Source organism: Streptomyces rimosus subsp. rimosus, assembly GCF_000720725.1.
Taxonomy (GTDB): Bacteria; Actinomycetota; Actinomycetes; order Streptomycetales; family Streptomycetaceae; genus Streptomyces; species Streptomyces rimosus_A.
On the sequence record NZ_JOCQ01000004.1, the window covers coordinates 1 to 54085 of the forward strand.

62 protein-coding genes and 2 pseudogenes (1 of these 64 cut by a window edge) are annotated in these 54085 nt (G+C 68.0%); 21 read left to right on the top strand and 43 right to left on the bottom strand.

The genetic code is table 11. The features are described 5' to 3' along the window. The 6 genes from IH45_RS0102830 to IH45_RS0102855 all read left to right on the top strand — a co-directional run. On the top strand, nucleotides 1-577 hold a 577-nt coding region (locus tag IH45_RS0102830), incomplete at its 5' end, for a thiolase family protein (protein WP_030660698.1). Between the two features lie 94 nt (nucleotides 578-671). After that, complete coding sequence (gene pcaH / locus IH45_RS0102835) at nucleotides 672-1535, top strand: protocatechuate 3,4-dioxygenase subunit beta (protein ID WP_234440408.1); 864 nt, start codon at nucleotides 672-674, stop codon at nucleotides 1533-1535. Beyond that, a complete protein-coding gene (gene pcaG / locus IH45_RS0102840) occupies nucleotides 1535-2218 on the top strand; it encodes a protocatechuate 3,4-dioxygenase subunit alpha (protein WP_030660704.1) in 684 nt (227 codons plus the stop codon). Before pcaH ends, pcaG begins: the two co-directional genes overlap by 1 nt. Next, nucleotides 2205-3710 (top strand): 3-carboxy-cis,cis-muconate cycloisomerase, encoded by a 1506-nt coding sequence (pcaB, locus tag IH45_RS0102845; RefSeq protein ID WP_030660707.1) that lies wholly within the window; start codon nucleotides 2205-2207, stop codon nucleotides 3708-3710. Before pcaG ends, pcaB begins: the two co-directional genes overlap by 14 nt. After that, nucleotides 3707-4993 (top strand): bifunctional 3-oxoadipate enol-lactonase/4-carboxymuconolactone decarboxylase PcaDC, encoded by a 1287-nt coding sequence (gene pcaDC, locus IH45_RS0102850; protein WP_030660710.1) that lies wholly within the window; start codon nucleotides 3707-3709, stop codon nucleotides 4991-4993. Before pcaB ends, pcaDC begins: the two co-directional genes overlap by 4 nt. A 5-nt stretch (nucleotides 4994-4998) precedes the next feature. Further along, entirely contained in the window at nucleotides 4999-6228 is a 1230-nt protein-coding gene (locus tag IH45_RS0102855) for a 4-hydroxybenzoate 3-monooxygenase (RefSeq protein ID WP_050514479.1), read from the top strand. Here IH45_RS0102855 and map read toward each other — a convergent pair. Continuing rightward, nucleotides 6212-6982 (bottom strand): type I methionyl aminopeptidase, encoded by a 771-nt coding sequence (gene map / locus IH45_RS0102860; protein WP_030660717.1) that lies wholly within the window; start codon nucleotides 6980-6982, stop codon nucleotides 6212-6214. The two genes, IH45_RS0102855 and map, sit on opposite strands and share 17 nt — an antisense overlap. A 66-nt stretch (nucleotides 6983-7048) precedes the next feature. On the opposite strand from map, the gene IH45_RS0102865 reads away from it, so the two are divergent. Further along, on the top strand, nucleotides 7049-7351 hold the full coding sequence (locus IH45_RS0102865; protein WP_030660719.1) for a helix-turn-helix transcriptional regulator: 303 nt from the start codon (nucleotides 7049-7051) through the stop codon (nucleotides 7349-7351). A gap of 9 nt (nucleotides 7352-7360) precedes the next feature. Here the strand turns inward: IH45_RS0102865 and IH45_RS0102870 are convergent, their stop codons facing one another. The 7 genes from IH45_RS0102870 to IH45_RS0102900 all read right to left on the bottom strand — a co-directional run bounded on the left by IH45_RS0102870 (nucleotide 7361) and on the right by IH45_RS0102900 (nucleotide 14183). After that, nucleotides 7361-8050, bottom strand: coding sequence for a DNA polymerase ligase N-terminal domain-containing protein (locus IH45_RS0102870; RefSeq protein ID WP_030660722.1), 690 nt, complete (start codon nucleotides 8048-8050; stop codon nucleotides 7361-7363). 14 nt (nucleotides 8051-8064) lie between these two features. Continuing rightward, nucleotides 8065-8397: a hypothetical protein gene (locus tag IH45_RS0102875; protein WP_030660724.1), complete on the bottom strand. Its 333-nt coding sequence runs from the start codon at nucleotides 8395-8397 to the stop codon at nucleotides 8065-8067. A 177-nt stretch (nucleotides 8398-8574) separates the two neighbouring features. Continuing rightward, a complete protein-coding gene (locus tag IH45_RS0102880) occupies nucleotides 8575-9201 on the bottom strand; it encodes a hypothetical protein (protein WP_030660726.1) in 627 nt (208 codons plus the stop codon). 85 nt (nucleotides 9202-9286) lie between these two features. After that, nucleotides 9287-11092 (bottom strand): thiamine pyrophosphate-requiring protein, encoded by a 1806-nt coding sequence (locus tag IH45_RS0102885; protein WP_030660729.1) that lies wholly within the window; start codon nucleotides 11090-11092, stop codon nucleotides 9287-9289. A gap of 148 nt (nucleotides 11093-11240) precedes the next feature. Continuing rightward, on the bottom strand, nucleotides 11241-11918 hold the full coding sequence (locus tag IH45_RS0102890; RefSeq protein ID WP_030660732.1) for an HAD family hydrolase: 678 nt from the start codon (nucleotides 11916-11918) through the stop codon (nucleotides 11241-11243). Next, entirely contained in the window at nucleotides 11915-12937 is a 1023-nt protein-coding gene (locus IH45_RS0102895) for an SDR family NAD(P)-dependent oxidoreductase (RefSeq protein ID WP_030660735.1), read from the bottom strand. The genes IH45_RS0102890 and IH45_RS0102895 overlap by 4 nt, the downstream gene beginning before the upstream one ends. Before the next feature lie 55 nt (nucleotides 12938-12992). Further along, entirely contained in the window at nucleotides 12993-14183 is a 1191-nt protein-coding gene (locus IH45_RS0102900) for a zinc-dependent alcohol dehydrogenase (RefSeq protein WP_030660738.1), read from the bottom strand. Nucleotides 14184-14481: 298 nt separating this feature from the next. Between IH45_RS0102900 and IH45_RS0102905 the strand changes: the two genes are divergently transcribed. Continuing rightward, nucleotides 14482-15438: an LLM class F420-dependent oxidoreductase gene (locus IH45_RS0102905; RefSeq protein ID WP_030660740.1), complete on the top strand. Its 957-nt coding sequence runs from the start codon at nucleotides 14482-14484 to the stop codon at nucleotides 15436-15438. 112 nt (nucleotides 15439-15550) lie between these two features. Here the strand turns inward: IH45_RS0102905 and IH45_RS1000000144955 are convergent, their stop codons facing one another. Further along, nucleotides 15551-15952 (bottom strand): STAS domain-containing protein, encoded by a 402-nt coding sequence (locus tag IH45_RS1000000144955; RefSeq protein ID WP_050514480.1) that lies wholly within the window; start codon nucleotides 15950-15952, stop codon nucleotides 15551-15553. A gap of 56 nt (nucleotides 15953-16008) precedes the next feature. Here IH45_RS1000000144955 and IH45_RS0102915 point away from each other — a divergent pair, with 56 nt between their 5' ends. From IH45_RS0102915 to IH45_RS0102935, 5 genes are all read left to right on the top strand, one after another. Then, a complete protein-coding gene (locus IH45_RS0102915; RefSeq protein WP_030660746.1) occupies nucleotides 16009-16605 on the top strand; it encodes a TetR/AcrR family transcriptional regulator in 597 nt (198 codons plus the stop codon). Between the two features lie 62 nt (nucleotides 16606-16667). Beyond that, complete coding sequence (locus tag IH45_RS0102920) at nucleotides 16668-17390, top strand: hypothetical protein (protein WP_030660749.1); 723 nt, start codon at nucleotides 16668-16670, stop codon at nucleotides 17388-17390. Beyond that, nucleotides 17387-18784, top strand: coding sequence for a nucleotidyl transferase AbiEii/AbiGii toxin family protein (locus IH45_RS0102925; RefSeq protein ID WP_050514481.1), 1398 nt, complete (start codon nucleotides 17387-17389; stop codon nucleotides 18782-18784). Before IH45_RS0102920 ends, IH45_RS0102925 begins: the two co-directional genes overlap by 4 nt. Before the next feature lie 286 nt (nucleotides 18785-19070). Beyond that, nucleotides 19071-20198, top strand: a complete 1128-nt coding sequence (gene rsgA, locus IH45_RS0102930) for a ribosome small subunit-dependent GTPase A (RefSeq protein ID WP_030660758.1) — start codon at nucleotides 19071-19073, stop codon at nucleotides 20196-20198. 166 nt (nucleotides 20199-20364) lie between these two features. After that, the gene (locus IH45_RS0102935) at nucleotides 20365-21945 is read left to right on the top strand and encodes a bifunctional transcriptional activator/DNA repair enzyme AdaA (RefSeq protein ID WP_050514482.1); all 1581 of its coding nucleotides are present in this window, start codon (nucleotides 20365-20367) and stop codon (nucleotides 21943-21945) included. Here IH45_RS0102935 and IH45_RS1000000146140 read toward each other — a convergent pair. Continuing rightward, nucleotides 21831-22304, bottom strand: a pseudogene (locus IH45_RS1000000146140) (DUF456 domain-containing protein); the annotation flags it as partial. The gene IH45_RS0102935 and the pseudogene IH45_RS1000000146140 overlap by 115 nt on opposite strands. Nucleotides 22305-22421: 117 nt before the next feature. Here IH45_RS1000000146140 and IH45_RS0102940 point away from each other — a divergent pair. Both IH45_RS0102940 and IH45_RS0102945 read left to right on the top strand, forming a co-directional pair. Continuing rightward, nucleotides 22422-23786, top strand: a complete 1365-nt coding sequence (locus IH45_RS0102940) for a protein phosphatase 2C domain-containing protein (RefSeq protein WP_030660764.1) — start codon at nucleotides 22422-22424, stop codon at nucleotides 23784-23786. Nucleotides 23787-23916: 130 nt separating this feature from the next. Next, nucleotides 23917-25071: pseudogene (locus IH45_RS0102945) on the top strand (thiamine pyrophosphate-binding protein); the annotation flags it as partial. 376 nt (nucleotides 25072-25447) lie between these two features. On the opposite strand, the gene IH45_RS0102950 reads toward IH45_RS0102945, so the two are convergent. Further along, nucleotides 25448-26029, bottom strand: coding sequence for a hypothetical protein (locus IH45_RS0102950; RefSeq protein ID WP_030660772.1), 582 nt, complete (start codon nucleotides 26027-26029; stop codon nucleotides 25448-25450). Between the two features lie 133 nt (nucleotides 26030-26162). Between IH45_RS0102950 and IH45_RS1000000148520 the strand changes: the two genes are divergently transcribed. After that, on the top strand, nucleotides 26163-26312 hold the full coding sequence (locus IH45_RS1000000148520; RefSeq protein ID WP_158812875.1) for a hypothetical protein: 150 nt from the start codon (nucleotides 26163-26165) through the stop codon (nucleotides 26310-26312). Nucleotides 26313-26398: 86 nt separating this feature from the next. On the opposite strand, the gene IH45_RS1000000148525 is transcribed toward IH45_RS1000000148520, so the two are convergent. The 27 genes from IH45_RS1000000148525 to IH45_RS0103070 form a co-directional block, all read right to left on the bottom strand. Next, nucleotides 26399-26638, bottom strand: a complete 240-nt coding sequence (locus IH45_RS1000000148525; protein WP_158812877.1) for a hypothetical protein — start codon at nucleotides 26636-26638, stop codon at nucleotides 26399-26401. Nucleotides 26639-26733: 95 nt separating this feature from the next. Next, nucleotides 26734-27003 carry a hypothetical protein gene (locus IH45_RS0102960; protein ID WP_030660774.1) on the bottom strand — a complete coding sequence of 90 codons (270 nt, stop codon included), beginning with the start codon at nucleotides 27001-27003 and terminating at the stop codon, nucleotides 26734-26736. A 20-nt stretch (nucleotides 27004-27023) separates the two neighbouring features. Beyond that, nucleotides 27024-27404 (bottom strand): DUF6283 family protein, encoded by a 381-nt coding sequence (locus IH45_RS1000000149190; protein ID WP_199810608.1) that lies wholly within the window; start codon nucleotides 27402-27404, stop codon nucleotides 27024-27026. A gap of 454 nt (nucleotides 27405-27858) precedes the next feature. Next, the gene (locus IH45_RS0102965) at nucleotides 27859-28215 is read right to left on the bottom strand and encodes a histone-like nucleoid-structuring protein Lsr2 (RefSeq protein WP_030660777.1); all 357 of its coding nucleotides are present in this window, start codon (nucleotides 28213-28215) and stop codon (nucleotides 27859-27861) included. 81 nt (nucleotides 28216-28296) lie between these two features. Then, complete coding sequence (locus tag IH45_RS1000000146150; protein WP_078897197.1) at nucleotides 28297-28923, bottom strand: DUF3761 domain-containing protein; 627 nt, start codon at nucleotides 28921-28923, stop codon at nucleotides 28297-28299. 233 nt (nucleotides 28924-29156) lie between these two features. Continuing rightward, on the bottom strand, nucleotides 29157-31079 hold the full coding sequence (locus IH45_RS0102970; protein ID WP_030660780.1) for a DEAD/DEAH box helicase: 1923 nt from the start codon (nucleotides 31077-31079) through the stop codon (nucleotides 29157-29159). Then, nucleotides 31079-31522 (bottom strand): hypothetical protein, encoded by a 444-nt coding sequence (locus tag IH45_RS1000000146155; protein ID WP_158812879.1) that lies wholly within the window; start codon nucleotides 31520-31522, stop codon nucleotides 31079-31081. The genes IH45_RS0102970 and IH45_RS1000000146155 overlap by 1 nt, the downstream gene beginning before the upstream one ends. A gap of 69 nt (nucleotides 31523-31591) precedes the next feature. Continuing rightward, nucleotides 31592-32140 (bottom strand): hypothetical protein, encoded by a 549-nt coding sequence (locus tag IH45_RS1000000148530; protein WP_158812881.1) that lies wholly within the window; start codon nucleotides 32138-32140, stop codon nucleotides 31592-31594. 30 nt (nucleotides 32141-32170) lie between these two features. Further along, nucleotides 32171-32635 (bottom strand): hypothetical protein, encoded by a 465-nt coding sequence (locus IH45_RS1000000148535; RefSeq protein WP_158812883.1) that lies wholly within the window; start codon nucleotides 32633-32635, stop codon nucleotides 32171-32173. Nucleotides 32636-32791: 156 nt separating this feature from the next. Next, nucleotides 32792-33301 (bottom strand): hypothetical protein, encoded by a 510-nt coding sequence (locus tag IH45_RS0102985; protein ID WP_030660783.1) that lies wholly within the window; start codon nucleotides 33299-33301, stop codon nucleotides 32792-32794. A gap of 41 nt (nucleotides 33302-33342) precedes the next feature. Beyond that, entirely contained in the window at nucleotides 33343-33513 is a 171-nt protein-coding gene (locus IH45_RS1000000148540) for a hypothetical protein (RefSeq protein WP_158812885.1), read from the bottom strand. Next, nucleotides 33503-33868 (bottom strand): hypothetical protein, encoded by a 366-nt coding sequence (locus tag IH45_RS0102995; protein ID WP_030660786.1) that lies wholly within the window; start codon nucleotides 33866-33868, stop codon nucleotides 33503-33505. The genes IH45_RS1000000148540 and IH45_RS0102995 overlap by 11 nt, the downstream gene beginning before the upstream one ends. A gap of 689 nt (nucleotides 33869-34557) precedes the next feature. Beyond that, the gene (locus IH45_RS0103000) at nucleotides 34558-35103 is read right to left on the bottom strand and encodes a hypothetical protein (RefSeq protein ID WP_030660789.1); all 546 of its coding nucleotides are present in this window, start codon (nucleotides 35101-35103) and stop codon (nucleotides 34558-34560) included. 170 nt (nucleotides 35104-35273) lie between these two features. Further along, nucleotides 35274-35975, bottom strand: coding sequence for a hypothetical protein (locus tag IH45_RS0103005; RefSeq protein WP_030660794.1), 702 nt, complete (start codon nucleotides 35973-35975; stop codon nucleotides 35274-35276). An 8-nt stretch (nucleotides 35976-35983) separates the two neighbouring features. After that, a complete protein-coding gene (locus IH45_RS0103010; protein WP_030660796.1) occupies nucleotides 35984-36862 on the bottom strand; it encodes a hypothetical protein in 879 nt (292 codons plus the stop codon). A 256-nt stretch (nucleotides 36863-37118) separates the two neighbouring features. Then, on the bottom strand, nucleotides 37119-37742 hold the full coding sequence (locus tag IH45_RS0103015) for a hypothetical protein (protein ID WP_030660799.1): 624 nt from the start codon (nucleotides 37740-37742) through the stop codon (nucleotides 37119-37121). Next, nucleotides 37739-38383 carry a hypothetical protein gene (locus tag IH45_RS0103020; RefSeq protein ID WP_030660802.1) on the bottom strand — a complete coding sequence of 215 codons (645 nt, stop codon included), beginning with the start codon at nucleotides 38381-38383 and terminating at the stop codon, nucleotides 37739-37741. Before IH45_RS0103020 ends, IH45_RS0103015 begins: the two co-directional genes overlap by 4 nt. Next, nucleotides 38364-38726: a hypothetical protein gene (locus tag IH45_RS0103025; protein WP_030660805.1), complete on the bottom strand. Its 363-nt coding sequence runs from the start codon at nucleotides 38724-38726 to the stop codon at nucleotides 38364-38366. Before IH45_RS0103025 ends, IH45_RS0103020 begins: the two co-directional genes overlap by 20 nt. Beyond that, nucleotides 38719-39540: a hypothetical protein gene (locus tag IH45_RS0103030; protein WP_030660808.1), complete on the bottom strand. Its 822-nt coding sequence runs from the start codon at nucleotides 39538-39540 to the stop codon at nucleotides 38719-38721. Before IH45_RS0103030 ends, IH45_RS0103025 begins: the two co-directional genes overlap by 8 nt. 114 nt (nucleotides 39541-39654) lie before the next feature. Next, a complete protein-coding gene (locus IH45_RS0103035; protein WP_030660811.1) occupies nucleotides 39655-40335 on the bottom strand; it encodes a hypothetical protein in 681 nt (226 codons plus the stop codon). Nucleotide 40336: 1 nt separating this feature from the next. Then, on the bottom strand, nucleotides 40337-40675 hold the full coding sequence (locus IH45_RS1000000144960) for a hypothetical protein (RefSeq protein ID WP_050514483.1): 339 nt from the start codon (nucleotides 40673-40675) through the stop codon (nucleotides 40337-40339). Nucleotides 40676-40760: 85 nt separating this feature from the next. Next, nucleotides 40761-41330 carry a hypothetical protein gene (locus IH45_RS0103045; protein WP_030660815.1) on the bottom strand — a complete coding sequence of 190 codons (570 nt, stop codon included), beginning with the start codon at nucleotides 41328-41330 and terminating at the stop codon, nucleotides 40761-40763. Between the two features lie 211 nt (nucleotides 41331-41541). Then, on the bottom strand, nucleotides 41542-42075 hold the full coding sequence (locus tag IH45_RS0103050; protein WP_030660817.1) for a hypothetical protein: 534 nt from the start codon (nucleotides 42073-42075) through the stop codon (nucleotides 41542-41544). A gap of 258 nt (nucleotides 42076-42333) precedes the next feature. Next, nucleotides 42334-42855, bottom strand: a complete 522-nt coding sequence (locus IH45_RS1000000144965) for a hypothetical protein (RefSeq protein WP_050514484.1) — start codon at nucleotides 42853-42855, stop codon at nucleotides 42334-42336. 427 nt (nucleotides 42856-43282) lie between these two features. Beyond that, nucleotides 43283-43927, bottom strand: coding sequence for a hypothetical protein (locus IH45_RS0103060; RefSeq protein WP_030660821.1), 645 nt, complete (start codon nucleotides 43925-43927; stop codon nucleotides 43283-43285). 111 nt (nucleotides 43928-44038) lie between these two features. Continuing rightward, nucleotides 44039-44383 (bottom strand): hypothetical protein, encoded by a 345-nt coding sequence (locus tag IH45_RS0103065; RefSeq protein ID WP_030660823.1) that lies wholly within the window; start codon nucleotides 44381-44383, stop codon nucleotides 44039-44041. A gap of 2 nt (nucleotides 44384-44385) precedes the next feature. Next, the gene (locus IH45_RS0103070) at nucleotides 44386-44622 is read right to left on the bottom strand and encodes a hypothetical protein (protein ID WP_030660826.1); all 237 of its coding nucleotides are present in this window, start codon (nucleotides 44620-44622) and stop codon (nucleotides 44386-44388) included. A 2576-nt stretch (nucleotides 44623-47198) separates the two neighbouring features. On the opposite strand from IH45_RS0103070, the gene IH45_RS0103075 reads away from it, so the two are divergent. Both IH45_RS0103075 and IH45_RS0103080 read left to right on the top strand, forming a co-directional pair. After that, a complete protein-coding gene (locus tag IH45_RS0103075) occupies nucleotides 47199-47399 on the top strand; it encodes a hypothetical protein (protein WP_030660829.1) in 201 nt (66 codons plus the stop codon). A 100-nt stretch (nucleotides 47400-47499) separates the two neighbouring features. Beyond that, complete coding sequence (locus tag IH45_RS0103080; RefSeq protein ID WP_158812887.1) at nucleotides 47500-47796, top strand: hypothetical protein; 297 nt, start codon at nucleotides 47500-47502, stop codon at nucleotides 47794-47796. Between the two features lie 48 nt (nucleotides 47797-47844). Here the strand turns inward: IH45_RS0103080 and IH45_RS0103085 are convergent, their stop codons facing one another. The 5 genes from IH45_RS0103085 to IH45_RS1000000148545 all read right to left on the bottom strand — a co-directional run bounded on the left by IH45_RS0103085 (nucleotide 47845) and on the right by IH45_RS1000000148545 (nucleotide 51491). Next, nucleotides 47845-48138, bottom strand: a complete 294-nt coding sequence (locus tag IH45_RS0103085) for a hypothetical protein (RefSeq protein WP_030660833.1) — start codon at nucleotides 48136-48138, stop codon at nucleotides 47845-47847. A gap of 67 nt (nucleotides 48139-48205) precedes the next feature. After that, complete coding sequence (locus tag IH45_RS0103090) at nucleotides 48206-48901, bottom strand: hypothetical protein (RefSeq protein WP_030660836.1); 696 nt, start codon at nucleotides 48899-48901, stop codon at nucleotides 48206-48208. Between the two features lie 3 nt (nucleotides 48902-48904). Continuing rightward, nucleotides 48905-49954, bottom strand: coding sequence for a hypothetical protein (locus IH45_RS0103095; protein ID WP_030660840.1), 1050 nt, complete (start codon nucleotides 49952-49954; stop codon nucleotides 48905-48907). A gap of 230 nt (nucleotides 49955-50184) precedes the next feature. After that, entirely contained in the window at nucleotides 50185-50973 is a 789-nt protein-coding gene (locus tag IH45_RS0103100) for a hypothetical protein (RefSeq protein ID WP_030660843.1), read from the bottom strand. Further along, entirely contained in the window at nucleotides 50970-51491 is a 522-nt protein-coding gene (locus tag IH45_RS1000000148545; RefSeq protein ID WP_158812889.1) for a hypothetical protein, read from the bottom strand. Before IH45_RS1000000148545 ends, IH45_RS0103100 begins: the two co-directional genes overlap by 4 nt. A gap of 346 nt (nucleotides 51492-51837) precedes the next feature. Between IH45_RS1000000148545 and IH45_RS0103110 the strand changes: the two genes are divergently transcribed. The 3 genes from IH45_RS0103110 to IH45_RS1000000144970 all read left to right on the top strand — a co-directional run. After that, nucleotides 51838-52137 carry a hypothetical protein gene (locus tag IH45_RS0103110; RefSeq protein WP_030660848.1) on the top strand — a complete coding sequence of 100 codons (300 nt, stop codon included), beginning with the start codon at nucleotides 51838-51840 and terminating at the stop codon, nucleotides 52135-52137. A 234-nt stretch (nucleotides 52138-52371) separates the two neighbouring features. After that, on the top strand, nucleotides 52372-52998 hold the full coding sequence (locus IH45_RS0103115; protein WP_158812891.1) for a hypothetical protein: 627 nt from the start codon (nucleotides 52372-52374) through the stop codon (nucleotides 52996-52998). Nucleotides 52999-53184: 186 nt separating this feature from the next. Further along, nucleotides 53185-54085: the 5' portion of a tyrosine-type recombinase/integrase gene (locus tag IH45_RS1000000144970; protein ID WP_050514485.1), read on the top strand. 89 nt of this gene lie beyond the right edge of the window; only the first 901 of its 990 coding nucleotides appear in the window; the start codon lies at nucleotides 53185-53187; its stop codon lies off the right edge, out of view.

Sequence of the window (54085 nt, forward strand, 5' to 3'; positions counted from 1 at the left end):
CGAGGGCGCCGAACTGATCGCCGACCAGCACGGCATCGACCGCGCACAGCAGGACGCCTTCGCGCTGGCCAGCCACCGCAAGGCCGCCCACGCCTGGGAGCAGGGCGCCTACAGCGCCGAGGTGGTGCCGCTGCCGGGGGTGGACCTGGCCCGCGATGAGGCGATCCGCGCCGTCACGTCGCTGGAGGCGCTGGGCAGGCTGCGCCCGGCCTTCCGCACCGACGGCGGCACGGTCACCGCGGGCAATGCCTCCCCGCTGAGCGACGGTGCCGCCGCGCTGCTGCTGGTCGACGCGGAGGGGCTGCGGGCCACCGGCCGTGAGCCGCTGGCCCGGATCGGGGCGAGTGCGGTGTGCGGTATCGAGCCGCAGCTGTTCGGGCTGGGGCCGGTCGAGGCCGTCCGCGCCGCCCTGGACAAGGCCGGGCGCGGCCTGGCGGATCTGGCTACGTTCGAGCTGAACGAGGCGTTCGCCGCGCAGGCTTTGGGCTGCCTGGAACAGTGGCCCTCCTCCGGCACCGGCCTGGCGGCCCTGTGCATCGGCGTCGGCCAGGGCCTCGCCCTCGTCCTCGAACGATGACCGGACAGGACATACCAGGACATACGCAGGCCCAACCCCGCCCCGTACGCATCAGGCCGCACATCCCCCAGCCCCCACGTCTGGAGAAGCCCCGATGACTCCACCGAGCGCATCCGCCGCCCCGGCACCTCCGGCCGCCACCGCGCCCGCGGACCCCGCGGCGGCACCGCCGCCTCCGGATCCGGGCCCCGAGCCGCAGTCCGTCATCGACCGCGAGATCGCCGCGCTGCACAGCGCCGCCGCCGACGCCCGTGCGGCCGGCGGCCCCGTACCGGCGCATCCCGGCCGCGACTTCGCCCCGTACCGCAGCACCCGTCTGCGCCATCCGCGGCAGCCGCTCGCCGCGATCGACGCGCTGCGCGACCCGGAGGCCGTCGAACTGACCGGGCCTGCCTTCGGCGTCACCGACATCACCGCCCTGGACGCCGACCTGACCCGGCAGCACGCCGGTGAACCGCTCGGCGAGCGGATCACCGTCGCCGGCCGGGTACGGGACCGCGCGGGCCGCCCGGTGCGCGGCCAGCTCGTGGAGATCTGGCAGGCCAACGCCGCCGGCCGGTACGCCCACCAGCGCGACCAGCACCCGGCGCCGCTCGACCCCCACTTCACCGGTGTCGGCCGCTGCCTGACGGACGACGAGGGGCGGTACGCGTTCACCACCGTCCGGCCCGGTGCCTACCCGTGGCGCAACCACCACAACGCCTGGCGCCCGGCGCACATCCACTTCTCGCTCTTCGGCACCGCCTTCACCCAGCGGCTCGTCACCCAGATGTACTTCCCCGGCGATCCGCTGTTCCCGTACGACCCGATCCTGGCCTCGTGCACCGATCCGCAGGCCCGCGCCCGGCTGGTCTGCGCGTACGACCCGGACCTCGCCCGCGCGGAGTGGTCCCTCGGCTACCGCTGGGACATCGTGCTGGACGGACCGTCCGCCACCTGGACCGAGGAGGAACGCTGATGTCCGCCCCCTCCGCACCGCACGGGCACCAGGGCGTACCGCACCAGCCCGCACCGGCCGCGCAGACGCCCGGAGCCCTCGCCCCCACCCCCTCCCAGACCATCGGGCCCTTCTACGGCTACGCGCTGCCGTTCCCCGGCGGCGGGGAGATGGCACCTGCCGGTCACCCCGGCACCATCACCCTGCACGGCCGCGTCCTCGACGGCGCGGGCGAGCCCGTGCCGGACGCGCTGCTGGAGTTCTGGCAGGCCGGGCCGGACGGGAGCCTGCGCGGCGCGCCCGGCTCGCTGCGCCGCGACCCGGCGACCGGCGCGGTCGTCGGGCGCGACGGCGTGGAGTTCACCGGCTTCGGCCGGGTGCCGACCGACGCCGACGGCCGCTACGCGCTGCGCACCCTGCCGGCCACCGCGCCGGCGAGCCGTCCGGCCGCGGCACCGTACATCGCGGTGTGCGTCTTCGCCCGCGGCCTGCTGCACCACCTGTTCACCCGGGTGTACTTCCCGGAGGACACGGCGGCCCACGCGGCCGATCCGCTGCTGTCCGGGCTTCCCGCGCAGCGGGCCTCCACCCTGGTCGCGCGGACCGACGGCGAGCGGCGGTACCGCTTCGACATCCGCCTCCAAGCACCTGATGCGGGCGGCGGCGAGGCGGGCGAGGAGACGGTCTTCCTTGAGTTCCGCTGAACACGGTGCTGCTGAACATGGTGCTGCCGGACGCGGTGCCGCCGGACACGGCGCCGCCGACCTCGGCCTGCTGGCGCCGGGCCGGGCCGACTCCGCCGTGGAGGCCGCCACCGGCGACGCCGCGTACGTACGCGCCCTGCTGGACGCGGAAGCGGCCCTGACCCGGGCGCAGGCGGCCGTCGGCCTGGCGCCGGCCGCGGCGGCCGAGGCCGTCACCGCGGCGGCCCGCGACACCGGCCGGTACGACGCCCGCGACCTCGCGGTACGGGCCTGCTCCGGCGGCAACCCGGTGATTCCGCTGGTCGACGCCCTCACCTCGGCCGTGGCCGAGCAGGACGCCGTCGCCGGACGGGACGCCGCCGCATTCGTCCACCGCGGCGCCACCAGCCAGGACATCCTCGACACGGCCACGATGCTGGTCTGTTCCCGTGCCCTGGACACCGTCCTCGGCGACCTGGACGCGACCGCGGCCGCTCTGGCCCGGCTGGCGGCCGAGCACCGCGACACGCCGATGGCGGGCCGCACGCTCACCCAGCACGCGGTGCCGACCACGTTCGGCCTCAAGGCCGCCGGGTGGCGCGGGCTGGTGCTGGACGCCCGGGACCGGCTCGCCGCCGTACGGGGCGCGCTGCCCGCGCAGTTGGGCGGCGCGGCGGGCACCCTCGCCGCGTTCCACGCGTTCGCCGAGGCCGACCGCCGGGAGCCGGAGCCCGGGTCCGACCTCGGGCTGCGGCTGCTCGCCGCGTACGCGGCCGAGACCGGCCTCGCCGAACCCGTGCTGCCCTGGCACACGCTGCGCACCCCCGTCGCCGACCTCGCGGGCGCGCTGGCACACACCGCCGGGGCCCTCGGCAAGGTCGCGGCCGACGTGCTGGCCCTGTCCCGTACGGAGACCGGCGAGCTGGCGGAGGGCAGCGGCGGCGGCTCCTCTGCCATGCCGCACAAGGCCAACCCCGTACGGGCCACGCTGATCGCCGCCGCTGCCCGGCAGGTCCCGGCGCTGGCCGGGGTGCTGTACGGGTCGCTGGCCGCCGAGGACGAACGGCCCGCCGGGGCCTGGCACGCGGAGTGGCAGCCGCTGCGCGACGCCCTGCGGCTGGTGGGCGGCGCGGCCCGGGACGCCGCCGAACTGACCGCCGCACTGCGGGTGCGCCCCGGGCGGATGCGTGCCAATCTCGCCGTGACCGGCGGCGGGATCGTCGCCGAACGCCTCGCGGCCGTGCTCGGCGCCCACCTGGGACGGGACACGGCCAAACGGCTGCTCACCGACGTGTCGCGCCGGGCCGCCGAGGACGGCACCGGCCTGGCCGAGGCGCTGGGCCGGGCCCTGCGCACGCGGCACCCCGCCGTCGCCGATGCCTTCCCCGCCGCCCGGCTGCGGGAACTGGCCGACCCGGCCGCGTACACCGGCTCGGCAGGGGCGCTCGTGGACCGCGCCCTGAGCCGCCCCGGCACGCATCCCGCCGCACCGATCCCGCAGGAGAACGCATGACATCACCCACCCTCCCGCATTACCGAGAGGACGGGCCCGCCGACGCGCCCCCGCTCGTCCTGGGCCCGTCCCTGGGCACCACGCTCGCGGTGTGGGAGCCCCAGATGGCGGCACTGGCGCGGCAATTCCGCGTCGTGCGCTGGGACCTTCCCGGGCACGGCGGCACACCGTACGACGTGCTCCCGGGGCGTGCGGACGGAGCTGCCCATGCGGACGGGGCTGCCCGTGCGGACGGGGCTGCCCGTGCGGACGGGGCCGCCTGCACGGTCGCGGACCTGGCCGGACTCGTCCTCGCGCTCGCCGACTCCCTGGGCATCGACAGGTTCGCGTACGCGGGAATCTCCCTCGGCGGCGCGGTCGGCACCTGGCTCGCGGTCCACCATCCTGAGCGGATCGCGTCCCTCACGCTGGTCTGCTCCTCGGCCCGCTTCGGCGAGCCGGAAGGGTGGCACGAACGCGCCGCGCTCGTACGGCAACAGGGCATCGAGGCGGTCGCCGGCACCACGCCCGGCCGCTGGTTCACCCCGGCATTCGCCGGCTCGCCGGTGGCGCGCGACCTCCTGGCCGGGCTGCGGACCGTGGCGCCCGAGGGGTACGCGGCCTGCTGCGACGCGCTCGCCGCGTACGACCTGCGCGGTGACCTGGACCGGATCGGCGCGCCCACCCTCGTCGTCGCGGGCCGCGACGACCCCGCGACCCCGCCCGCGCACGCCCGCGAACTCGCCGACGGCATCCCGGCCGCAAGCCTCACCGAGGTGGCCGGGGCCGCCCACCTGGCCAACGCCGAACGGCCCGCGCAGGTGCTCGCCGCACTGCTCGGCCACCTCACCGCGTACCAGGAGCAGGCGGTGGACGGCGGGGAGGGCGGCCGGGCGGAACCGGGCACCGCTCCTCTCACCGACGACCCCAGCCGCCGCGCCGCCGGTACGGCCGTCCGCCGCGCCGTCCTCGGTGACGCCCACGTCGACCGCGCGGCCGCCCGCTCCACCGCCTTCACCGCCGTCTTCCAGGACTTCATCACCCGCTACGCCTGGGGCGAGATCTGGACCCGGCCCGGCCTGTCCCGGCACACCCGCAGCTGCGTCACGATCACCGCGCTGGTGGCGCGCGGGCACCACGAAGAGCTGGCGCTGCACCTGCGCGCCGCGCTGCGCAACGGCCTGAGCGCCGAGGACATCCGGGAAGTCCTGCTCCAGTCGGCCGTCTACTGCGGCGTGCCCGCCGCCAACTCCGCGTTCGCGCTGGCCGACCGCGTCATCGCCGAACACCGGGAAGGAGAGTGACTTTGATGCGCCCCACGTCCTGTGCGCCCCCGGCCCCCTCCGGGACCACGGTCGGCATCGTCGGCGGTGGCCCGGCGGGGCTGCTGCTGGCCCGGCTGCTGCACCGCTCCGGCATCGACTGCGTCGTCCTGGAGAGCCGCGACCGCGCCTACGTCGAGCAGCGCCAGCGCGCCGGGATCCTGGAGCAGGGCACCGCCGACACGCTGCGCGCCTGCGGCGCGGGGGAGCGCCTGGACCGGGAGGGCATCGTCCACCACGGCATCCGGCTGCGCTTCGCCCGCCGCTCGCACCGCATCGACTTCCCGTCCCTGACCGGCGGCCGCAACGTGCTCGTCTACGCGCAGACCGAGATGGTCAAGGACCTCATCGCCCTCCAGCTCGCGGAGGGACCACCGCTGGTGTTCGGGGCACGGGCGCTCGCGGTCGAGCACGCGGACACCGAACGGCCCGTGATCCGTTACGCCCACCAGGGCCGGGAACACTCCCTCACCTGCGACTACGTCGTCGGCTGCGACGGCTTCCACGGCATCGTCCGGGACGCGGTGCCGGCCGGCGCCCGCCGCGCGTACGAGCGCGGGTACCCGTACTCCTGGCTCGGTGTCCTCGCCGATGTGCCGCCGTCCTGCGACGAGCTGGTCTACGCCCACTCCGAGCGCGGCTTCGCGCTGTTCAGCATGCGCTCGCCCACCGTCAGCCGGCTCTACCTCCAGGTCCCGAACGGCACCGGCCCCGCCGACTGGCCGGACGAGCGGATCTGGGACGAACTCGACGCCCGCTCGGCCACCGACGGCCCGTGGAACCTCGAACGCGGCCCGATCACCGCCAAATCCGTCCTGCCGATGCGCAGCGTGGTTACCGAACCCATGCGGTACGGGCGGGTGTTCCTCGCCGGGGACGCGGCGCACATCGTCCCGCCGACCGGCGCCAAGGGACTCAACCTCGCCGCCTCCGACGTCACCGAACTGGCCCGTGCCTTCGCCCACCTGAGGACGACCGGCGCCACCGAGCTGCTGGACAGCTGGTCCGACACCTGCCTGCGCCGCGTCTGGCGCGCCGAGCAGTTCTCGTACTTCATGACGACGACCCTGCACACCGACCCCGGCCAGAGCGCCTTCGACACCCGGTTGCAGCTCGCCCAGCTCGACCGGATCGCGTCCTCCCCGCACGCGGCGGCCGAACTGGCGGAGAACTACACGGGGTTGCGGACGACGGCGGTGCCTATTTCGGCAGGGTGAGGATCTCGGCCCCGTCCTCGGTGATGGCGATCGTGTGCTCGCTGTGCGCGGTCCGGCAGCCGGTCGCGCTCCGGAGCGTCCACCCGTCGGCATCGGTGACGAGTTCGGCGGTGTCCGCCATGACCCACGGCTCCAGTGCCAGCAGCAGTCCGGGGCGCAGCTTGTAGCCGCGGCCGGGCCGTCCGGTGTTCGGCACATGCGGGTCCTGGTGCATCGTCGATCCGATGCCATGGCCCCCGAACTCGGTGTTGACCGGGTAACCGGCCGCGCCGAGCACCGTGCCGATGGCATGGGAGATGTCGCCGATGCGGGCCCCGGGCTTCGCGGCGGCGATCCCCGCGGCCAGCGCGCGTTCGGTCGCACCGATCATCGCGACGCTCTCCGGGGGCCGCGCGTCGCCCACGATGAAGCTGATGGCGGCGTCCGCGGCTATTCCGCCCAGGGAGACGGCGAGGTCGAGCGTCAGCAGATCGCCGTCGGCGAGCGCGTAGTCGTGCGGCCGTCCGTGCAGTACGGCGTCGTTGACGGCCGTGCAGATGTAGTGGCCGAAGGGGCCGCGTCCGAAGGACGGCTCGTAGTCGACGTAACAGGACTGCGCGCCCGCCTCGATGATCATGGCCTTGGCCCACCGGTCGATGTCGAGGAGGTTCGTGCCGACCGTGCTGCGGTTCTTCAGCGTCTGCAGGATGCCGGCGACCAGGGCGCCCGAGTCCTTGGCTCGGCCGAGCAGGGTGGGGTTCAGGATCTCGATCATGCGGCGCCCTTCTCATGCTCCCAATAACTATACCGGCCATACTATACCGGTACTAGAATCGGTCCCATGGTCAGGTTGCCGCTCACTCCCGAAGAGGTCGAACGCGGTCAGCGTCTCGGCGCCCTCCTCCGCCGGGCCAGGGGGAAGCGCTCGATGCTCGATGTCGCGCTCGACGCCCATGTCTCACCGGAGACCCTCCGCAAGATCGAGTCGGGCCGCGTGGCCACGCCGTCCTTCCCGACCATCGCGGCGATCGCCGATGTCCTCGGCCTCTCCCTCGACGCGGTGTGGGCCGAGATCAGCCGGCCCGGACCCGGCGCCGAACCGGCCGTCTCCGGCCACCGCGCACGGGAGCCGCTGACCGCGTAGGTCCGCGACTCACGTACGCCCCTTGCGCCCGCCCTGCTTGCCCGCGCTCTTCTTCCCGCCCTTGCCGGCGGCCTCTTCCGTGCCGGTCTCCGCCGCCACGTCCTCGGCCACCTGCTTGAGCGTGTGCCCGCTCAGCGCCGAGCGGGCCCGCCGCGGGTCGGGCGTGCCCCGGTCGCCCGCGTGCTCGTCGTCGGCCTTCACCAGCAGCCACGACTCCCGCTCATCGCTGCCGGGGCCACCGCGGAACCGGGTGAGGGCATAGCCGCCCCGCAGCTTCTTCCCCTCCATCCAGAACGTCGCATGGCCCTTTTCCAGCGCTTCGGCGAACGGTACCGGACGGCCCTTTTTGTCGTGTGCGGTCGGGCGGTAATGGCCCTGGTCCCACACGATCACCGTGCCGCCGCCGTATTCGCCCCGGGGAATGACGCCCTCGAAATCCCGGTAGTCCAGCGGATGGTCCTCGGTGGGCATGGCCAGTCTTTTGTCCTTCGGGTCCGTGGACGGGCCCTTCGGTACGGACCATGATTTCAGGACGCCGTCGGCCTCCAGCCGGAAGTCGAAGTGCATGGTGCTCGCGTCATGGATCTGCACCACGAACCGCGGCTTCCCGGAGGAGGCCGACGCATCACCGCCCTGCGGTTCCGACGTCCGGTCGAAATGCCGTTTCGACAGATAGGTCCGCAGCGGTCCCTCGTTCATCCCGGCCCGCCGGGTCAGCGGCCGAGGGCCTTGGCCAGCTGGTCCTTGGTCATGTTCGACCGGCCCTCCACACCGCGCTGCTTCGCCTCGTTGTAGAGCTGGTCACGCGTCGGGCCCTTGGGGCCGGTACGGTTGCCGGAGCGCTGGCCGCCGCGCTCGGGCGCCGACTTGCTGTCCTTGGTCGAGCTCTTGCTGGCCGACTTGGACTCGCCGGAGCGGGCGCGCTCCTTGTTCACGGTACGGGCCGCGATCTCCTTGGCCCGGCCCTTGGACGTACCGCGCTTCTCGGCACCTTCCTTGATGTGCTCGTACTGGCGCTCACGCTTGGCGTTCGATCCTGCGGGCATGGTGTCTCTCCTCTGTCTCACGCACGCCCCGGACACGTACCGGCGTACCTGCCCCGGGCCTGCCGTGCGCCGTTTCTCGGTCTACGGTTACCCGTGAAATGCGGCCCGTAACGAATGGCTCCCGTGACTGCCCCGACGAGCCGAACGCGCAAAGCCGGGCCGATCCGTTCCCCACGCTCAGGACTTACGGGCGCGCACACACCGGATGAATTCCTCCGCGTACGGCAGGGCGACGAAAGCGCCCACCCCGGCCGCGATTCCCGCCAGGTATTTCCCCGGCAGCGGCCGTTCCTTCGGCAGCAGCTTCCAGGCGTCCGGCCGCTTTCCGCCGCGCGCGAGATCCCGTACGGACTCCCAGTGCAGGCAGGAGGTGAAGGCGACCGCCGCCAGCGGCAGCACCTCCAGGAAGCTGTGGATGTGCTGCTCCACCGGGCGCACCTCGCGGTCCTCGGTGGCCACCGTCACGTCCCAGATCGCGGTCGCGCTGTGCGCGGCGGCGGCCCCGCCCATCATCGTCAGCACCAGCGGGTTGACCTTCGCGACCAGCCCGGCCAGCACCGGCACCCCGGCCTCCGCCATCATCACCGCGTGGATCGCGGATTCCTTGACGCCGGTGGTCTTCTCGATGTTCGTACGCCGGTGCATCACCCAGTCGGCGACGGCCGGCACGAACCACATGGGCAGGACGCCGTACATCAGGACGCGCTGGGTCGCGGTCTCCACGTCGTCGGCGCCGGGGGAGGGGCGCAGCGCCCGCCCCTGCCGCCAGTTCCGCCAGTCCTTCAGTGCCGTCAGCCTGGCCACGGGTCCTCCTCAAAAATCGTGGAAGTCGGTGGAAGTCGGTCGGTCGGTGCCGGACGGGCGCCGGGCCCGGGGCCCGGCCCGCCGCTCACTTGTGGCCGTCCCCGTGGCCCTTGCCCGGCAGGAACTCCTGGATCTTCGCCTTGACGCCCTGCTTGAGCACCCCGGCCGTCTCCGGGTCGCCCTTGAGGATCGCGGTCGCCGCCGCCTCGATCTGGTCGAGCGTGGCGTGCGGCGGGATGGGCGGCACGTTGGGGTCGGTACGGAAGTCGATGACGAACGGCCGGTCCGCGGCGAGCGCCTGCCGCCACGCGCTCTCCACCTCGTCGGGCCGCTCGACCCGGACGCCGCCCAGGCCGATGGAGCGCGCGAAGTCGGCGTACGGCACGTCCGGGATGCGCTGCGACTCCTCGAACTGCGGCGCGCCCGACATGGCCCGCATCTCCCAGGTCACCTGGTTGAGGTCCTCGTTGTTGAGGACCGCGACGATCATGCGCGGGTCGCTCCACTCCTGCCAGTACTTCGACGCGGTGATCAGCTCCGCCATGCCGTTCATCTGCATCGCCCCGTCACCGACGATCGCCAGCGCCGGCCGCTCCGGGTGCGCGAACTTCGCGCCGATCACATACGGCACGCCCGGCCCCATGGTGGCCAGCGTCCCGGACAGCGAACCGCGCATCCCGCCGCGCATCCGCAGATGGCGCGCGTACCAGTTGGCCGCCGAGCCGGAGTCCGCGGCCAGGATCACGTTGTCCGGCAGCAGCGCGTCGAGCGCGTGCACCACGTACTCCGGGTTGATGGGGTCGGCCTCGACGGCGGCGCGCCGCTCCATGACCTTGTACCAGCGCTCGACGTTCGACTCGGTCTTCTCCCGCCACTTGCGGGCCTTCTTGTGCTTGAGCAGCGGCAGCAGCCGCTCCAGCGTCTTGGACGCGTCACCGACGAGGTTGACCTCGAAGGGGTAGCGCAGGCCGACCATGAACGGGTCGATGTCGATCTGCACGGCGCGGGCCTGCCCGTACTCCGGCAGGAACTGCGAGTACGGGAAACTGGAGCCGATCACCAGCAGCGTGTCGCACTCCTGCATCAGCTCGTAACTGGGCCGGGTGCCCAGCAGCCCGACGGCGCCGGTCACATACGGCAGCTCGTCGGACAGCACGTCCTTGCCGAGCAGCGCCTTGGCCACCCCGGCGCCCAGCAGCTCGGCGACCTCCTCGACCCGCTCACGGGCCCCGCGGGCGCCCTGCCCCACCAGGATCGCCACCTTCTCGCCCGCGTTGAGCACCTCGGCGGCGCGCCGCAGGTCCTCGTCGGCCGGTACCGGCGCGTACTGCGACACGCCGAGGCTGGACGGCACCATCTTGAACTCGTGGGTGGGCGCGCTGTACTCCAGCTCCTGTACGTCACCGGGGACGATGATCGCGGTGACGGTGCGTTTGGCGTACGCGGTGCGGATCGCCCGGTCGAGGACGTTCGGCAGCTGCTCGGGGACCGTCACCATCTCGCAGAACTCCGAGGCGACGTCCTTGTACAGGGCCATCAGGTCGACTTCCTGCTGGTAGGAGCCGCCCATGGCGCTGCGCGCGGTCTGCCCGACGATGGCCACCACCGGTACGTGGTCCAGCTTCGCGTCGTAGAGCCCGTTCAGCAGGTGGATGGCGCCGGGCCCCGAGGTCGCCGCGCACACGCCCACCTTGCCGGAGAACTTGGCGTACCCGACGGCCTGGAACGCGGCCATCTCCTCGTGCCGGGCCTGCACGAACTTCGGCCGGTTGTCGGCCCGGCCCCAGGCGGCCAGCAGTCCGTTGATGCCGTCCCCGGCGTACGAGAAGACGTGGTCGACGTCCCAGTCGCGCAGGCGCTGGAGGATGTGGTCGGAGACTTTGGTGGACATGCGGTTCTTTCCTCTCACAATCGCGACGGCGGGTGCCGGCCCGGCCTTCCGTGTGCCCCTTCGGGCCCGGACGGATGCACGGCCGTCCGGACGGTTCTCATCCGGATGTCCGGGTACCGGCCGTTTCCGGCTGTACGGTCACCGGCCGTCACCGCTCGCCCGGTGCCGCGAGAAGGCTGCTGTCCAGGCGCTCGGCCAGGTCGGCCGGGCCCTCGTAGACCTCGTACGCACCGGCCTCCCGCAGGTCGTGCTCCGGGTAGCCGCCGCTGAGCACCGCCAGGCACGGCACGCCCGCCCGGTGACTGGCCCGCACGTCCCAGACCGTGTCGCCGATGAACACCGCCGCGTCGGCGTCCACGCCGCCGTGCTCCAGGGCGCTCTTGACCAGGTCGGGTGCCGGCTTGCTCGCCGACACGTCGTCCGAGCCGGTGACCGCGGTGATCACGTCCTCCGCGTCCAGCGCGCGACGCATGGCGGCCAGCTCGGGGCCGTGCGCCGAACTCGCCAGCACCACCGTCCAGCCGCGCTTCGCGCAGGCCCGCAGCAGGTCGGCCGCGCCGTCGAGCGGGGCCAGACGCTCCCAGTACTGGGCGAAGAGCGTGCCGTGCGCCGTACGGATCGCCTCGTCCCCGTCGCGATCCCGGTCCCCGCTGAGCAGATGGTCCAGCAGGTGGTCGGACCCCATGCCGATGGTCCGGTGGATCTCCGCCATCGGCACCCGGTGCCCGGCCTGGCGGAACGCCTCCCACCAGGTGACGGCGTGCAGGTAGGTGCTGTCGACCAGCGTTCCATCGACGTCGAAGAGTGCCGCTCCGCGTGGGCTCACCCGTCGTTTCTCCTTCCGTGGGGGCCGAGCGGTGCCGCCCGGCCGCACTGGTTGAACCGCCCCGCTGCCCGGTCGTTGAGGGCGCCGAGCACCTTGCGCAGCCGCGGGGCCGGTGCCGTCCGCCCGCCGCTCTCCACCGCGGCGCCCTCGGTGACGCCCGGCTCGCCGACCGCGTCCCGCGGCAGCACCCGCGCCAGGGCCGAGGACAGGCGGGTGGTGGTCACGGGGGCCAGGCCGTGCGCCTTGGCGGCCAGCCGGGCGGCCGGTGTCAGGACGACACGGGGGCGGCGGCGCTGCACGCCGGAGACGATGCGCCCGGCGGCGCGTTCGGCGCTCATCGACAGCACGGGCGTGCCCGCCAGCGCCGAGAACCAGGCGTACTCCCGCGCGGCGTCCCCGCCGAACTGCGCGTGCAGGTGGGACCCCGTACGCATCAGCCCCGGGTGCACGGCCGTCACCGACACCCCGTACCCGCTCTCCTCCGCGTGCAGCCCCTCGGCCAGCGCGGCGACGGCGAACTTGGCGCAGGAGTACGGCAGCAGATGCGGTACGGCCAGCAGCCCGCCGACCGAACCGATCAGCGCCAGGCGCCCGCCCGCCGGGCTGCGCCGCAGGTGGGGGAGGGTGGCCAGGGACGTGTTCAGCGCCCCGTCGAAGATCGACGCCATCGCGTCGTGGAACGCCTCGTGCCCCAGTGACGCCGACGGGCCCACCTGGATGACCCCGGCGTTGCCGATGACGATGTCCAGCCCGCCCTCGCGCGCCGCGACCTCCTCGACGGTCCGGTCGACCGCCGCGCGGTCGCGTACGTCGCACACCGCGGTGGCGACCGGCGGGCCGCCGGGGCGGCGCAGCGACCGGGCGGCCTCGGCCAGCTCCTCCCCGTCGCGGGCCAGGATGGTCACGCGGGCGCCCCGCGCCATCAGTTGACGGGCCATCAGCAGGCCCAGTCCGCGCGATCCGCCCGTCACCAGGGCCGACAGCCCCGCGATGGGCGGTGCGGAAGCGAAATGCGGCATGCCCGGTCCCTTCACCTCGGCCTGAACGCCCTGCTGCGTGCCCCGCGCCGTCCCGTCACGGCGTGAACAGCACCTTGATCGCGCCGTCCGCCTTCTTCTGGAACATGTCGTACGCCTCGGGCGCCTTCTCCAGCGGCAGCCGGTGCGTGGCGAAGTCGTCCACGCCCAGCGGGTCGTCGTCCGTCAGCAGCGGGATGATGTCGTCCGCCCAGTGCCGTACGTTGGCCTGGCCCATCCGGAACGTGAGCTGCTTGTCGAACATCACCAGCATCGGCATCGGGTCGGTCATCCCGCCGTACACGCCGCTGATGGAGACCGTGCCGCCGCGGCGCGCCAGGGAGATGGCCAGGTGCAGGGCGCTCAGCCGGTCCACGCCCGCCTTGCTCATCAGCTTCTCGGCCCAGCGCGACGGCATCAGCCCGGCGGCCTGCTGCGCCAGCTTCCCGGCCGGGCTGCCGTGCGCCTCGGTGCCCACCGCGTCGATCACGGCGTCCGGTCCGCGGCCGTCGGTGACGTCCTTGACGGCGTCGATCAGCCCGTCCTCGCCGTCGAAGGCGTCCAGGTCGAAGACGGTTGCCCCGTCGCGGCGGGCCCGCGCCAGCCGCTCGGGCACATGGTCGATGCCGATCACCTGCCCGGCGCCCAGGTGCCGGGCGATCCGGCAGGACATCGCGCCGATCGGCCCGAGGCCCAGCACGGCGACGCTGCTGCCCTTGGTCACCCCGGCGTACTGCACGGCCTGCCAGGCGGTGGGCAGCACGTCCGACAGATAGACGAAGCGGTCGTCGGCCGGGCCGTGCGGCACCTTGATCGGTCCGTACTGCGCCTGCGGTACGCGCAGGTACTCGGCCTGCGCGCCGGGCACCGAGCCGTAGAGCTTGGTGTACCCGAACAGCGCGGCGCCGGAGCCGTGCTCGCGCACCTGCGTCGTCTCGCACTGGGTCTGGAGGCCATCGCCGCACATCCGGCAGGTGCCGCAGGCGATCTGGAACGGGACCACCACCCGGTCGCCGGGGCTCAGGCCCGTCACCTCCGGGCCGGTCTCCTCGACGATCCCCATCGGCTCGTGCCCCAGGATGTCGCCGGGCGTCATGAACGGCGTCAGGACCTCGTACAGGTGCAGGTCGGAGCCGCACAGCCCACTGGATGTGATCTTGATGATCGCGTCGGTCGGCTTCTCGATCTGCGGATCGGGGACGCGCTCCACGCGGACGTCCCGCTTGCCGTGCCAGACGGTGGCTCGCATTGCGGATCTCCTTGTCCTGGCGGCCGGCCCACCGGGCGGACCCGGCCGGGAAGCACCGACCGCCCGGTAACCCAAAAGCCGCTTTTAAGTCTAAAGCGGTGTTCTTTGCCGTGGCAGCTCCAGTACCCGCATCGCCCGGGCCGAATCGTTTCCGTACGGCGCCGGTACGGGCCCCGGCCGCCCGCCGCGCGGGTTTCCACGGCCGGGAAAAGGGTTACCCGCTGCTTCACCCGAGGGGGCGACCCACCTACCCACCCACCCGGCCCCGCGCGGGCCGTCGAGAGCGCACGGAGCCCCGATGACCGAGTACGGATACTTCCTCGCCTGTGAGGAGCACAGCCCGGCGGAACTGGTCGAGCAGGCCCGCATGGCGGAGCAGGCCGGCTTCACCAAACTGTGGATCTCCGACCACTTCCACCCGTGGAACGACGCGCAGGGCCAGAGCCCGTTCGTCTGGTCCGTGATCGGTGCGCTGTCCCAGGTCACCTCGCTGCCGGTGGAGACCGCGGTGACCTGCCCCACCATGCGGCTGCACCCTGTGGTGACGGCGCAGGCGGCGGCCACCAGCGCGGTGCTCCTCGACGGCCGCTTCCGGCTCGGCGTGGGCAGCGGCGAGGCGCTCAACGAGCACATCCTCGGGGACCACTGGCCGCAGGCGTCGGTGCGCCTGGAGATGCTGGAGGAAGCCGTACAGGTGATGCGGCAGCTCTTCGAGGGCGGCGAGGTCAGTCACCACGGCAAGCACTACACCGTGGAGAACGCCCGCCTGTACACCGTGCCCGACGAGCCGGTGCCCATCGACGTCTCCGCGTTCGGCCCCAGCGCCACCGAACTGGCCGCCCGGGTCGGCGACGGCTTCGTGACCATGGCGCCGGACGCGGACGCCGTCGAACGCTTCCGCCGCGGCGGTGGCGGCAACAAGCCCGTACAGGCGGGCCTGAAGGTCTGTTACGGCCCCGACCGCGACGAGTGCGTGCGCACCGCGCACCGCCTGTGGTCCAGCGAACGGCTCCCCGGCGAACTGGCCCAGATCCTCCCCACCCCGCGCCACTTCGAGCAGGCGACCCAACTGGTCACGCCCGAACAGATCGCGGAGGGCTTCCCCTGCGGCGACGACGTGGACCTGCACGTGTCCGCGCTGCGGGCCTTCGTGGACGCGGGCTTCGACACCGTCTACGTCGGCCAGATCGGGCCCGACCAGCGGGGGTTCTTCGACTTCTACCGGACGAAGGTGCTGCCGCAGGTGGCGGAGTAGAGCGGGGGAGAGATGCGCTGACGGGCCGTCAGACAGCGTCCCGCCTCGCCCGGCGCTCTCCGCGGTGCGAGCCGGGCGGAGGGGAGCCGCAGGACCGCGAGCGAGCGCCGTCTCACTGCGGCTCCTGGGCCGTCGGCACACCGGCCGGCGCCGCCCGGCCGAAGAACTTCTCCGCCCGCGGCGTGCCGGGCCAGGTACGGGCCAGGTCCAGCACACGGCGGGGCTGGCGGCGCAGGTTGAGGGCCCGGACCGGGATCTGGCACCGCCGGCCGTACGCGTCCAGCCGCCGCAGGAAGTGCAGCCCGGCCGCGTCCATGAAGGTGACCCCGGTCATTTCGAGGACCACGCTGCCCAGGCCGGGCGGTAACGCCGCGACGGCCTCGTCCAGGACGGGTACGGTGCCGTAATCGATCTCGCCCCGCACGGTCAGCACGGCCGAGGAGCCGAACAGCCGGGTGCGGACCCCCAGGGCATCCGGACCGGCCTGGGAAGACCGGTCTGTCTGTAGGGACATGACCCCATCGTGTCAGGAGTCAAACCGGTCTGTCCACGCCTACACTGGGTGCCACCATGACGACCGAGTGCGCGCCGGCCGCGTCGCACGCCGGAGCCCGGCCCGGCGCCCGCGAGCGCGTACTGAGCGCCGCCTACGACCTCTTCTCACGCCGTGGCATCCGCGATGTCGGCGTCAACGAGGTCATCCACCGCTCCCAGGTCGCCAAGGCAACCTTCTACCGCCACTTCCCCTCCAAGGACGACCTGGTCCTCGCCTTCCTCGACCGGCGCGAACAGCAGTGGACCCGCGGCCTGATCGAGGCCGGCGCCCGCCGCCGCGGCAGCACCCCCGAGGAACGCCTGCTGGCCGTCTTCGACGTCTTCGACGACTGGTTCCGCCACCCCGACTTCGACGCCTGCACGTTCATCAACGTCCTGCTGGAGATGGGCTGGCAGCACCCACTGGGCCGGGCCAGCATCCGCCACCTGGAAAACGTCCGGATTCTCGTCCGTACCTTGGCCGAAGAGGCCGGCCTGCGCGACTCCGACGGCTTCGCCCGCTCCTGGCACATCCTCATGAAGGGCTCGATCATCTCCGCCGCCGAGGGCGACCCGCACGCCGCGCGCCGTGCCCAGACGATGGCCCGCTGCCTGATCGAACAGCACCGGTGAGCCGGTCGGGTCCGTACGGAGGCGACCGCGACCCGGCCGGGGCCGTCTGAAAACATACCCGGATGATCAAAAACGGCCACCGGCCGGCCACGCGACAGGCCCGTACGTCCCAGGCGCCGCCCTTCCAGGGCGCGTTCGAAACGCATCTGACCGTACGGGACACCGGCGCGGACGGGGACCGGGCCGCCGGCCTCGAACGCTACGCGGCGGCGCGCGGACTGAAGTGGGTCCACATCGTTCTGGAGCGCGGCAGCACGCCGTCCCAGCCCATGCTGACCCTGCACGGCAACGGGCCGGCGGACCTGATGCGGGCGCGGTCGGCGGCCGAGGCGGCGGAGCTGCGCGCCGCCGGTTTCGAGGTGGTCCGTACGAAGATCGAGACCACGCCGTGGGCCGACGGCGTGCCGGTCACCGACGCGGCGGCAGCCGTCCTGGGCCCGGCCCACTACTTCGAACACCACGTCAAACTCCTGCTGAGCCCCGCCCCAACGGGCGCGCGCACCGGCCTCGCGGACCTCGTCGCGCCGCACGCGGCACACCTCTCCCGCAACGCGCGACGCATCCGGTCCGACGGGCGTGAGGAGCGCTTCGTGACCCAGCGCTGCCGCGCGGTCGGCCGGGACACCGCCGAACGGCGCCTGGCCACGCTGCTGGCCGCACTGCGCGCGACCGGGCATGACATAGCCTCCGTCGAACGGGAATTCGTCGTTCACGACAGCAACGAGGCCCTGGACGACGGCTGGATCGACGAGACATCGACGTACGCGGCGGGGGCGGGCACATGACGGAGCGGGAGCAGGCGACAGGGCTGGAGCAGGAGCAAGCGACGGAGCGCGGGCACGGGGAACGGGTCCGACACTGGCGTGACTTCGGGTACGGCCCCTGGCCCGCGACCGCCGTCGTCCCCACGACGCCGCCGGACGAGGCGACGCGCGCCGCGATGGACCTCCCGGCGACCCTGCTGCCCGTACGGGGCGAGGGCGTCGTCCAGCCGCCCGTGTTCGACCCGTCGGTCCGCCAGCACCTGCACGCCATGCGGCTGGGCGAGCCGCGGTTCGCCGACGCGGCGGCCGGCCGCCGCTGGTACGCCGCCCGCCGCCACGCCCTGCACCACGCGCTGACCGCCGTCGCGACCTCCGAATGGGCCGGTCACCTCGTCCTGCGCGGCAGCGTGCTCCTGCGGGCCTGGTTCGGCGCCGCGGCCCGTGAACCCGGTGACCTGGACTTCGTCGTCGTACCGCCGACCTGGAACGAACGGGACGGCCGTACGGACCGCATGCTCGACGGCATCGCCCGCGCGGCCGGGGAACTGTCCCTGCGCGGCGGCCCGGTACACCTCCACGCGGACGGCGCGGTCGGCGACGAGATCTGGACGTACGACCGGGTCCCCGGCCGGCGGCTGGTCATCCCGTGGACGGCACACGACGACGGCATACCGCCGGGCACCGTCCAGCTCGACTTCGTCTTCAACGAACACCTCCCCGAGCCCCCGGCCCCCGCCGAAGTCCCGGGCCCCGACGGCATGGAGCCGGCCCGGGTCCAGGCCGCCACTCCCGCACTCTCCCTCGCCTGGAAGATCCTGTGGCTGGTCTCGGACCGCTTCCCGGAAGGCAAGGACCTGTACGACGCGGTCCTGCTCGCCGAATCGACCGAGCTGCCGTTCCCGCTGCTGCGAGCCGTTTTCCGCGGTGTGGAAGGCGGATACTACGACCGCAACCCGGTCCTGCTCCCGTCCATCGCCTGGACCGCGAACGAACAGGAGTGGGACGAGTTCCGCAAGGACCACCCGGAACACGCCGCCCCCACCGAATACGCCTACGTCGACCGTCTCGTCACCGCACTGGCCCCCACCTACGCCTTCGACGACGGCAGCGGCGCCTCCCCCGCCTACCAGCAACGGGCCGCCTGGCTGGCCCCGCTGACGGAGGAGTGCCGGGAGGTGCTGGCGGGGCAGGGCATGGAAGCGGTCCAGCAACTCCTGCTCAAGGACTACGTCAGCGTCGACAACGCGCTGGTCGTCACGGCGGAGCTGCTGGAGGGCCCGCTCGACGACCGGCTGACGGACGCGGCCAGGGCCGTGGCGTCGTACCGGGTGGCCCATGCCGGTCCCTACGACAGGGAACGGCTGGTGGAGTCTCTGCATGAGGCGGTGCGGACGCTCGTACAGGAGGGGGACTGAGACGCGGGGCGCGGCCCCTTGGGTGAGCGTGGTGGCGCGAATAAATACGTTGGCGCCGGATTCCGTGGCCGGGCTAAGGTGAGCCCGTTCCCCGCGGTGGCCCTCCGGCCGCCGTGGCCGGCCGTGGAAGATTCAGGAGGTGTGACCGATGGCTGTCTTTGCGATGGGCGCTGCCCGCAATCAGAAGACCATCCATTCCACCTCCGTGGTCTCCGGCTGACTCGACCTCATTTCCTGCCACGCGCCGGGCGCGTGGGGCCGGGGCCACCCTTGTGAAGGGTTTCCCTTGCAATCGTCTTCCTTCTCCTCCGCCTCGTCGCGCCCGCTGACCGCCTACGGCTGGGACGACGGCTTCGCGGAGAGTTTCGCCGCCTGTGCCGGGCCGGGGTCCGTGCCCGGCCGTGTCGTCCGTGTGGACCGCGGGCGCGTGGACGCCGTGGTGTCCGACGGGGACGGTGTCCGGACCGTGCTGGCGGACACCGCGCTGGTGGCCACCCGTGATCCGATGCGGGTGCCGTGCACCGGGGACTGGGCCGTGATCGACCTCGGCGAGGTGGGCGCGGGCCGCGACGGTGTGGTGCGGGCGCTGCTGCCGCGGCGTACCGCGTTCGTACGGTCCACCTCGTCCAAGCGGTCCGAGGGGCAGGTGCTGGCGGCGAACGTGGACCACGCCGTGGTCGCGGTGTCGCTCGCCGTGGACCTGGACCTCGGGCGCATCGAGCGCTTCGTCTCCCTGGCCTGGGAGAGCGGGGCGCAGCCGCTGGTCGTGCTCACCAAGGCCGACCTGGTCGGCGCCCCGGACGTGCTGGCGCACCTGGTCGCGGACGTGGCGACCGCCGCGCCCGGGGTGCAGGTGCTGGCGGCCAGCGCGACCGCCGGTGACGGGCTGGACGTCCTCGCCGCGGTACTGGCCGGCGGCACGTCCGTACTGCTCGGGCAGTCCGGCGCGGGCAAGTCGACGCTCGCCAACGCGCTGGTGGGCGAGGACGTGCAGGACGTACGGGCCGCCCGCGACCGGGACGGCAAGGGCCGGCACACCACGACCACCCGGGACCTGCTGGTGCTGCCCGGCGGCGGGGTGCTGATCGACACCCCCGGCCTGCGGGGCGTCGGCATGTGGGACGCCGACACCGGGCTCGCGCGGGCCTTCTCGGACGTCGAGGAACTGGCCGCGCAGTGCCGTTTCCACGACTGCGCGCACGCCACGGAGCCCGGGTGCGCGGTGCTGGAGGCCATCGAGAGCGGCGCGCTGCCGCAGCGGCGCCTGGAGAGCTACCGCAAGCTGCTGCGGGAGAACGAACGCATCGCGGCCAAGACGGACGCCCGGCTGCGGGCGGAGATCCGCAGGGACTGGAAGCAGAAGATGGCCCTGGGGCGTCACATGGTGGAGCGGAAGAGGGGGGCCCGGGGCTGAGCGGCCGGGCGGGTGGGCGCCTTCAGGCGCTCGCCCGCCCCGGTGCGGGCGGCTCGTCCCCGCACCGTTCACCACCGCACCGCACCCGTGCCCGCCCGCCCGCCCCGACACGATGTCCGATTCCCGCCAGGGAACCTCCCGGGCGTCGCGCACACTGGATCGTGTGATGGACGACGAGACCAGGTACGAGGCGGTGTCGAGCCGGGACGCGCGGTTCGACGGCGAGTTCTTCTTCGCCGTCGTGACGACCGGGATCTACTGCCGCCCGAGCTGCCCGGCGGTCACCCCCAAGCGCCCGAACGTACGGTTCTACGCGTCCGCGGCGGCCGCGCAGGGCGCCGGGTTCCGGGCCTGCCGCCGGTGCCGACCGGACGCCGTGCCGGGCTCGGCGGAGTGGAACGTCCGGGCCGACCTGGTCGGCCGCGCCATGCGGTTCATCGATGACGGCGTGGTCGACCGGGAGGGCGTCGGCGGCCTCGCGCGGCGGCTGGGGTACAGCGCGCGGCAGGTGCAGCGGCAGCTCACGGCCGAGCTGGGCGCCGGGCCCGTGGCCCTGGCGCGGGCCCGCCGCGCGCACACCGCGCGGCTGCTCCTCCAGACCACCGGCCTGCCGGTCACCGACCTGGCCTTCGCCGCCGGATTCGCCAGCATCCGGCAGTTCAACGACACGATGCGCGAGATCTACGCCAGCACGCCGAGCGAACTGCGCGCGGCGGCCGGAACCCGCGCGGGGACGGGGACGGGCCCGTCCGGCGCCACGCGGCACGGCGCGCCCGCCGGTGTCCCGCTGCGGCTGGCCTACCGGGGCCCGTACGCCGCCGCCGAGATCTTCGACTTCCTCCAAGCGCGCGCGGTGCCCGGCGTGGAGGAGGTGCGCGGCGCGCGCGGCTCCCGTACGTACCGCCGTACGCTGCGGCTCACCCACGGCAGCGGCATCGCCGAGGTCGACGAGCACGCCGGCTCCCGGCAGCCGCGCCGGCCGCGCGCCGGACTGGTGTGCCCGGCCGCCCGGGGCGCGCACGGCGGCTGGCTGGAGTGCCGGCTGCACCTGACCGACCTGCGTGACCTGTCCACCGCCGTCCAGCGGATGCGCCGCCTGTTCGACCTGGACGCCGACCCGTACGCCGTCGCCGAGCGCCTGGGCGCCGACCCGCTGCTCGGCCCGCTGGTCGCCGCCCGCCCCGGACTGCGGTCGCCGGGCGCCGCCGACCCCGAGGAACTGGCCGTACGGACCGTCCTCGGCGGGCCGCCGGAACGCGCCGCCGCGCTGGTACGGACGTACGGCAAGCCGCTGGACGCGGCGGACGGCGCGCTCACCCACCTCTTCCCCGAGCCCGCCGCGCTGACCGGCGCCGGAGTGCCGGAACCGGTGCGCGCGCTGTGCGGCGCGCTCGCCGACGGGGCGGTCCGGCTGGACGCGGGCGCGGACCGGGACGCCGCCGAGCGTGCGCTGCGCGTCCTGCCCGGGGCGGGCCCGGCGGCAGCCGCGTACATCCGGATGCGGGCGCTGGGCGACCCGGACGTGGGGCCGGTGGGCGGCGGCGGGGCGTCACCGGAGGCGTGGCGGCCCTGGCGGTCGTACGCCCTGCACCACCTCTGGCAGGCCGCGGGCACCCGGGAGGATCAGCTCGCGATGACGGCGCCGGTCCAGGCGCCGACCGCCAGCAGGCAGGCGTACAGCTCGACCAGCACGGCGAACCCGATGGCCCGCATGGCCGTGCGAGTGGCGGCCCACGCGTCGCCGTGACTGCCCAGGCGCTCCCGCTCCAGCAGGTACAGCGCGCCGACCGAGCCCAGCACGGCCCCCACCACGGGCACCACGAAGAACCCGAGGATGCCCGCGGCGCCGCTCGCGTACAGGGTCCGGTACGGGGCGCCGGCGGCCCGGGGGTCTCGGGGCGGCAGCAGCCAGGCGAGGGCCTGGGCGAGCAGCAGTACGGCACTCGTGCCGATCAGGACGAACCAGGCCAGGGTGGTCCGCTCGGCCATCGCCCACCACAGCACGCCCGCCCAGACGATCGGCGGCCCCGGTACGCCCGGGGCCAGCACGCCGAGCAGCCCGAGCAGCAGGACGAGGCCGACCGTGAGCAACTGCCATCCGCCCATGGCCCCAGCGTGCCGGAACCGGGGCCGGCGCGCTCCTTGGCGCGTACCGGCCGGGCGGCGCGGTGACGCCGTTCCGGGCCCTGTCTCCGCGGCCCCGGCCGGTGGACAATGCGGCCCATGGACCGACAGGGGGACCGGCGCCGCCACGAGGACGCGTGGTGGCGGGAGTTGTACGAGGACGACGGTGACGCCGCGGCCCGGGACACCGGCCCCGCGGATGCGGCCCGGGACTCGCTCGACGACCGGGTGGACTCCGCGTTCCGCACGGTGGGGCAGGCGCCCGATGCCGTACCGCCCGCCGGTGCCGATGCGGGTACGGGCAGGGGTACGGGGGCACCGGCCGGACCCGCCTTCGAGCCCGAGCCGATGGCCCTGCCCGCCGCCGACCCGGCCGCACTGGACGATCTCTTACCGGACACCGAGCTGGACGGCGCCGGGTACGGAACGCTCACCCTGCGCGCCGCCTCACTGCGCGGCGAGGCCGCCCGCCACCGCGGGGAGCCGCGTGGCGACGCCCTGCTCACCGCCCGCTTCGGCGCCGGACAGCACGCGCTGATCCTGGTCGCCGTGGCCACCGCGGCCCCCGGCGAAGGGTCGTACGCGTACGGAGGCGCCCACCGTGCGGCCCGCGACGCCTGCCGCTGGATCGGCGGAGCCGTCGGCCGCAGCTACACCCGGTTGGCGGAGGACGTCCGTACGGGCAACCGCGACGCCCTCAAGGCGGGTCTGCACCGCCTGACCGACCGCAGCTACGGCAAGCTCCGCGCGTACGCCGGTGAGCACGGCATGGAGCCCGGGCAGTACACGGCCGCGCTGCGCTGCCTGCTGCTGCCCGCCGACCCGGCCTGCCGGACCCGGGTCTTCTTCGGTGTCGGCGCGGGCGGGTTCTTCCGGCTGAGCAACGGCGGGTGGCAGGACCTGGAGCCACCGCCCCCGGAGGACATGCCGGGCGGCCCGGCGGCCGGGGCGAGCGGGCGGGAGACGCTCGTGGACACACCACGGTGGCCGGTCCCCGGCGCTCCCGGGCCGGACACCCTGGTACCGGATGCGCCCGGTCCGAGTACCTCTGGGGCGGACACCGTCTCCCCCGATACCGCCGCCCCGAACACCCTCGCCCCGAACGCCCTCCCCCCGGACCTCGGCGGCACCCTCCCCGGCCTGCCCCGCGCCCCGTCCGGGCAGCCCTGGCAGCGGCCGTACGAACCCGCGCCGCGCACCTCGCCGGAGCCGTTCCGCTTCCGGACCGTGGCCGCGCGGCCCGGCGACCTCCTGCTGCTGTGCAGTGCCGGGTTCGCGGGCCCACTGACCGAGGCGGCCGGGTTCGGCAGCCGCCTGGCCGCTCGCTGGACGGTCGCCGAGCCGCCGGGGCTCGCGGCGTTCCTGGCCGACGTCCGGCTGCACGCGGAGGGGTACGGACAGGACCGTACGGCCGTGGCGGTGTGGGAGAGGCCGGAGGCGGCGGATGCGGTACGGCCCGGGTGACGCGGCAGGCGTAGTCCGGACGGACACCGGCGCGGGGGAGTGGTAGAACCGGGAAGGAATGCCGCAGAACGGGCCGCCGTCGGAGGGCGGAGCCCGCCCGCGGCCCCGCGTCCGGAGGAGCGACAGCGACATGGCGAAACAGACCGTGGCCGGGCAGTTCGTCGACATCCTGGTGCGCGCCGGTGTCCAGCGGCTCTACGGGGTCGTCGGCGACAGCCTCAACCCCGTCGTCGACGCGGTCCGCCGCACCGCCGGGATCGACTGGATCCAGGTCCGCCACGAAGAGGTCGCCGCGTTCGCGGCGGGCGCCGAGGCCCAGATCGCCGGACGGCTGGCGGCCTGCGCGGGCTCCTGCGGCCCCGGCAACCTGCACCTGATCAACGGCCTGTTCGACGCCCACCGCTCGATGGCCCCGGTGCTCGCGCTCGCCTCGCACATCCCCTCCAGCGAGATCGGCACCGGCTTCTTCCAGGAGACCCACCCGGACCGGCTGTTCACCGAGTGCAGCCACTACAGCGAGATGATCTCCAGCCGCGACCAGATGCCGCGGGTGCTGCAGACGGCCGTACAGAACGCCATCGGGCTCAGCGGCGTCTCCGTCGTCTCGCTGCCCGGCGACATCGCCGACCAGGAGGCACCCGAGCGCTCCATCGAGCACGCGCTGGTCACCTCGCGCCCCACCGTGCGCCCCGGCGACGCGGAGATCGACCGGCTGGTCCGGATGATCGAGGACGCGGGCACGGTCACGCTGTTCTGCGGCAGCGGCACCGCGGGGGCGCACGCCGAGGTGATGGAGTTCGCCGAACGCCTCAAGGCCCCGGTGGGCCACGCGCTGCGCGGCAAGGAGTGGATCCAGTACGACAACCCGTACGACGTCGGCATGAGCGGCCTGCTCGGCTACGGCGCGGCCTACGAGGCCACGCACGAGTGCGACCTGCTGATCCTGCTGGGCACCGACTTCCCGTACAACGCCTTCCTGCCGGACGATGTCAAGATCGTCCAGGTGGACGTGCGCCCCGAACGGCTCGGCCGCCGCTCCAAGCTGGACCTCGCCGTCTGGGGCGACGTCCGCGAGACGCTGCGCTGCCTGAATCCGCGCGTCACGCCCAAGAAGAGCCGCAAGTTCCTCGACCGGATGCTGAAGAAGCACGCCGACGCCCTGGAAGGCGTCGTGAAGGCCTATACGCGCAAGGTCGAGAAGCACACGCCGATCCACCCCGAATTCGTCGCGTCCGTGCTGGACGAGGAGGCCGCGGACGACGCGGTCTTCACCGTCGACACCGGTACTGCTTGTCAACATCGTGGTGCGGGCAGGGGCTCTGACCTGCGCAAACGTGGTCTTCGAGGTCCAGGACGAGGCGGATGCTGTCGGCCACGGGGCCGTCTACACCGCTCAAGAGGTGCTCGATCAAGGCTCGCTGTGGTTCCGTCAGTGTGACGGCTCGGGAACCCTCCCCGGCGCTGTACTCGGCGTTCAACTTCTGCTGTCGCCGTATGAACTTAGCGTGGGTCGACTCAACCTGTGGCAGCGACGCCATGGCGATCACCTCTTCCTTCGTGAGCATGATCGTAGCTTCACGTCGCAGCGAAGACGTTGGTTCTCGCCACGTACTGCCCAAACTGCTACCACAAGTTGAGTCGGCCAGGGCTCCGTCGTACCTTCACCCAGCCTTCTGAGGGGCCACGGGCTTGATCGTGAAGAGGATGGTCTCGGGAGCGAACGTCACACCCGGCTGCCCGAAAACGCGGTAGCCGCGGCGGCGTAGTGTGAGGCGGCCTACCCGATCGCTCTCGCACAGGCCGGCGGTCAGGGTCCGGCGGATTGCCGTGAGGACCGCCTCACGGTCGTCGCTCCAGATTTCCCCGTCGCTGATCTCCATCATGGGCATATCAGGGTCGCCGTCGATGTGGGCCTCGTACAACCACTGCCACATCTGGTGCCTGATCGGCTCCAGGACGTCCTCTGCGGTGCCTCCATCAAGGCCGCTGCGAGTGCGCTGCTCCAGGCGCGAGCTGATCAGCCGTCCCAGGCAGCCCTTATATGCCTCCTCAGGGGTACCACCCACCCAGCCGATGTTGAGAAGGTCGGGCCCTTCCGGCAGAACGGTCGCTTGGGAGACGTACGGGTAGGAATGGATTCCCAAGAAGATTTCATCGTCTGTGCGGCGATTGCGGGAGACCGCGATCGTGGTGGTGTCGTCGACGCGGTACTCGATCGTCGTCATGGGGTCCTCGTAGGCCATGTGGGGACTCTAGTGGGGGAGGGCGGAGCGGCACCGGGGCTTGGAAGATTTTTCTGGCAGCGATGATGTCCGCCCGGTTCCGAGGCCCCGTGTAAGCAGTGAGGGGCAGAGCGCCCCACGGAAGGAAGCGAACATGGACCGCCTCATCGAGTGGTACGAGACCTACAAAGCAGCCTGTATCCGCGCCAACCAGCTTCTGGAGCATGGCTACTCCGCCGGCGTGGTGTGCGGATACTTCCCCGCCCGTTTCGGATTCGAAGTCATCATCCGCGCTGCCGCCTGAGTACCTGGAGCCCCGGCTTTCGAGTCGGGGCTCCGTCGTACCTTGCTGTTGCTGTGAACTTACCGTCGGCACGCTGTGGTGTCAGGTCACTGGCCTTCGTAGAGCTGGCCTGAGGCGATGCATTGCGCGATGCGGGTGATCACGTCACGACGGGTTTCGGCGCCTTTACTTGGTGTCGGATAGTTCGGCGGGAGATCCTGTTCTACTTGATCAACCACATCATTGATCTTGAACGTGATGCCGGTGTCTACGGCAAGCTGAGCGATCTTCATCGCTGCTTTCTCCGTGCGGCGGATAAGATCGTCAGTCAGTTCTTCCTGTGCCACCGTGGCGGCCTCTCTTCCTCTTGGTTCATGCCTGAAGTTTCGCCATGCTCAAGTGCCGGCGCCCGGAAGTTCCGTACGAAGCAGGGCCACCAGTGTCAAGCGGTGGCCGCGAGCCAGTTCTGCGGCTCTTCCTGACCCCAGTAGTTCGGCTCCCAGCCGCACACCGACAGTCCGTAGTCCGTAGTCAGAACACCGGCCGCCCAGACCTGCGCTGCCTCCACCTGCTCAGGGCCCAGCGCATCGTTGAAGGCGAAGATCAGTGTTTCCATCCCGAGGCCATGACGCAGCCTCCATTCTCCTAGCTCGCCGTCCTCGTCCTCGTATGCGATGCCCCAGCGTGCCTCCGCGGCTGCCGCCGCAGTCATGCCATCTCCGGGAACCCCGCTCATTCCCTCTCTCCATCATCCGGTGAAACCGCACCCTGAGTGCGTGCCATCTCCTCATACGTCTCGAACAATGGTGGCCAGTCTTCACCAGGCCGCAACGCGTGCGCCGGAATCCGGCCTTGCGTCCATGCCAGACGCACCGCCAGGTTCTGCCCACCAGCAACAGCCAAGAAGCCGGCGCACGCCTCCTCGCGCCCGACCGAACTCTTGTGGCAGGCAAACAGTGGTTGTTCCACCACATCACTCACTGTCTGCGGCTGGCTGTGCTGCACCGTGTTCTTCAGTGCTTCGAAGCGCTCGGCAGGGAACTGCCCAGGGGCCACGTCCCGTCGCCAAGGGCACTCCGCACAAGGGCGCCGACGGTGCGGTAGGTAACTCAATGGTCACGTCCTTCTCGATAACTGCGGTCACTGCACTCGATCCAGGCGACTCAGTCTTTCCTCGCCGCCGCCTTCGTGATTATCCCGGAGCACGTTGAGCCCTGGGGCCGAAACGACGCCTTTGCACACGTCACAGTCGCAGTCATGCGTCATGCAGGGGCACATGATGTCGTCGCAGTACTGACCAGGGCCGTGGAATTCGTGCGACGGATCAGGGTCCGGGCACCCCCACGTCTCGCAGGAGCGATCTCTGCCCCAGGTGGGGTACACGATGTGCTCCCGTCGAAATCCGTGTGGCAACGGCACCCGCGGACAGTCGAACTTCGACGCCGCTGCGTTCTCCTCGGATACGAAAGCGGCCCGACAGCCGGTGCATTGCCACCGACCCTCGGGCCGCTTGCGAACGGTGTGCCTCACGAGCGCAGATGCTTGTAGTCAGGCATCATCGGAGTGCTCACGCGCTGGCCTTCCCGTACGCCTCGCGGATCTCCGCCGGCACCCGGCCGCGGTCGTTGACGTTGTAGCCGTTCTCCTTGGCCCAAGCGCGGATCTTCGCGGTGTCCGAGCTGCCACCATTCTTGGAGGCAGAAGAGCTGGTTGCCTTGGAAGTACCTGCCGTACCGCGGACAGCGCGGCCACCGGTCTTGCGTCCTGCCTTCACGAACTCGGCGAGGGCCTCGCGCAGCTTCGCCGCGTGCTTCTTAGACAGGTCGATCTCGTACGACTTGCCGTCGAGCCCGAACGTCACGGTCTCGTCAGCCTTACCGCCGTTGAGGTCATCGACGAGCAGGATCTGGACCTTCTGAGCCATGGGTGATTCTCTCCTTGTGCTTACTGGGTTAGTGGAGGCTAGCAGTCGAGCTGCTGCCGGGGGATTGGTAATTGGCCTGAATTACCTGAGCCAGGTGGCTACGCCGTGGTGGTGGCTGCACGTGCCGCGGCGGTGCTGGCTGTAGCTGTATGTACCGTCATTGCAGAGAGCCGACGCTCCGGCCGGATGACTGGTGCCTCCAGAGCCTGAGGAGCTACTGCTGGCATTGTCGTCCGATCCCGAGTTGCTGCCTCCGTCGGAGGAGCCACCTGTCGTACTCCCACCGTCCGAACTACTGCCGGAGGCTGTGCTGACCGAGGCGCTGTCGTCCGTAGTGTCCACGGTGGGCTCCGCGGCCGGTTCTGTGGGATCGGCGCTTGTGGAGCTTTCGCCAGGCGTCCCACCGACGGCCGGCAGACACTCCTCGCCGACCTCGACAACATCGAATGTGAGTACGGCGACCCCGTCTATGTCAGCTCCGGCTTCGGGTCGGGTGGAGCACACCTTCCAGTTGCCCTCTAGGTGTTGAGGGCGGTTGAGACCGGAGAGGTCACGACTTTCGGCAGTGGAGATCCCCAACGCCGAAGCCTTGTCCCGCGCGGCTGCAAGTGTCTCCCCGGTGAGGTCAGGGAGCGTGGAGCTTGTCTCCGTCGGCGCAGTGGCTTTCGGCTTGGACGAGGTGCCCTGGTCGCCGTCCACCAGGTTCATGCACCCGCCGACGAGCAGCAAAAACCCTAAGATCACTGCACAACCGACTCGCGCATTCTTCTTGTCCTGCGGCGATGCCGGCTGCTGAGGTCTGGGCACAGTTGGCCCCCTGAGAGTGTTGCGGCTGCACGCTCCCCTGCGTGCATGGTCCCGCCCTCCGGTCGTGAACCGTGAGCCCGGTCTCTCTCCGGAGGGGCGGGTACGCCCGTTGGGGCGGACGTGATGGGCGTAGGTTATCCACTCGACGAGTTGCCTGTGGCTCCTTCGGGCGTCTGCACGGTTGGTTCTGCGGCTCGTTGGCGCTCGATACGGTCATAGAGACCGTTCATGGCGTTGATCGATGCGTTGATGAATCCCCTGTACTTGCTCGCTGGGTAGTTGAACTGCGGAATGACTGCGGCACATCTGTATGCAGCTTCGATCAGGCGGTCTCTCTTCTCGTCGTCGCTCGCATGTGCGTCTCGGAGAATCCGGTTCCAGTCGTCCACAACTTCCAGCAGGGCAGCCTCGTCATAGTCGTCGAACGTCTTACGGCGACGCCTCCAGCACCAGCCAGGCAACTCCTCCAGGAGCTGCCTGCGAGACGGCAGGAGGGTGCCTTTCTTGTAGTTCGACAGCTGAGTTGCGGCGAAGGAGCCGATAGCATCGCCCTGAGGCGTTACGTACGTGGCCTTCGGCATTTCACCTGTGAATGTCATGTACGCCTTCAGCTTGCCGAACCGCTCCAGCCACGACTCGGTCGCGCCCTTGAGCATGTGCAGCTTCAACGCTTCATGGAGCCTGTCGTTCAGGTAGGTCTCTGCTCCCAGGATCTCGATGGCATTCGGCAACCGCACTGCCGGCTCCCGGCCATCGGCTTCCTGCTCACCGAACGCTTGGCGCGCCATCGAGAAAGCACTGTCCATGCGTTCGTCGAAGTCCCGCAGAGACGTCAGCACAGCCCACACGTGACGAAACTCGGACGCTGCCAGCACCTGCTCCGGATTCTCGCCTGGAGCCAGGTAGACAGGCAGGACGATGACGGCGGGCTTCTCCTTCTCAGGGTGGAGGCGCAGTGCGCGACCAACAGCTTGCACGATAGCGGTCTTGCTTGTTTTCGGGTCGGCGAAAACCACCGTGTCGACGGCAGGCACGTCCACACCTTCGGTCAGCACATGCACGTTCGAAAGTACTGTCGCGCCGTTACTGAGTGGGTGCGCCAGTCGATCAAGGGCCTGTTTGCGGGCTTCAACGGATGACGTGCCGTCGATGTGCAGAGCCTCGACAGGGACATCGGTAACGCGCGCGGCTGTGCGTCTCATGGTGTCGGTGAAGACGCGGCTGCGCTCCCGACCGGAATGGAACGCAACGATGCGTCGTGCTCCGTGCTCTTCGATGACACGCCCCACGGCTATCTGAGCTGCGATCTGCGACGTCGTAAGCTCGGAGCCGCGCGGCATCGCCTGTTGGTCCGAGAGAGCCCGGCGAACATCGTCATCGGTTACTAGAACGACGGACACGATAAAGTCAGCCAGCAACTTCCGCCGAATTGCATCACCGAAACTCAGCTCATAAACCCTTTCGCCGTACAGTTCCGGATTATCCATACTGACGACATCCTGAGTACCGTCACCACTAGGATGTACCTTCGCAGTAGCTGTCAGGCTGATTCGAGTGAGAGCCGGAATGCGCGCGTTGTCGAGCACCACACTGAATGCTCGCCCGGCTGACCCGGCAGTCCGGTGTGCTTCGTCCAACACCATCACGTCGAGCGGAGGGAGCGCCGGGTGCTGCGTATAAGCCTCCACGACCTTCGTCGCTGACTGGTAGGTGCACAGCAGCAGCTTGACCTGGCTGGACTTGCGACTCAAGAAGCGCGCAATGCGCCCTGGTTCAGTCGTGGCTAGCGCTCCGCCAACTGCGGTGTCCGAGTAGACGAGCAGGCCGTCCACGGGCGTCTGCCGCTGCCAGCTGTCGTACGTCTGCCGCAACAGTTCTCTGCTGGGTACCAGCAGCATGATGGAACCGGTCGTACCTACACGTTCCAGGGCAGCCATCTGCCCGACCAGCGTCTTCCCAGTACCGCACGCCATCACTGCCAACGCCCGCCCCGTAGGACCGATGCCGCGGATGGCCTCCAGGGCGGCTAACTGATGGGGGCGCGGATTCATAACCATCAGTCGTCCTCGTTCCAACGCTCGCCTGCGTACGCGGGGTCGAACCACTTCGGTGCAGTGTCGGTGTTGGGATACTTTCTCAACACCCCCCGCTTGTACCGCGCGGAGGCCGCATGGCCGGCAGGGCACCGGTAGATGAGCGTCCCGGTCCCTGCAATCGACGGCCGACCTCTTACCAGCCCGTCACAGACGTGGCCTTCCGAGTTCCTGTCTAGGCACGCCTTGGGCTGCTCCAGGAGCCCCGCCTGATGCAGACGGACGAGCAGATCAACCTGCGCCTTTACTTGCGCCCCCATCAGGGCACGGACGGCGTTAATGGGCGCAGGCGTGTCGTCGTTGTAGTACTCCTCGACGTCCTGTGACCCCACCCCCGTGAACCCAGCTCGGTAGGGTTCCATCCATCCCGGCATCGCCCACTTCGGACGGTCAGTAATCTCAGGCATGATTCCCCTTCTTTCAAAAAAAAACGGGCGTAGCCTAAGCAACGCCCAAATCCTCATCGCATTAGCTAGCTAATGCGAAGCCTTTCTGTGTCCTGTTTTCCTGACAGGTTCCGTCAAGGCCCGATATACAGGCCAGCCAGATCCCTTAACGCGGTTCCGGAAAAGTTCGTAGCTCACTTCTTCGGCGCGCCGTGGGTCCTCGTACCATTGACGGAGCGTTTTGTGTTCACCGTCGAACTCGTATGTTGTCTTGTCGACGTACGTTCCAGTCTTGCGACCCGTATTCGAGGAAAGATAGTGGCCTGCGGAGGTGGCTCTGGGCATTTCAGGAGCCTTGCCGAGGTCGTAGCATTTCTGATCGACACCTCCGTCAGGCCAGTAGATCACCTCAATCGACTGAGGGCCGTAAAGCCTCTTGCCCCGAGACGAGTCCAGTCGATCAACAGAGTCGCCGAGGCTGAGGTCAACCACAATCTTCCGGGGTGGATTCTTCCCCGGAGCGGTCTTAACGGCATTTTCTCGCAGCCAAGCGGCATCATAGTGCTTTCCCTGTGCGTACACTTCTGCCAGCACCTCGTCCACCACATCGTGGAACTCGCCAGCATCTTCGTAATTCATCGACCATGCCCTTCCTGGGCGTCAAACGTTTCATTTTCGATCACGCTCGAACGCCGCCAGAAACCGGTGATCCGCGTTCAGTCGGTCTTGAAGCCGCTCTCGCTCAACTCGATATGCCTCTAGTTGCTGCTTCACGCTTTCCTCTTGGTCCCTAAGCCACTTCACCCTCTTCTCGTCGTGAGGTACCCGAGACTTGATGACTTGGTATCGTTCTTCTTTGTCAGGTCCGTGCACGCGTGCACGCTCAAGACGCTTTTCGAGAAAGGGCTCCATCTCCTCGCGGACGTAGTAGATGTCGTAAGCTCCGTGGCCACGCTTCTCGCCATCAGGGTTCCGCTGCTTTTTGCATACCTCTTTCGGCATATCTTCGTGACGAGAACGCCACCGACTTACCGCTGTGCGGGTATATCCAGTTCTTTCGAGGATTTCCCGCATAGAGATCAACTCATCCCAGCGATCCTTGTACTCTTCGCGGTACCACTCTGTGCGCTCCATGGTCGGTCCTCTGGTCAGCTTCCGGAGATCACTCACCACCCTAGCTGCCCCAGGTCTACGAACACGAGGTCAGTACCCCAGCTATGGCTACTGCTGGTACCGCGGGGAGGCGCAGCAGCTGCCGAGGAACCCGCTGCTGCGCCAGTCGTACCTAGGTCACCCGGAGCCGTACGTGGCCTCGATCTGCTTCAGCTCCCAGTACTTCTGGTGGAACCAGAGAGCGGCCGTGACCGGGTCGTCAACATGCCGGTCGAGCGACCACTCCGTAGGGCGCGGGTCCACGCTCTCCAGCGGGAGCACGGCCACGATGTACTTCTCCGCTCCGTCAGCGCGCTGCCCCAGGAACAGCCGGCGCTTCGCTACGGGCTTGATCAGCTTGATGTCGTAGCCGTTGACCCGCGCTACCTCTGCGTGCTTCTTGCGTATGGTGCGCGTCCACAGCCCGCTACCGGAATCGTGATACCAGTAGAGACTGGACATTCCCCCGGGCTCCCAACCTTCGGACAGCGCGAAGCGCACTGCCGCATCCTCAAGCTGCGTCAGGTGATCTTGCGCAGCAATCACCACGGACGTGATCGGTCCGGCGGCATCGCGGATGGTCACCATGTGAGTGTCTTCCACAAGGGAATACTCCTCGATGGTCAGCTTGCCGATTACCTCGTCCATCACTACTCCTTCACCCGTTAAAAAATCCCCGGCCACGTACGTCATCGGTCGCGGTCGCAGTCCATGCACAGGCAGAACACCGCCATGACCTTCAACGTATTCGGGTCCTCGTCCTGGTAGCAGATGTTCTGCTTGTCCCCACCACAGTCCCGGCACCGGTCGCTGTTGTCGCGCACGATGACGAAACCCTGGGCGTCGTACCTACGAGGCATCGCAGGACTCACCATTCATCTGCCGAACCCAGAACTCCTGAGTGTCGCCACCAATCGCAGGCTCGGTGAAGGCCACGCTGCCTTGCCCGCCAGCACGCACCTGAGCCCACAGCTCGGCGTCCTCCAGCGAATCCATGAAACGCTCGACGTTCAGGGCCAGTGAGCACCAGCCGCACGCGCACCCGACCCACTCGGGATCGTTGCCGAAGTGAGGACACCGCTCAGCCCAGGTGTCCATCTGATCCTCCAGCAGACGCTCCAACTCCAGGCCCGCATCGTCCTTGTCGTCACAGCAGATGGCGTCCTCGACCTTCGGCTCCTGGCCGGCCAGGTTCGTTCCCACGTGGTAATGCACTGGTAGTCCCTCTCTTTTCCCTTAGACGACCCGACGGATGACCTTCACGACGACTTCCGCAAGGGCCTGTAGCGGGTGCTCTACGGCTCCTGTAGAACCAAAAGGGCACTCACCGACCTGTTCGGTAAGTGCCCGATGATCCGGCAGGAAGGATGCGAGACTAAGCTCCTCACGGCCCCCGAAACAACGTGATCACAACTAATTCATGCGAGTTGTTCCTCAACCTCAAGAGCGCCCGCGGTCGCGGACACGGCCGTAGGGGCGGTCTCCCTGTCTCCGGACGATGAAGTCAGTTACTGTCCCAGAAATCTATGAGGGCTCCTGGGGACACGATGCTTACCTCGTATCCGCAGCCGCCGGGTAGGCGGGATTCGAACTCTGTGAGGATGGAGGCAGCGACTCCAGCCGGGTAGTTGATGGGGATTCGGATGCTTCGCAACATCTGTTCGGCGGCCTGATCGTGCGTGATGCCGGCGCCAACGCCAACACTCACGACCAGCAAGCCTGTCTCTTCGTACGCCCTGCCGCATTCATGCCTTCCGGCAGGCCAACGCTGTTGCCCTGCGCGGTACCAGCGCGACGTGCTGAACAAGCGGGCCGGGAAGACAGAACCGTCCTGGGAGCGCACTTTGTAAAGCGCGCCCGTGACGAGAAGGACTCTGAGACTGCGGTCATCTGTCATGTCGTACCTATTCCGCACTCTGGATGCCGTGCAGGCGGCGTGCGACGTCCGTATGCTCGCGGTCCCAGCACTTCAGCAACCAGTAAGCAGCAGGGCCTGCGTTGAGAGGAAGCCACTCGCTGCGCTTCTGCACGAACTCGTCCCACTGCCAGTGCTTGCCGGCGAGCCCGTAGCGACGAGCGAAGTGCGCGAACCACACCTTGGTCGACCCGTTGTGCACCAGGTTGTACAGCTCCTGGTGCCGCGGCTCGGTCCACCCCTCCACGTCGATCCGGTCATGAACGAGGGCGCCGTGGAAACCCTCGCGAAGGCCCTCGTAGAAGTACTGCACGGTGGCACCCCAAACCGTTCGCACATGTCGCTCCGCCGGGATGACGTGCCGGTTGCGACCGAGGTCCAGGACCACGCGATGCTCAGGCGTCACCTCCATGACGTCGCCACAGATGCTGGCCAGCCCCCAAGGCTCCTTCAACTTCTTAGTCATCCACTGGGCCTGATAGATGACGGTGGCTGAGCGATACGTCCGCTCAAGCCCATCAATCACCGTGCGCACTAACCGGTCAGGTGTAGCCAGCGGAAGCGTACGGACGTAGGTACCTCGATCGTCGTCAAAGATTCCCAAACGCCGCGGAGTACCATCTCGGTTCTCCAATGTCCGTACCTCATACCGTGGGTGTATCTTCCGCTCAGGCGGAGACAGAATCACAGCGTTGTTCTCCGTTCTTACTTATCGATGGGTCGGGTGAAGAGGTAGACCGGGCGCTCGTGCGGTTCAAAACCCTCCAGGCGTCGGCCGTAGTGCTTCGTGTTGGTGTGCTCCTGGAGGCACGCCCACATCCCGATTTCCGGGCTCGGAGCTATGCCGATCGTCTGGTTTCCCACACGGGCGTCGTATCGGCCGTCGTCGCGCTTCTGGAGGTAGCCGATGCCGGCGCCGGTGCCACGTGTGTTGAGGTCCACGAGGAAGTCACCGTTGTCCAGCGGCATGGCGTCGATGAGCACGCCGGTCTCCGGGATGAGGGAGGGCTGGACCTGGTATGTCTGCGTCGTACCAAAGCGCTGGGAGATGCGGTTCATGCCCTCGCACTCGCAGCCGTTGGTCACGCAGCAGCCGCACTGCGACATGTCGATGGCCCGCTCGTCTGACACAGGAACCCGTCGGCCGATCGGGCGGCTGCGAACTGACTGAGTCGGCGGCGCGTACCTGTACAACGCCGAGGCTGCATGCTCCTTGGAAGCGAATCCGGGCATGTCAGTGGCCGATGCGGCACCGCTCTTTCTCCAGTCGGCGACCCAGTCGCTGCCTTCGCTCTCGTAGACGGACCCCAGATACTGATCGCTGGTGTAGTGGGGAGCACGGGCCCACACGTGGAAGCGGCTAGAGCTTCGGTCGAAGCGGATGAATATGAATTCCGGTTCAGGCATGACTGCTCCTACTCGTAGATGCGGGTCTGAAGCTTGATGCGGCTGATGGCGCCGAACGCATCGCAGATGGCGCCGGTGGTCTCCGCCCACCCCCGCAAGCCCGGTACGTAGAGGACTTCGCTGATCCCGCCCTCGGGGGTGTAGAGGATGACCAGCTCGCGGGCGGAAACGTCCGCGTGGCCGGGCGTCCAGGTGGCGAAGTACGGCGATCCGTACTGATTGACTCTCCCGTGAAAACGGAAGACGGCCTGGTTGTAGGGGTCGAGGTCGGGGTTGACGAGGACCGGTTCGGGGCGGCCACGGTTGGGCAGCTTTACGGCTCCGAACCGGCGGTCGAGCAGGCTGTGCTGTACGGCGTACTCGCGATCCCGGAAGGTGAAGTACGCGCCGTACGTCGCCTCGCCGACCACCCGCCAGTCCTCGATGTGCATGCCGAGATAGTCGACGGCGTAGTCCCGCCACAGACGTGCGGACTCCAGGGCCCATTCCTCGGTAGAGGCACCGTCGAACTCGCGCGGCTTGAGCAGCACGGTGATGGATTCCGGGCGTCCCTTGCATCCGTTCGTCTGGAATCGGAACCACAGCAGGCTGCCGGCCGTGCCGCAGTCGTAGCACCGGGCTTCATGCTCGGGGTCCTTGACCAGGCGGTGCCCCTCGATGATGCCGATGAACGCGCTCTCCGACATGTGTACGTGGAAACGCACGAGCCGGGCCCTGAACGCTGGGCGCCGGGCGTAGGACTCGCCGCAGGGCTTGCACACCGGGTCGCGGAACGGCTCCCGGGACTCCTCGTCGGTGCGGATCGATCCGATCAGCAAGTGCGTCGCGGTGCCCTGGCACGGTTCGTCGCCGGGGCCGACGGTGGACTGAACGGTGGAACAGCGCATGTTGATGTCTCCCAGGGGCAGGAATATCGGGGTGTCGGAAATTGCCGTTGCGTCCGTTCCCAGTCGAGGTCTTCGACGCTGTGCCAGGTACGGGAAGTCAGTGCCGGGTCGAGGCTCGGCTGGACGTCCCACGTGATGTAGACGTTCAGGTCGGATATGCCGCGTCCGGTGATTGCACCCTTGGCGCCTTTGGAATGCGGCGAGCTGGAAACGACCCGTCGATCCCAGGGGAAGTTGTCCGGATCGATTGTGATGCTCATGCGGCGGCATCCAGCCAGTAGGTGTTGTAGCCGTACTCAAACCGGATGGGACCGGTCGCCTGGATCACCAGCTCGACCGCGCCGTGCCGATCGACGGTGACGCCTCGGGTCAAATGCGCCTTCGCGTTCAACTCGGTGCGGCGCAGGAAGCCCAGCAGCGCGTACTTCGCCTCGTGGAACGGCAACAGGATGGTGTGGCCGCCGCCCGGATTTCGGTGGCCAGCGTCGGACTCGCGCCAGCCGGCCGCGAGGTGCGGTGCGCCGGGGATCTCAGGACCGGCCAGATGCCGGTCGATCGCCTCACCCACACACTGCTCGAAAATGCGGTCCCAGACGAACGTGTCGTGGGACATCTCGACATACGCCTTCAGCGCGGCGTCGGCATTGTCCGTGGACCTGGGGCTGGCGAAGCGCTTGGAGTAGTCCCACGCTCCGCAGATGAAACCATCGTTCATGCTCTGTCCTGGGTACATGCGGCCGACGATCCACTCAGTGGTCCCGGTGTGGTCGTTCTTGCGGGTGCCGAGAAACTGGCCGTAGTACCTATCGTCGTAGTGCTTCTGTCGGGCCTGGTGGACGACCGTCCAGCCTTCAACCCCGATGGTGTCGCCGACCCTCATACGGTGCCCTCCGTGAGCGTGGGGTTGAGCTGGGCGTGCTCGGTCATGAAGCTGGTGCCGCACGGCTCACACACCGGCTTTGGAATCCTGCCGATCACCAGCGGGTCGCAGGGGTCGGTCTCCAGCTTGTGCGTGGCCCAGTCGAAGCAGCCGATCGCAGAGCACCGCGGCGCAGTCAGTTCCCGCACCTGCCGGGTGGCGTAGCTGATGCTGACCCGCACGAGTCGGCCCCCGCGGGTGGGCTGACAGATCAGGCGGCCGGTGGCGTAACCGATGTCGCCGTACTCCTGGTCGACCTGCTCGTAACCGAGCACGCGGTGGTGGTGGCCAAGGAGGCGGAATAGGGTGCCGGGCTCGATACCGCAGGCACTCGTCCAACAGTCGGTGGCGTAGTAGGCCACCGTCCGGTCCGGGATCTCCCGCGGCGAGCGGTATGTGCCCTCGATACCGGCGCCGGCGACCAGGTTGGAGACATCGCCCAGAAGTCGACCGGCGGCGTCGATGACCTCCACGGCGTACGGCATTTTGCGGCACGCGCGGATTTCGGCTGCGTCCTCGGGGTCGAACTCCCACCAGGGCATGGCGTCCGGCTCGTCCGGGCGCATGATGCGGACTCGGATTTCAGGCAGCGAGCTGCGCATTCTGCTTCTCCTTGATCAGACTCACGGCCGGGTAGTCGTAGGTGTCGGCCGGGTTGCGGTACTTGGAGCGCTTCTGCTCGATCTTTGCGATGCGACCTGACCAGGCCCCGACGTGGCGCAGGCAGAAGAGGTATCGGGTGAGGGACTCCCAGTTGTGCGGGTCGATCGTCGGGCTCAATGCCTGCCAGTAGAGGCGCCACAGTCGGGCCAGTTCCTCGCACTGGGACCAGCCGTGCGACAGGTGGATGTGGCCGCCGGGGAAGTGCACGTAAATCCGGCACCCACAATTCAGCGCGTAGGTTCCGGTCTGGAACCCGAGCCTGTCAGCCTTGATGTCACCCACGCTGGCTCTCCTCTTTGCTCGTTTCGATGAATTCGGGCTCGTCACCCTCGGGCAGGTATCCGCTTCCGACGACGTCCGTCCAGGAGTAGCCGCCTGGCCCCCGGGCGGTGTCGATGAAGAGACGGTCCGGGTTGAAGGGCAGACGTAGGCTGCCGCGCACGCGTACCGAGTGACCGGACCCGTTGAGCTGGTCAAGCACGAGCAGCTCCGGGTCGGTCCACTGCACCGTGATCTCAGGCGCTTCGGTCCACGACAGCTTGCGGACGGCCTCGTAGACCGGCTTGATGTCGCCGCGCCACAGGACGTACAGGTCACCGCCGTAGCTGGCGTGTGCGACCAGTTCCCTCAGTGCGCCGACGTTGTCCCAGAAGTCGATGCCGGCCGCGGTGCCGAGCGTTCGTGCTGCGTCCTCGGTCTCCTTCTCGGAGAAACGCCACGGATCCGGTGCCGCCTCGGCGTCGAGCCGGTAGCGGAAGAGTTTCGATCCGGTCCCGCGCATCAGCTCGCTGATCGGGTCTGACTCGTCGCGCTCTTCGATCGCTTGGACTATTCGATCCAGAACGTCGTGCTCCTCCAGGAAGTCCCGTGCATTCTGATCCAGCAGGTCATGCAGCACATATTTCACGCCCTGCCATCGGTTCTCGTCCCACCAGTCCAGGTCCAACGCCTCCTCTCCGGCAAACAGCTTCCGAATCTGTTCGTCTGTGAGGCAGTCACCGCGCTCGATGTGGACCAGTACGTATTTCTCATCGAGGCGCGATATCACCAGATCCGCCGCAGCCTGCGCGAGATCGGGTAACAGGATGTCGGTCACATACTTCCCTCTCTGTTTTCAGGGCCGAAATGTTTAGTGCCCGGTGCGGGAATCGAACCCGCTGGATACTGCATGGGGGAACAGCACCCACTACTCGTCGACCGGGCGTGCCTTTCAGATTTCCCAGCCGATTTGGCCCTTCACCTGGGCCTGATGCGAGTGCTTGCTGTCGGCTGGCACGGTCGTGCCGCAGGTGTCACAGACGAACAGGTGCTTCTCCCATGGCTGTTCGCAGTAGAAGCACGATTCGTTGTCGTACCTAGGCGTGGGCGACAGCACGATGCGCTGCGGGTTTCCCTCGGCGTGCACGGTGGCGTAGTCGTGCGGGAACATCGCGGCGGCCTGGCGGACGTTGTCCTCCGTGATGAACTCCGGGTGCGAGAGCCCCCACCGCCGCAGTTCGCCGGCGATCTGCTTGGCCAGGGCTCGGGGCAACTCGTGCTCGCCGCGGACCCACCCGGTCAGCACGGCCTCGCTTGGCGACTTCTCACCGAGGACCAGCCACTTCCCGCACTTGTAGCCGGTGCACCGCTCGTCAGAGATGACCCTAAGCTCTCCGTCCGGCAGCTCGGTCAGCTCGGTCTCGCACATCTCCTCCATGACCGGCTTGGGGAAGTCGCCGGAGTCGTAGGAGCGCTCGTCGTCGAAATCGATGCCGAGGTTCTTCGCCGCGCGACGGACCGCGTCCTCGTGCGGCTTACCCCGCTGCACCTTGATGCCGTTCGCGCGCATCGCTTTCAGCGTGCAGCTCGGGCACAGGTTCTCGGCTTGGTAGCTGTAGCCGACGATGCTCATCTCAATCCCGCTTGCTCTCGTTGGCCGGCGCGGCTGCTGTGCCGCCCGCGCGGGGCAGAGGAAGGTTCAGTCGCGCAGCCTCGCGCTCGGCCAACGCCACTCCGGACGCGTACTTGCCGTCCTCCCAGGTGCGCGGGTCCACGTGCTCCTTGAGCGTGTGCAGAGAACCGTGTTCCTGGGTCAGGGCGAACGGCCAGGTGTGCGCGATGCCGATCACCTGCTCGCGCTCGATCACCAGTACGTCACCGTCACGGATCTCATCGCGGCACTGGACGGCGCCGTACGCTTCGCCTGTGCTGTAGAAGGTCCACACCTTCGGCTCGTTGTTCTCGCTGCTCATCAGTACGCCCCAATTCCAGATTCTTGTTCGTGCACTTCAGGCAGAGGTGCTGGCCGTCTTCGTCCTCTAAAAGTGCGTGGGGTATTCAAGCCCAGTCGCCTGGAGTGAGTTCCGTGCCGACCTCGACGTCGTATGACGACCAGCGGACTACCGTGTCACGGTCGCCGACGATGTTGTAGAGGCTCTGCTTTCGCCGACCGCTATCCGGGTACTCGTGGTACTCCTCGGCGTACTCACGAGCCATTTCGATGGCGGGGAACGGAATCTCGACTGGTCGGCCGTGCTCATGGTGTGAGGTCGAAGTTCCGACGATCGGCATGATGCGAAACCGCTCACCTTCCGGTGGCATCTGACCTTCGAAGAGCCAACCATCGGTCGTGTACCAACCACTGCCGGCCTTGCCGTAGTACTCCTCTTCAGCCGCCGCGCGTGTTTCATACGTGGTGAGCGTCGCCTTACGCCACTCGCGCTTGGGGTGGCGGCAGGAGTCCGACCAGCCGGGGGTGCGCACGTAGTACGGCTTCGACCGCGGCACATAACCGGGCTCTGTCTTCTCGCAGCACGGCTCCAGGATGCAGACCGTGAATAACGACGGTCGACTCATTCGTCCCTCGACGTCCTCGTAGAGTTGTGTACTGTCGTTCCGCTCAGTCATACGTGTTCCTTTGCTCGCTGACGGACACTAGCCGTCGAGATCAGGGAGCGCACTAAGGGAGCAACCAATTCCTACTAGTTGCTCCCCAAGCGCTTCTGGGCATGAAAAACCCCGGCTGTTGAGACCGGGGCGATGTCGTACCTATGCGTAGCTGTAGCGCAGGCGAGCGTCAGATATCTCGAATATCTGGTTCAGTCGCTGTGCCGGCTATCTATGCCTTGGAGATCCAGTCGGAATGCCAGCGGTCCTCGCGCGTCCGGCCGTCGGGGAACTTGACCTCGACGCGCCACTCCCACGTCCACAGCGGCGGCAGCTCGTAGTGTCTCTGCATCGAACGCCGCTTCCACTCGACCGACGTCACCTCGGCCGTCCAGAGGCTGTAGCCGTCCGGCATGGCAGAGACCGTGTCCCCGACCTGGACCGGCTGTCGTGTGGGCTTGGGCGCCTCATACGCACCGCGCTCCAACCAGTCCAGTACAGGCACCGGTTTGCCGGTCACGGCCTGAAGAAATACCTCGCGAACCGTGCGCGGGCCGTCGAGACCATGATTCAAGGTGCGCCGGGTGCGGGCGGCAACACGCAGCGGGTTGCCTGCCCGGTCGGGCACCTCATAGATCCAAACCTCGTCGTTCATGCTGTTTACGACCGTGCCGCGGATGCGAATGTTCGCCTCGGCTCCGGTCATGTTCTCTGTCGAGAAGGCATCCTCTGCCGGTATCTCGAACCGTGTCACCTCGTGATCCACTGTCTTCCCCTTTCTATGAGAACTGGCGCGCACGGGTTGTCGTACGGGCCTTTCGGAATGTCCCGGGGCGTCCGGATAATCTGGGCCGGTCCGGTGACCTTCGCAGTACGCGGTTGAAAGCCAACGCTTGATCGCCCAGCGCTCCCAGTCCTCCCACCAGGCAGCGAGCTTTCCGCAGCCCATCTGATAACAGAGGACTTCGCCGTTCGGTCCCCGGTTGGCGTGGACCACGTGGCTTTTCGTCGGTCGCCCCACGGATCAGGCGGCCTTGAGTCGGCAGTTCTCCAGGTCGTCCATCGAGCTGACGTGCCACGGCGCGGCGACGTAGCCGGGCAGCCTGCGGACGGCCGCACCCTGGAGCGCCATGCAGTAGCGATACGCCTCGGACTTCTCCCACTCCGGGTGCTCGCAGGACTGGTATTCGTAGCAGGACAGTGCCGAGAGCACTGCCACCGGATCGAACGACATGTGCAGCCTTCGGTAGACGTAGGGCTGCTCCCACTCCTTCTCGGCGTAGCGGTGATTGACCGAACGCCGGTTCTCCGCCCAGAGCATTGCGCCGACGTAGCCTGCTGACTTGTCGGTCAACTCCCGGAAGAGGTTCCCATAGGTGTTGATCGCACCATCGCCCCACGGAGCTCCCTCCTGGAACACCCCCTGCTTCTCCTCGTCCGTCAGCTCACGGACCAGCCAACGGAGCGAGTCGCCGGGGTGGACGAACTGGAGCCCAGCGTTGACCAGCAGGTCAATGTGCGTCTTGCCAACCTCGAATGCGGGCACTTTCGCCTCCTAAATTGCACGGAAGATTGCGGTTGAATCCCTGCCGCCCCAGATGCCGGCCGATACGTAGTCCGCCCATGCGCAGATCGCGCACAGCCATGGACACTAGCCGTCGAGATCAGGCAGTGCACCAAGGGAGCAACCAATTCCTATTAGTTGCTCCCCAAAGCGCTTCTGGCATGAAAAAACCCCGGCTAGTGAAACCGGGGCGACGTCGTACCTAGGGATGGCTGTAGCTCAAGCGAGCGTCAGCTATTGCGATGATTTTCGGGACCAGGTACATGTAGCACCTAGCCGGCGGACCGGTGAGGAATCGAACCTCTACCCTCGTGACGACGGGCAACCGCTTCGGCCCAGCGCTTACGGCGCTACTCGTTCCAGACCTCACAGGGATAGCATCTCTGCTCCACATCCCTGATGTTCTTGGTCAGACTCCTCGGATGGTGTAGACGACCGCGGCGATGCGGATGTAGTTCTGGTCCAGGCCCTCATCATCCCGCAGTGCCTGAGCGCGAGTCTCCAGCTCGTCAGGGTCACCGTCGGAGTCGAGGCAACGCCAGGCCCCGGTTTCCGGCGCCCAGACGAGGAGCTGGTGGACTACGCCGGCCGCGTCAGCCTCACCAGGCTTGTGGTCCAGGACAATGTTCACCGCGTGGTCGTCCCGACTCTGATCGGTCCCAGCTCCCCGCTCGAAGCCCCCGACCGCCGTGTGCTGCCTTGCTATCGCCATAGGACAGCAGGTGGTGGTAGCAAGGCGGCACAGAGCATCGTCGGGGGCGTTGATCGCTGCCACGACGGCGCGGAGGGTGTTGGGGAAAGTGCGGTCGTATTTCGTCACTGCGAGACCCAGCGCGCGGGCAAGAGTGGCACCAAAGCGCATATCGAACGCGTCGATCTGGTTGGCCGAACTGTCGAGGATGAAGACGTGAGACCATATCGGCGGTCGCAGTTGGTCAATCTGTTCCAGATATGGCACAGCCAGCTTCAAGATGCCTTCCCGTTCCAGCTGCGACTTGCCGGCCAGCGCGTGGAGGGCGTGCCGGATGTGTGCCTGGTTGGTGGTTCGGATCATTAGTCAGGTCCCTCCCGTGTCCAACCACCGGACCCTACTGTCCGTGCGGCTCGATTTGGGGGACGGACGACGCTTCCACATCGTCCGTCCGACCAGACAAACCCACTCCAATCAAATCGTGGTCATGAATGCGCTGACGGTAGCTATACAGGCCGCGATGTCCTCGGCAAGAGTCATACCGTCCGCGCCCTGGTAGATGAAGGTGCAGACCTCCGGAAGCTCAGGATCGGGCAGGTGGGCGATCACCAAGGGGCCAATGTGCTCATCGACGGGTTCATGCACGCTGAAATGCGGGTCGGTGACGTAGAGAACGCTGCCGTCGCTGAGATCGATGACCACGACGGAGTACAGAACGTCGGTGTAGTGAAGGCGGGGAGCGTATCCGGCCTCCTGAAATGCGCTGATAATGGTGTCGGAGACACGGGACTTGTCATTGACGTTGTCTCGTTCGGACATGATCAGGCGTTGCCTTCCTTGCGAGGGTCGGATGCGTAGTAGGAGTAAAGGGCCGGCCCCGACGTCACACCGCAGATCATCCGCACCTCCATGCGGTCATGCAAGAAGGCGAAGCTGACGTTGAGGCCCCGCATGTACTCCTTGATGTCCGCAACTGTGACCGGGACCGTGAGGGAGTTGGTGATCGCTATCTTCGACGTAACGTGCGTCGTGGCGTAGCGGAATGTCGAAGGGAACATTTTCACTCCTTAGGGATAGGTGAATGGTTGGCTGAGTGCCCGGCGGCGGATTGCGCACCGCTACACCCTGTAAATCTCGGGCCGGGACCAAAGTGCAAGGCGTGCTTGACCTCTCTGTTCTTATGGGAAGGGTCATCGATCAAGACACGCATGTGCAGGTGGGTTGGTGCCCAGACAAGTTGCGTCGCGGAAGACTCCCGTAGTCCGCCCTGCACTTCGTTCTCGTGCCGTCCAGTCCTCCCAGCCCGCTAAGCCTGGGGAGTACGGAATCTCAGGTAACCCGGCCGTCGCCCATACACGCCCCGAATGCTGACGCGCGGTACTTCCCGGACCCTTGAAACGCTCTAGGACCTTATACACGTTTTATTTTTCGACGGTTGCTGTACACCTACCCCTGCCCTATTACCCATCGGGTTTCGAGCGCTAGGGGCGGCTATGCGTGCTCGCTTACTCCGGCTCAGGCTGAAATTTGGTTGCCTTACCTTCGTCGCTCGCGGCACGTTTCCACCGTCGGCAGTTCCGTTTGTCATCACGGAACAGACTTTCTCTGTTAAGCGTCAGTAGTAACGTCTCACGACGGACCACGGACTATGTCAAGTAACAGCGCCATGCGTCATATCCGCAGCACGTCAGCTTTTGCCTATCGAGCGCGCTAGGTACAAAGGTGGCCTAGCTACGTCTAGCCGATAGGGACGGATAGCCTGATCCGTCGTGGTCCCACTGATCACGGATTCATGCTTCGCATTTCCCAGAACTGCACAGTACGCACCGCATGACTACGAGGGCGACTTACTTAACCCCTACTCACGATGCGCCATGTCCTTTCGGACTCTGGAATACACGCATGGTTCCCGAAGGAACAGCGTTCCGAAATAACGCCATGGATGTGCCCGATATCGCTGGACACGGTTTGCCTTTGGTGCACCCAAAAGTACGGGCGCAAGTAGGCGTCATTCCGGCACGCTGTTGAGTTCTCAAAGTCCCGCCTTGGGTCAAGCCCTTGACGGCTAACGCTGACCAGGCTAGTGAAGCTGTGGTCAGTTGGTGCATAAGGCGAACCGCTTGCCGACCGTAAGGGCTCGGTGCCTTTCCGCCTGGCTCACCCTACCAGACCGACCCAAGCTGTGAAGCTGTGGTCAGTTGGTCGGTGACGCCCCCTTTCAGTTCGCGCCGTGGAGGCCGCTTGCTGATCGGTGGCCCGACTCTACCACACCGACACGAGCTGTGAGGCTGTGGTCAGTGCAGCAATTGAGTCACCCTTTCCGGCGCCTCCGTCGGGGAGTTCGCCCGCTCCGTGCGGGTTACTCGCCCCTTTGGTTCGCGCCTTCCTGGGTGTTCCTCCGCTCCGCCGTGGTGGCCGGTGCGGTGGAACGACGGCAACACTAGGGAGAGTGCCCCGTCGTGTCAACCCGTGGTCAGTTGCGCGATGTCGAGTGACGCCAAAACCCCTGCTCTCACACGGAAATCCGGGGTTGGGGATGGCGCCTCAAGTGGCCCGTAGTGCCGCCTGAAAGCACCCGTGCGGCGCCGTGAGTCGCAACGCCGCCCCTGCTGGCCATCGATGGCTATGCGCGCACCCAGGCCCTTTGGGGGGCCTTGGCGCTCCACGTCGCGTGGTTGCCGACTGATGCCCCACCGGCGGGTGGCCGGCCCCCCGAAACCTGACTGGCAGTCAGTTGATCACAGGCGAGGCTGCCATAGCTGTGCGTGAGGTGGGGGTGGGCGACTGATCCTGAGTGGTCTACCTCGGTACGCGATTGAACGACCATGCCGCTACGCCTACGGTGCGTGAAAGGTCGGCGCGCGAAAGATTTCGGGGGTAGGGGGGAAAGTGTCCCTCTACCTCTACCTATACCCATAGAGAGGGAGTGCGGCCCGTGCCGGTGCCCGGTGCCCCACTGGTCGCGCTGTGTGTGTAGTTGCTCCCCGTGATGTCTGATGGTCCGTTCGCTAGGGGTGATGCCTAGCTGACGATCTTTCAGGTACGGCAGTATCAGCGACTTTCCGTGACTGAGGGCACCCTTACCTGAAAGCCTGTCAGTTTCGCTGTGTGTAGTCACCTCTCGTGGCCATTCGTGAGCGCGCTAGCACGAAGCGTAGGAACTGAAGGGGCGTCAGCTTGACACGGGGGAGTGGTGCGGCTAGCCCGTTCCGTGAACTATCTCCAAACCCTGGTTTGGTGGCAGTCATACGCGATGTAAGCGGGCATTGCTGGCTTTCCGGCTAAGGCAACTGACGTTGCGTCACCTAGTGATGTGTGCCACTAAGGCTGACCTAAGGTTGCACAAAGTCACCCCCCACCCTTAAACGATCTTGCCGAGCGAGGCCCCCCTGACCTCTCCCGCAGCGGGCGGTTCTACGCAGCGAGGCAGTATCGGCACGCTCCGTCAGTAATGCGCAGGGTGACGTCCGCGCAAACGATTGCGGTAACAGAAAGCTGCCGACGGCCCGTCAGTTATCGCTGCCCTGTGATCGGGGTGGAAAGTCAAGAACTACTTTCTGCGACGACAAACTGAGGGGCAGTCAGGTCAACGGAAAGTCGCTGAAAGCGTTTTGGGGAGCCGTAGGCTGCGGTCATGGCGGATCAAGAAGTCGCCGACCAGCAGGCGGTCGAGGCCCTGGAGGAGCGGCGCCGGCAGAGCGCACAGGCCCACGCCGACTGGCTCGCGCGCAGACCGAGCTGGCACGACTGGGGCCCCCGGCAGGCCACCGACCCGCGGAAGCGGCGGGCCATGGAGGGTACGGGGAGGTACGCCGATGGGCGCCGTGACGTCTGAGATGCGGGCGGAGATCGAGGCCCAACAGGAGCAGCGGCTGCTGCCTTGCTCGGAAACCCCGTTCCGCTCGGTGCCGGCTTGGGCGCAGTACGCTCCGGCTATGAGTGACACCGCGGACTGGCCAACCACCACGACTGAAAAGATCCTCGCAGAAGTCGAAGGAGGCGCAGCTTGGAGGGCACGCCACGAGGAGATCGTGGGACGCCTGGCAGACTCGATCGACTCGGCTTGCGATGCCATCTACGAGCTGCTCTTGAGGGGCCACACGGATGCCGACCGGACAACGACCGCTGCCCTGATGGCCCCCCAGCTCGTCAGGAACGTCGTGGAGGCAAGGCTCGCTGATCAGGTGTCGCGGCTGTCGGCAGCAGCCCGCGGCGAGTTGTCGAAGCAGTAGACAGCACAAAGGCCCGGCCGCACACGGCCGGGCCTTCAGCATGTGCAGTTACTGCGGGGTGTACTTGGCGAAGAAGTGCTGGGCGGCCTCGCGCTGGAACGTGTCCAGCTTGTGCGTCGGCTGGCCGGCCAGTTGCAGGATGTCCCACACGAACGGCGGGACGTCGAACCTCCTGCTGGGCGGCGTTCGGTCGATGATCTTTTGGCCGAGCTGGAGCAGCTCCTTGGGGTACTCCATGCGCCGGTTGATGACGGCCTGGTCCCACCCGTGCTTGGGCGCTTCTTCCACCAGCCAGTCGATGAACGCCGCGGCGTCTAAGGGCCTTTCGTGTGCTTCAGACATAGCTATCGAGTACTCCTGTCGGGGATCGATCAGCGTGCACGGCTAGCCTTCGGGCAGAACACATCCCCTACGGTTGCTCAACGTGTTCTTCCGCCACTGCTTGATCCTCTTCATCCGTCCGCTCCGGCAGTCGATCGAGCAGTTCAGCCATGGCGGCACCGAGAACGTGTAGCCGGTCCCAACGGTGCTCGCAGTGCTGAACGACGGCCCAGTGCAACTTCCTCAGAGCCGCCGAGTGCTCTTTACCCCGGCACATGGCCGTGCGTCCCAGGTTGAGAAGTGCGGGGTGCAGACGGCGGTAGTCCCACTTTTGGACGTGCTGGTGCAGGCGTCCCCCTATGCGCACATCAAACTGCGTCATCTCCGTCCTGGTCGGCGTCGGCCACAGGTGTGTGATGACACCCCGCACGCCGTCGACCAGTTCCGCGTCGGCTCGGGCCGTGTCGTCTGCCAGGCAGGTGGCGAGCACGGACTGGGCGGCCACATGGCCGGCCAGCAGGTGTACTCCCACGTAGGAGGCCAGGTTGCCGCAGAGCCCCACCGCACAGCCCTTCCTATGCGCTAGTGCGGCCAGGGCGTCGTATCGCGGCTCTTCGAACGTGCCATGCGCGTGGTTATCACCAGCGAGGGCCATGGTCAGCAGCGTGGTACCGGTCCAGTACCCGTCTAAGAGCTGCCCTCCCGGCTGGCCTGGATGAAGCCGCGGCGAGAGCCTGCTTAGCTGGCCACTCGTCTGTTGGAGACGGAAGATGTCGACGCCCATTTTCTAGGCTCCCTGGTCGTCGGGTGCACGGATCTCGTCCACATCCCGCTCGCCCAGCAGAGCCGTCAGGTGCTGCCGCACGACCTCGTCCTCGGCGACGGCCCGCACCAGGCCGGGCGACAGGGGCTCGTCGGTCCCGTCCGCAGTCCCGGACTCGGCCGGCTGCGGGACGCCCCCGCAGATTTCTCGCCGGGCTCGGTCCAGAAGCTGCTCCATCTCCGCCTGAAGTTCGTCGCGCCGCCGGGCGAGACCGGCGATGCGGATGGCGGTCCGGTCGGCCTCCTCGCTGCCGTGGACGTAGCGCCCCTCCTCCCACGCGGCGGCGTAGCGCTCGCCCAGGACAGCGTTCTTCGTCGCGGTGGTTTCGGCCTTCGAGCGGCGCTCGGCTTCGGCGACCAGGTCGGGATCGAGGTCGGCGATGGCGTCATCGCCGCGGAGCCGGAACTGGGTGAGTTGCGCGGCGACAACGTCCAGGTGCTGAGCCACCGTCTGTGCGTATGGGGAGTCGCCTCCGGAGCGCTGGATGCGGCCCTCGTCGAGGTAGCTCGTGCCCGCCCGCAAGCCAGCCGCCTGACGACGTGCACGCGCCGCCAGCTCCTGGATCTCAGCATCTCCGCCGGGGCCAGGCACCTTGCGCACCGAGTCCGCGATGCCGTGGAGGGCCAAGGCTACCGTGCGGTCGTTCGTCCGCTCGGCCTTCGTGGCTTTGCCCGCGGCCTGCTGCCGCAGTCGATCGGCTTGCGCATCGAGCACGTGGGCGTACAGCAGCATGTCGGGGAAGTGGTCTTCAGTGACCTCCGGCAGGTCTGCGCCGGCGACCTGGATGCGGTCGATCGTTGTCCCCGCGATGCCGGTTGCGCGGTGGATCACGGCCCGGCCGGCCATCCCCTCCTCCTTGAAAGCCCTGAGGGCCCCGCGGATCAGCGGATCACGACGGTCGCTTACCGCGGCAGCGTCGTCTGCGTAGCGAAGGCACGCGTCATAGGCGGCGTCAGCGTCAGGGAAGTAGAGCGCGGGATCTCCGCTCCACTCCTGCAACGAAGTGTTGTCCATGCTCGGCGACGCTAGCAGAGGAGTAGCGCGCGCTACAGTAAAATGGTAGCGATCGCTACTATGTGCGGGCGGTGGAGTCAGGGGTCGGATGGCCGGCCCCGTCCAGTCGCCGCTCCCTCGGGTGTCTGGGACCGGTGGGAGCAGACCGCACGCCGTCTCCAGGAGTTCCGCGCCGTGCCGTCAAAGAGCCCCCGTCCTGGGGGCGGAGGCTCTTCGTGCGTGCCGGGGTATCAGACTGACTGCTGTTGCTTCTGGCGCTTCTCTCCGCGGATCTCCTTGAGCATCCGGATCGCCGGCATGGTCAGGCCCACGAAGAGGAACGCGATGGAGAGGCCGGCGAGTGCGGGGGAGACCTTTTCTTCGAGCTTGAGGTCCCAGGCCGAGCCCATGGTGTAGGCGATGAGGTAGCCGCCGCGGCTGATGGTGTAGGCGACGCCGAGGATGGCGGCGACGGTCGAGAAAGAGAATCCGAGGACGACGCCGGAAAGCGGCGGGTAGATGCCTCGTGCGGTCTTGGCGCACATGAAGGCCAGCTCGCAGCTGGTGATGAACGTGTAGCCAAGGTAGAGCAGCAGGTACACGCGCACCTGTGCGTTGTCGGCCTGGGCGGTGATGAACTCGACGCCGGGCTTGGTGGCGCTGATCCAGACCGGGACCATGGCGGCGAGGACGGCGACCGCGAGCACGATCCGCTGGTAGATGGCTCTGCGGAGATAGTCCGTGGAGTAGGCGATGTCCACCATGCAGATCTGGAGCGAGAGGCACCAGAGGACGGCGCAGATATGTGCCAGCAACTTGGCCAGGTTGTCGACGCCGGTGAGATCTTCGGTGGCTTCGGCGATGGCGGGGATGGCAAAGAAGACCCCTACGGTGCATACGCCGAAAGCAAAGGTGATCGCCCGGTTCGTGACGTTTGGTGCGCGGCGGGCTCGGTAGTAGCAAAGCGCGGTGACAATGGCCCCGAGCGCAGTTACGGAGCCGAATATCGCGCCGTCGAGCGGTGTAGCGGTGCTGTTCATTGAGCGGGCTTGCGACCTTCCAGAGAATCCGCGGCGTACCTCGCCGCTTGCTTCATAGTCCGCTTTCGGCGACGCGGAGCGGTATCGGATTCTGGACTCGGATCGGTTTCGATCTCTTCCAGCGGTACGGCCGGCGCGAGGCCGAGCTGCTCCCTGCGCTCCTGGAGGTGCTGGACCAGGGCGTCGAGGTCGTCGAGGGGCAAGCCATCGAGATGTCGGAGGACGTCGCGGGCTCGCGGGCTGTGCTGGATGACGGTGAGGGCCTGGATGTCGTCCCAGCCGGGCAGGAGGAACGGTGCCGGAGCGTCGAGGACCGTGGCGAGCTGTTCGACGGTGGTCAGGGTGGGGTTGGTGTCTTCGCCCTTGCGCAGGTTCGCCAGCGACTGCACAGAGCCGCCTCGCGCGTGGCCGGGCAGGCTTCTGATTGCTTCTGACAGGGCGCGGGTGGAGATCGGCTTGCCGTCGGGTCCTGGGCGGCGTTTGAGCAGGTGAGCCAGCTTGGCCGTGAAGGTCAGCATCGGACTCCTGGTCGACTGACGAGGATGTCAGTCCTCCTCGATACCTTCACAAGATCCCCCTGGCTCGCTCACTCGTGTTCCGCTGAACACTTTAGTTGACACTGCTGCCACGGCCCGTAGATGATCCGGGCGTGGTCGTATGGCGTGATCTATCGCCAGTGGCCTGTATGTCGGTTGTGTGCCCTCTCGTCGAACCGGGGGGAGGGGTCGTTCAGCGCCAGGGGGGAGTCATGGGAGAAAAACGTGAGGAACGTTCGCATTTTTTCCGTGACCTGGGGTTGGGGTTGGGGGAGTCTGCTGGCTGGTGCGGCTGGCCGGCAGGCCGAAGTTCGCGAGGAGAGGCGTGATGGACGGTGTCAGCATGGGGGCGGCGAAGGTCCCTCAGCTTGTGGAGAGCAAGGTCGTAGGTGACAAGGCGCCAAGGCAGCCTCAGGGAGGCGGCCGGAAGTCACGACCGGAGCCGATGGTCGAGTTGAGTCTGTGCTCCGTCGAGGCCGAGCTGGCGTACGTGTGTGGCAAGCTCCCGGCGGACGGGTACCGAATGAACACCGTCACGGGCGAAGTGACCGTACTCGTGCCTGAACGTGATCTTGAGGACATGCTCGGAATGAAACAGACGTTCGGAGATGCGCTCGATGCGGCATGACGCAGCGCTGTGAGCAGGGCCTTTGGTTGCCCCTTCCGGCTCGGTGGGCAACCGAGGGGTCCTGCTTCCGTTCTATGTGACACCTTGCCTGCCGTACTGGATTTGTGCAGGAGCACATTTGTTGGGTATCAACTGCACATCACTTGTACTGTTGTTTCCAGGACAGGCGCCCGTCGGAAGGTTGCTGAGTCAGCGAGCCCCAGAGTCGCCGTCTGGTCGGAGAGGTTGAGGACGATGGCACTGAGGAAGACCTGCAAAGCCGAACTGCCAGGCGGTGGCATCTGCGGCAAGCCTGTCGTCGGGCGCGTGAATGTCCTCAACATGAACCACAGCGTGGTGCGAAGCGTCTGGCGCTGTGGCCCTTGCGGTATCGCACTGGAGCAGGCGTTTTTGGCCCTGGCCCCGGACGGAGAAGAGGGCGAGCCTCTGCGTGCGACGCTCTACCGAGATGAGGTAGGGGTCCTGGCGAGCAGTGAAGATATCCGGGAGTGGCTGGAGCGAGTCTTCAAGAAGAGCCCGAAGCAGTTCTCCGTCAAGGAGAGGCAGCTCATCAAGGACATGCTCAAGGCGGAGGGGAAGGCTACGTCGGGAGCGCGCCGCGGCCGAGTCCCCAAGGACTTGATCAACGCGTGGAAGACCTTGCGCCCCCGTCTTGACGAGGCAGGGAACTGGCAGGAGACATCCGCGGCCGAGGCGCGAGCGGGGCTGCGTGATGTGCTCGTGGCTGCGCCGGAGAGGCTCTCGGCGGAGGAGCGGAGGATGATCATGGACCTGCCTAGCGCCGGAGCCTTGGACCCGAAGGCAATGCTGCTGTGGGGACGGCTGGAGTCCCAGCGCCAGCAGGTCGAGCAGCCCTCCTGAGCCACTGGACCGTCCGGGCCTCGCTCCACTGGAGTGGGGCCCGTTTTTCGTAGCTCAACAAGAGCACATCAGTTGCAGTGCAGGTGCACGAAAGTTATTGTGCTCTTGTTGCTACTGGTTGGTCGGCCGTGTGGGGCTGAGGACGGCTCGGGCTCACCGCCCGTCGATCTAGGGGCGGAGGGGTGCGTGGACACCACAGTGCCGGTGAAGAAGAAGGCGGCGCGGGCCGTAGCGGAGTGGCTGGGCTCGAAGGGGGAGGGCACCCGGAAGGAGTACCAGCGGGACATCGACCGGTACGTGGAGTACTGCGTGGGGCGCGGAGTCAACCCGCTGAAAGCCAAACCCGACAACGTCCGCGGATTCCTGGACGTGCTGCGGGTCGAGTACCGCCTCAAGGCACGTACCCGCCTCAGGGCCTACAAGGCGCTCAGCTCGTTCTACAGCTACGCCGCCGACTGGGACTTCCTGAAGAAGGGGCGCCCCAACCCGATGCGGTACGTCGATCCACCAAAAATCGACGACGACGAGCCCCGGCTGGGCATGACGATGGAGGAAGCCGTCGCCTTTCTGCGCGAGGCATTCTTCACCTCCACCCGGCTCTACGCCCTGGTGACCACACTCCTGCTGCTGGGCCTGCGGATCAGCGAGCTGCTCACGGCCGACATCGAGGACATAGGCATCGTCCACGGGCAGCGGGTCCTATGGGTGCAGCGCAAAGGCAAGCAGTCGAAGACGGCAATGCCCTTACCCGATATGGCATTTGCCGCTCTGGTCGTCTACATCGGTGATCGGCGCTCCGGCCCGATTTTCATCACCAGAACCGGCCGGCGGCTGAACCGCCACGGCGCCTACGACACCATCACGCGCCTCGCCCGCCGCGCTGGCGTACCGCACGTCCACCCGCACCTGATCCGGGCGACCACCACCACCCTGCTGCTCGGGCTGGGCCAGGCCCTGGAGCGCGTCCAGGTCGTCATGGGACACAGCGACCCGAAGACCACGATCGCCTACAACAAGGTTCTGGAGAGGCTGCTCTACAGCCCGATCCACGTACTTGAAATCGCCCTGAAGGGAAGGGTCGATGAAT

Excerpts from the sequence above, each read along its gene's own strand:
- pcaH (WP_234440408.1), top strand. The coding sequence starts at position 672 with ATGACTCCACCGAGCGCATCCGCCGCCCCGGCACCTCCGGCCGCCACC.
- pcaG (WP_030660704.1), top strand. The coding sequence starts at position 1,535 with ATGTCCGCCCCCTCCGCACCGCACGGGCACCAGGGCGTACCGCACCAG.
- pcaDC (WP_030660710.1), top strand. The coding sequence starts at position 3,707 with ATGACATCACCCACCCTCCCGCATTACCGAGAGGACGGGCCCGCCGAC.
- IH45_RS0102855 (WP_050514479.1), top strand. The coding sequence starts at position 4,999 with ATGCGCCCCACGTCCTGTGCGCCCCCGGCCCCCTCCGGGACCACGGTC.
- map (WP_030660717.1), bottom strand. The coding sequence starts at position 6,982 with ATGATCGAGATCCTGAACCCCACCCTGCTCGGCCGAGCCAAGGACTCG.
- IH45_RS0102865 (WP_030660719.1), top strand. The coding sequence starts at position 7,049 with ATGGTCAGGTTGCCGCTCACTCCCGAAGAGGTCGAACGCGGTCAGCGT.
- IH45_RS0102870 (WP_030660722.1), bottom strand. The coding sequence starts at position 8,050 with ATGAACGAGGGACCGCTGCGGACCTATCTGTCGAAACGGCATTTCGAC.
- IH45_RS0102875 (WP_030660724.1), bottom strand. The coding sequence starts at position 8,397 with ATGCCCGCAGGATCGAACGCCAAGCGTGAGCGCCAGTACGAGCACATC.
- IH45_RS0102885 (WP_030660729.1), bottom strand. The coding sequence starts at position 11,092 with ATGTCCACCAAAGTCTCCGACCACATCCTCCAGCGCCTGCGCGACTGG.
- IH45_RS0102895 (WP_030660735.1), bottom strand. The coding sequence starts at position 12,937 with ATGCCGCATTTCGCTTCCGCACCGCCCATCGCGGGGCTGTCGGCCCTG.
- IH45_RS0102900 (WP_030660738.1), bottom strand. The coding sequence starts at position 14,183 with ATGCGAGCCACCGTCTGGCACGGCAAGCGGGACGTCCGCGTGGAGCGC.
- IH45_RS0102905 (WP_030660740.1), top strand. The coding sequence starts at position 14,482 with ATGACCGAGTACGGATACTTCCTCGCCTGTGAGGAGCACAGCCCGGCG.
- IH45_RS1000000144955 (WP_050514480.1), bottom strand. The coding sequence starts at position 15,952 with ATGTCCCTACAGACAGACCGGTCTTCCCAGGCCGGTCCGGATGCCCTG.
- IH45_RS0102915 (WP_030660746.1), top strand. The coding sequence starts at position 16,009 with ATGACGACCGAGTGCGCGCCGGCCGCGTCGCACGCCGGAGCCCGGCCC.
- IH45_RS0102920 (WP_030660749.1), top strand. The coding sequence starts at position 16,668 with ATGATCAAAAACGGCCACCGGCCGGCCACGCGACAGGCCCGTACGTCC.
- IH45_RS0102925 (WP_050514481.1), top strand. The coding sequence starts at position 17,387 with ATGACGGAGCGGGAGCAGGCGACAGGGCTGGAGCAGGAGCAAGCGACG.
- IH45_RS0102935 (WP_050514482.1), top strand. The coding sequence starts at position 20,365 with ATGGACGACGAGACCAGGTACGAGGCGGTGTCGAGCCGGGACGCGCGG.
- IH45_RS0102940 (WP_030660764.1), top strand. The coding sequence starts at position 22,422 with ATGGACCGACAGGGGGACCGGCGCCGCCACGAGGACGCGTGGTGGCGG.
- IH45_RS0102950 (WP_030660772.1), bottom strand. The coding sequence starts at position 26,029 with ATGGCCTACGAGGACCCCATGACGACGATCGAGTACCGCGTCGACGAC.
- IH45_RS1000000148520 (WP_158812875.1), top strand. The coding sequence starts at position 26,163 with ATGGACCGCCTCATCGAGTGGTACGAGACCTACAAAGCAGCCTGTATC.
- IH45_RS0102960 (WP_030660774.1), bottom strand. The coding sequence starts at position 27,003 with ATGACTGCGGCGGCAGCCGCGGAGGCACGCTGGGGCATCGCATACGAG.
- IH45_RS0102965 (WP_030660777.1), bottom strand. The coding sequence starts at position 28,215 with ATGGCTCAGAAGGTCCAGATCCTGCTCGTCGATGACCTCAACGGCGGT.
- IH45_RS1000000146150 (WP_078897197.1), bottom strand. The coding sequence starts at position 28,923 with ATGAACCTGGTGGACGGCGACCAGGGCACCTCGTCCAAGCCGAAAGCC.
- IH45_RS0102970 (WP_030660780.1), bottom strand. The coding sequence starts at position 31,079 with ATGGTTATGAATCCGCGCCCCCATCAGTTAGCCGCCCTGGAGGCCATC.
- IH45_RS1000000146155 (WP_158812879.1), bottom strand. The coding sequence starts at position 31,522 with ATGCCTGAGATTACTGACCGTCCGAAGTGGGCGATGCCGGGATGGATG.
- IH45_RS1000000148530 (WP_158812881.1), bottom strand. The coding sequence starts at position 32,140 with ATGAATTACGAAGATGCTGGCGAGTTCCACGATGTGGTGGACGAGGTG.
- IH45_RS1000000148535 (WP_158812883.1), bottom strand. The coding sequence starts at position 32,635 with ATGGAGCGCACAGAGTGGTACCGCGAAGAGTACAAGGATCGCTGGGAT.
- IH45_RS0102985 (WP_030660783.1), bottom strand. The coding sequence starts at position 33,301 with ATGGACGAGGTAATCGGCAAGCTGACCATCGAGGAGTATTCCCTTGTG.
- IH45_RS1000000148540 (WP_158812885.1), bottom strand. The coding sequence starts at position 33,513 with ATGCCTCGTAGGTACGACGCCCAGGGTTTCGTCATCGTGCGCGACAAC.
- IH45_RS0103005 (WP_030660794.1), bottom strand. The coding sequence starts at position 35,975 with ATGCCTGAACCGGAATTCATATTCATCCGCTTCGACCGAAGCTCTAGC.
- IH45_RS0103010 (WP_030660796.1), bottom strand. The coding sequence starts at position 36,862 with ATGCGCTGTTCCACCGTTCAGTCCACCGTCGGCCCCGGCGACGAACCG.
- IH45_RS0103015 (WP_030660799.1), bottom strand. The coding sequence starts at position 37,742 with ATGAGGGTCGGCGACACCATCGGGGTTGAAGGCTGGACGGTCGTCCAC.
- IH45_RS0103020 (WP_030660802.1), bottom strand. The coding sequence starts at position 38,383 with ATGCGCAGCTCGCTGCCTGAAATCCGAGTCCGCATCATGCGCCCGGAC.
- IH45_RS0103035 (WP_030660811.1), bottom strand. The coding sequence starts at position 40,335 with ATGAGCATCGTCGGCTACAGCTACCAAGCCGAGAACCTGTGCCCGAGC.
- IH45_RS1000000144960 (WP_050514483.1), bottom strand. The coding sequence starts at position 40,675 with ATGAGCAGCGAGAACAACGAGCCGAAGGTGTGGACCTTCTACAGCACA.
- IH45_RS0103045 (WP_030660815.1), bottom strand. The coding sequence starts at position 41,330 with ATGACTGAGCGGAACGACAGTACACAACTCTACGAGGACGTCGAGGGA.
- IH45_RS0103060 (WP_030660821.1), bottom strand. The coding sequence starts at position 43,927 with ATGATCCGAACCACCAACCAGGCACACATCCGGCACGCCCTCCACGCG.
- IH45_RS0103065 (WP_030660823.1), bottom strand. The coding sequence starts at position 44,383 with ATGTCCGAACGAGACAACGTCAATGACAAGTCCCGTGTCTCCGACACC.
- IH45_RS0103070 (WP_030660826.1), bottom strand. The coding sequence starts at position 44,622 with ATGTTCCCTTCGACATTCCGCTACGCCACGACGCACGTTACGTCGAAG.
- IH45_RS0103075 (WP_030660829.1), top strand. The coding sequence starts at position 47,199 with ATGGCGGATCAAGAAGTCGCCGACCAGCAGGCGGTCGAGGCCCTGGAG.
- IH45_RS0103080 (WP_158812887.1), top strand. The coding sequence starts at position 47,500 with ATGAGTGACACCGCGGACTGGCCAACCACCACGACTGAAAAGATCCTC.
- IH45_RS0103085 (WP_030660833.1), bottom strand. The coding sequence starts at position 48,138 with ATGTCTGAAGCACACGAAAGGCCCTTAGACGCCGCGGCGTTCATCGAC.
- IH45_RS0103090 (WP_030660836.1), bottom strand. The coding sequence starts at position 48,901 with ATGGGCGTCGACATCTTCCGTCTCCAACAGACGAGTGGCCAGCTAAGC.
- IH45_RS0103095 (WP_030660840.1), bottom strand. The coding sequence starts at position 49,954 with ATGGACAACACTTCGTTGCAGGAGTGGAGCGGAGATCCCGCGCTCTAC.
- IH45_RS0103100 (WP_030660843.1), bottom strand. The coding sequence starts at position 50,973 with ATGAACAGCACCGCTACACCGCTCGACGGCGCGATATTCGGCTCCGTA.
- IH45_RS1000000148545 (WP_158812889.1), bottom strand. The coding sequence starts at position 51,491 with ATGCTGACCTTCACGGCCAAGCTGGCTCACCTGCTCAAACGCCGCCCA.
- IH45_RS0103110 (WP_030660848.1), top strand. The coding sequence starts at position 51,838 with ATGGACGGTGTCAGCATGGGGGCGGCGAAGGTCCCTCAGCTTGTGGAG.
- IH45_RS0103115 (WP_158812891.1), top strand. The coding sequence starts at position 52,372 with ATGGCACTGAGGAAGACCTGCAAAGCCGAACTGCCAGGCGGTGGCATC.